Genomic DNA, 57,671 nt, shown 5'->3' with positions numbered 1-57,671 from the left:
TCCGTGAGAACGGCATGCACTCCGTGATGGTCGTCCCCATCCGTGCGCGGCGCGTCCTGCTGGGGGTGGCGTTGTTCATCCGCACCGAGGATCCGGTGCCGTTCCAGGAGGTCGATCTGCTCCTGGCCGAAGACTTCGTCAGTCGCGCCGCGGTGTCGTTGGACAACGCTCGCCAGTACTGCCGCGAGCACACCGCGGCACTCGCGCTCCAGTGCAACCTGCTCCCGCACCGTCTGAGGGGCGGCTCGGCGGTCGAGGCGGCCTCCCGCTACCTACCCGCCGACATCGACCGCGGCGTCGGGGGCGACTGGTTCGATGTGATCCCGCTGTCCGGCGCCCGAGTGGCCCTCGTCGTCGGCGATGTGGTCGGACACGGCATCAACGCCGCCGCGACCATGGGCAGGCTCCGCACCGCCGTCCACACGCTCGCCGACATGGAGCTGCCCCCCAACGAGCTGCTGGCCCGCCTCGATGACACGGTCCAGCGACTGGCGGAACAAGATGCCGACGCCCCGGACCAGACTCCCGCGGTGGTGGGCGCCACCTGTCTGTATGCCGTCTACGACCCGGTCACCCGGAAGTGCACCATGGCACGGGCCGGGCACCCCCCGCCCGCGATCATCGACCCGCAGGGCCAGGTCACCTTCCCCGACCTTCCCACCGGAGCCCCACTCGGCATCGGCCTGGGGGTCCCCTTCGAGGCCATGGAGCTGGAACTGCCCGAGGGAAGTCTCCTCGCCCTGTACACCGACGGCCTGATCGAGACCCGCGACCACGACATCGAGGAGGGAATGCACCGCCTGGGCACCGCCCTCGCGCAACCGGGTCGCTCCCTGGAAGACCTCTGCACCCGCGCGATGGAGCCCTTCCAGGGGCAGGCGGCGTGCGACGACGTCACCCTGCTCCTCGTTCGCACCCGCTCGCTCAGCCAGGCCCAGGTTGCCTCCTGGACGCTGCCCAGTGACCAGACCGCTGTCCGCCGCGCCCGGAACCTGGCAGCCGGTCAGCTGGCCGCATGGGGACTGGAAGGTCTCGAGGATGCCACGAAGCTGATCGTCAGCGAACTGGTCACCAACGCCGTCCGCTCCCACAGCACCGGCCCGATCCGTCTGCGCGTGATCCAGCACAAAGTCCTGACCGTCGAAGTGTCCGACACCGACACCTGCCCCCCGCGCCCGCGCAGTGCACGCACCGTCGACGAAAACGGCCGCGGCCTCTCCCTGGTCGCCCAGGTGTCCCGCCGATGGGGCTCTCGCCCGGTAGCAGGTGGCAAGGTCGTCTGGGCCGAAGCAGACCTTGCCCACGCATCCGGCCCCTGTTCGTCCGTGCTGCCCGTCGACGCGCCAACGTCAAGCACGTGAGGTGACCGATCCCGGCACCACTGGACACTGGGGTGGCCGGACCGCTCGTCGTCCCACCGGGAGAGCCAAGAACCCGATGGGTCGGTAAGCCACGGTCAACAGCGGGTGCCAGGAGGAACCCCAGGGTTCCTCCTGGCACCCGTTGCCGCTGGTCGGGTTGCCAACAGCGCCCAGAAGCGCAGTGATTCCCAAGCTCAGAGTTCAGGCCGGTAAGGCAGCGGGATCTCGTGCGCTTCCAGCGCAGCGGAGTAGCGCGCGAGCAGCACAGACCCTGCTGCTGGAGGGCGAACTGGCCGCCGCCGAACCGAGGAAGCTCCGCTACCGGCTGCTGCACGCCGCAGCCCGCATCACCCGCGGCGGCCGCCTCCGGAGATGGAGACGCGGACGCCTACGAATCAAGATCGGACAACTCGTCGTGCGTAGGTCTCGGGTTCGAATCCCAGAGGCGGCCACGGTGAAGCCCCTGGTCAGTTCTCCGCCGACCTGAGCTCCTGCCCCATGCTCGCTGTCCAGGGTGTCCCAGCTGTCCGACGGTCCGTTCAGCCCTTGAACTGCGGAAACGAACCGGACAGCTCAAACTGCCTCGGTCAGGGCTGTTCGGTCACAGACGGCTCCAGCACCCTGGGTGCTATGGCCCGTCGGCGAAGCCGACCCCTTGTCGGTCGCAGGCGTCGAAGGCGCCTGTCTTGATGGGCCTCGACGGGTTCGCGGTAAGGACGCACTCTCGATCCTCAACAGGCAGGCATTTCGCCATGACCATGAATCGCATCCCAGCCGTAGCCGCGCTGCAGTCAACGCCTGCCTGGAGGACCCTGGATTCATGGCCGCGCCCATCGTCGTGCACCAGCCGTCCCCGTCCGGCGGTCGGCGGGTCACCGCGCGTGGAGAGATCCTCGGCCTCGCGCACGACGACAGAGACGTGATCGAGTTCCTGCGCCGCGCCGGCCTCCCGGACGCTTGGGATCTTCTCGACGATCCGAACTGGGTCGAGTGGAGGGGCGGGCACGCACATCAGTGGGACGCGGCGTGACTTGGGCCCGCCGGTACTGCCCGCATGACGGTCGGCGAGTCGGGGTCTCAAATGTGATCTCGAACGGCGCTCGTTCCGGAGCCGTTCGCCGACATCCGTCACGTCCGAGCCCTGCGCTGACCAGCAACGCAAGGCGTTCGGTGGACCTCGGTGGGCGCCCTGGAACAAGATCGGACAACTCGTATTGCGCGCAGGTATTGGAGGCTGCGGCGCGGCCGGGGTCCCTCCCTGGGTGAGAAGTGCAGAGGCGCAGTCGGTGAATCCGTCTCGGGCCGTCTGTGGGCCGTCGAAGGGTCCCCGGCAACGACCGACAACGCCCGCGAGGGTACGGCGGCCGACTGCGCCCTCGCGGGCGTTTACCCGGCTACACCCAGGTGTCGAGCCAGATCCTGTTGCGCCAGTCGTCCAGCGGGATCGCCTCGCCCGTGTAGATCGGCCAGAAGTAGATGAAGTTCCAGATGATCAGCAGGACCAGCACCCCGGCCCCCACCGCGCCGATCGTCCTGCGTCGCTCGTCGGACCCGGGTGGTCCCACGATCGCGCCGAGCATCATCGCGACCGCGAGACACAGGAACGGCACGAAGACGACCGCGTAGAAGAGGAAGATCGTGCGTTCCTGGTAGAAGAACCACGGCACCCAACCCGCCGCCACCCCGCAGGCGATCGCGCCCGCCCGCCAGTCGCGGCGGAAGAACCAGCGCCAGGCGATGTAAAGGAGCGCGAAGCACGCGGCCCACCACAGCAGCGGGGTGCCGATCGCCAGGACCTCGCGGGCGCATTTGCCCGCCGTGGTCACGGGGCAGCCGTCCCGGCCGGCGGCCGGGTCCTCGTAGAAGTACGAGACCGGGCGGCCGAGGACGATCCAGCTCCAGGGGTTGGACTGATAGGTGTGCCCGGACGTCAGATTGACGTGGAAGTTGTAGACCTCGGTCTCGTAGTGCCAGAGGCTTCGCAGCCAGTCGGGCAGCCAGGACCAGCTTCCGCCCGGCGCCTCCTTCTCCGCCCAGTCCCGGAAGTACCCCTTGTCGGTGACGATCCAGCCCGCCCAGGAGGCGACGTACGTCACGATCGCCACCGGCACCGTCGAGACGAACGCCGGGACGAGGTCACGTCGCAGGACCGCCGTGTACGGATGCACCGCGCCCGCCGTGCGCCGGGCGCCGACGTCCCAGAGGACGGTCATCAGGCCGAAGGCGGCCAGGATGTAGAGGCCGTTCCACTTGGTGGCGAAGGCCAGGCCCAGCATCAGCCCGGCCGCGATCCGCCATGGGCGCAGGCCGAGCCGGAGATTCTCCGCGACGCCCGTGTCGGGCCGCAGCACGCCCTCCTCGTCCACCGGCAGCGCGGCGGCCAGCCGCCGGCGGGACCAGTCGCGGTCGATGAGGAGGCAGCCGAAGGCCGCCAGCACGAAGAACATCAGCACCTGGTCGAGCAGCGCCGTGCGACTCATCACGAAGTGCAGCCCGTCCACGGCGAGCAGCGTGCCCGCCAGACAGCCCAGGAACGTCGAGCGGAAGAGCCGCCGCCCGATCCGGCAGAGCATCAGCACCGACAGGGTGCCGAGCACGGCCACCATGAAGCGCCAGCCGAAGGGTGTGAAGCCGAAGAGCTGCTCGCCGAGGCCGATGACCCATTTGCCGACCGGGGGGTGGACGACGTAGCCGGGGTCCGTCGGCACGGGGACCGCGTCCGGGTTCGCCAGGATCGACTTGTCGATGTCCTTCGGCCAGGAGCCCTCGTACCCCTGGTTGATCAGGGCCCAGGCGTCCTTCGCGTAGTACGTCTCGTCGAATATCACCGCCTTGGGGCTGCCCAGGTGCCAGAACCGCAGCACCCCGGCCACCAGCGCCACGAGCAGGGGCCCGCCCCACGCCACCACCCTCTCGGCCGTGTGTCGGGCCGACGGCGGCACGCCGAGCAGCGACCACAGCCGCGGGGACGGGCGCGTGTACGGAGGCACGAGCCGGTCGCGCAGCCCGATCGTGGGCCGCGGCACATAGCCGAATCTGCGCAGGCGCTGCTGCCAGGAGGGCGGCTTTTCCACGGCGTCCGTCCCCTGCAGGGCCTGTGGGGCAGTACTGGTCACCGCGCCATCGTAGGGAACGCGTCTGTGCGATTGGTGTGTCCCGCCCTGCGAGGATGGCTGGTGTGACTGGATCGGTGACTGGAACGCTCGTACTCGCAGGGACCCCCATCGGTGATGTGGCGGACGCGCCGCCGCGGCTGGCGGCGGAGTTGGAGACCGCCGACGTGGTCGCCGCGGAGGACACCCGGCGGCTGCGCCGGCTCACCCAGGCGCTCGGTGTGCAGACCCGCGGGCGGGTCGTGTCCTACTTCGAGGGCAACGAGTCCGCCCGTACGCCCGAACTGGTCGAGGCGCTGGAGGGCGGGGCCCGGGTGCTGCTCGTGACCGACGCCGGGATGCCGTCCGTCTCCGACCCCGGCTACCGGCTGGTCGCCGCCGCCGTCGAGAAGGACATCAGGGTCACGGCCGTACCGGGCCCGTCCGCCGTGCTCACCGCGCTCGCCCTGTCCGGGCTGCCCGTCGACCGCTTCTGCTTCGAGGGCTTCCTGCCGCGCAAGGCGGGCGAGCGGCTCGGCCGGCTGCGCGAGGTCGCCGACGAGCGCCGCACCCTCGTCTACTTCGAGGCCCCGCACCGCCTCGACGACACCCTGGCCGCCATGGCCGAGGTCTTCGGCGCGGACCGCAGGGCCGCCGTGTGCCGCGAGCTGACCAAGACGTACGAGGAAGTGAAGCGCGGCGGTCTCGGGGAGCTGGCCGCCTGGGCCGCCGAGGGCGTGCGCGGCGAGATCACGATCGTCGTGGAGGGCGCCCCGGCCGCAGGGCCCGCCGAGTTCGACGCGGACGAACTGGTGCGCCGGGTGCGTGTGCGTGAGGAGGCGGGGGAGCGGCGCAAGGAGGCGATCGCCGCCGTCGCCGCGGAGGCGGGCCTACCCAAACGCGAGGTGTTCGATGCCGTGGTGGCGGCAAAGAACGCGGATCGAAAGGCCCCCGCCAACGGTAAAGGGCTAACCTGAAAAGCAAAGCACAGACCGTGTGGTGAGCCTTTCAGGCATGGGAAGACCCAATTCCCTTCCATTAATCGACAGGCGCTGCTGCGCTCCCGCCGGAAAAGGCGTCCACTGGATCAGTGGAGAGGAGCTCACATGAGTGAGATCGCAGGTGTCCGCGTCGTCCAGGAGGCTTATGCCTTTGCCTGTATGCGCTGCGGATACGGCTGGGAGCAGGCGTACGAGATAGAGCACCACACGGACGCCGCAGGACACGACTTCATCATCTACAAGGCGGACGGGGTGCACGTTCCGTCGCCGCTGTCCCGGCCGACGTGCCTGAACTGCGGTGAGCACAAGGTGCGCATCATGCGGGCGGGCCAGGTCTCGTCGGTGCGGCACACCCTCGACGAGCTCTACCACTACCCGGTCGCACCGGGCATCGCGGGACCCGTCCCGGCGATCTACTCACGCAGCAAGAAGGCTCCGGCAGCTCCGGTGGCTCCGGCAGGTACGGGAGCTCCGGCGGCGACGGACGCGGGCGCCCCGGGCGACGTCTCCGGGCCGGCACGCCGCAGGCGCCTGTCCGACCTGTTCCGCTCCTCCCACCCCAAGCGGTAGCCGTACGGAAGCGGCCGGGCCGCGGCTCGTAGGATCGCGTTCATGAGCCCCCAGCCCAACGACGCCCCGCCGCCGCTGCCGGCACCCCTGAGCGTGCCGGTCGCCGACTCGCACACCCACCTGGACATGCAGAGCGGCACCGTCGAGGAGGGCCTGGCGAAGGCCGCCTCGGTCGGTGTGACGTCCGTCGTCCAGGTGGGGTGCGACATCAAGGGCTCCCGCTGGGCGGCCGAGACGGCCGCCGCGTACCAGAACGTGCACGCCGCCGTGGCGCTGCACCCCAACGAGGCCCCGCGCATCGTGCACGGGGACCCTGGGGGCACCTCCCAGCCCCCCGGGGCTGGGGGAGGCCGGTCGCGGCAGGGCGCCAGGGAGGCGGGCGGGGACGCCGCCCTCGACGACGCGCTCGCCGAGATCGACCGGCTCGCCGCGCTGGAGCAGGTCAGGGCCGTCGGCGAGACCGGTCTCGATTTCTTCCGCACCGGGCCCGAGGGCATCGCGGCCCAGGAGGCGTCCTTCCGCGCCCATGTCGAGATCGCCAAACGTCACGGAAAGGCGCTTGTCATTCACGACCGGGACGCGCACGCCGATGTGCTGCGCATTCTGGCGGAGGAAGGTGCTCCCGAACGGACCGTGTTCCACTGCTATTCCGGGGACGCCGACATGGCCCGTGTCTGCGCCGACGCCGGCTACTACATGTCGTTCGCCGGCAATGTCACCTTCAAGAACGCCCAGCCGCTGCGCGACGCGCTCGCCGTCGCGCCGCTGGAACTCGTCCTCGTGGAGACGGACGCGCCGTTCCTGACTCCCGCGCCGTACCGCGGACGGCCCAACGCGCCGTATCTCATTCCGGTCACGGTCCGGGCGATGGCCGCGGTGCGCGGGATCGACGAGGACGCGATGGCCAAGGCGATCGCCGCGAACACTGCACGGGCGTTCGGTTACTGACCGATAACGGCCTACGAGGCCGCGACGCCGTGTAGTCGCGTCGCTTTGGAGAGTGACCATCGCTCGGCTAGGGTCCCGGCCTCGTGAGCACTTCGCAGGGCAGTCACCGTGCCGCGCGCGGCGGACGCCGCGCCGCCCGGCTCATGGAGCCTCCGCCGCCACCCGTGCCGCCGGCGCCGGTGCCGGTGCCGGTTCCCGCGCCGGTCCCGGCCGCGGTCCGGGTCCCGGGTCCGGCCGTGTCGCCGTACGCGCCGACGGTCACGGCGCTGGTGCCCGACGGCGCCCGCGCCGCGGGAACCGACGCCGACGCCGACGCCGACGCCGACGCCGACGCCGACGCCGCGGACGCCGACGCCCGCGTCGCCCCCGCAGGCCGCGCCGAAACGCGCCGCGTCCGCCGCCGCGGAACGGGCCGGAGCGGACCCCCCGAAGCCCTGCGCCGCATCGTCCCGCAGGCCCTCGTCGTCGCCTTCCTCGCCGGCGGCACCACCGCCTTCGTCGCCGCCGACAAGGCCGTCCGGCTCAGCGTCGACGGCGTACCCCGCAGCCTGCACACCTTCGCCGACGACGTGCAGGAGCTGCTCGCCGACGAGGGCGTGACCGTCGGCGAGCACGACATCGTCGCCCCGGCCCCCGGCGCCCCCCTCTCCCACGGCGACGAGGTCGTCGTCCGCTACGGCCGCCCCGTCACCCTCACCCTCGACGGCCGCCGACGCCAGGTGTGGACCACCGCCCGCACCGTCGACGACGCACTGCACCGGATCGGGGTGCGGGCCGAGGGCGCGTTCCTGTCCGCGTCCCGCTCCCGGCCGATCTCCCGCGGAGGCCTCGCGCTCGACGTACGCACCGAGCGGACCGTCACCGTCATGGCCGACGGCCGCGAACGCACCATCCGGACAACCGCGGCGACCGTCGGTGAAGCGGTCGAGCAGGCCGGCGTCATCCTGCGCGGGCAGGACACCACGTCCGTGCCGCCCGGCAGCTTCCCGCGCGACGGCCAGACCGTCACCGTCATGCGGATCACCGGAAGCCGACAGGTCCGCGAGGAGCCCGTCCCCTACGACACCGTCCGGATCCAGGACCCGGACCTGCACTCCGGCACCGAGATCGTCGAGCAGCGCGGACGGCACGGCGCCCGCCGCGTGACCTACTCCCTCCGTACGGTCAACGGCGTCCGGCAGAAGCCGAGGAAGCTCTCCGAAGAGGTCGTACGGGAGCCGGTCACCCAGCGGGTCAAGGTCGGCACCAAGCCGCTGCCGCACTCCGTCAAGGGCGCCGACGGCCTCAACTGGAAGGCGCTCGCCCAGTGCGAGTCGGGCGGGCGCCCCCACGCCGTCGACCCGTCGGGGAACTACGGCGGGCTGTACCAGTTCGACGTCGGCACCTGGCGCGCACTGGGCGGCAAGGGCCGCCCGCAGGACGCGTCGGCGGCGGAGCAGACCTACCGGGCGAAGAAGCTCTACGTGCAAAGGGGGGCGAGTCCCTGGCCTCACTGCGGCCGTAGGCTGTACCGGTGAGCACCAGCACCGACCCCGGCGGTCCCTCCGGCCCCGACGCCCTTCTGGGCCCCGCCGACATCCGTGAACTGGCCGCAGCGCTTGGCGTACGCCCCACCAAGCAGCGCGGCCAGAACTTCGTCATCGACGCCAACACGGTCCGCCGGATCGTCCGCACCGCGGAGGTGCGCCCCGACGACGTCGTGGTGGAGGTCGGACCCGGGCTCGGCTCGCTCACCCTCGCCCTGCTCGAAGCCGCGGACCGCGTGATCGCCGTCGAGATCGACGACGTCCTCGCGGCCGCGCTGCCGAACACGATCGCCGCGCGGATGCCCGAGCGGAAGAACCGCTTCGCGCTCGTCCACTCCGACGCCATGCACGTCCAGGAGCTCCCGGGACCGGCGCCGACCGCGCTCGTCGCGAACCTCCCGTACAACGTGGCCGTGCCGGTGCTGCTGCACATGCTGGACCGCTTCCCGACCATCCAGCGCACCCTCGTCATGGTCCAGTCGGAGGTCGCCGACCGGCTCGCCGCCGGGCCCGGCAACAAGGTCTACGGCGTGCCGTCCGTGAAGGCGAACTGGTACGCGGAGGTCAAGCGGGCCGGGGCGATCGGCCGCAACGTCTTCTGGCCCGCGCCCAATGTCGACTCGGGGCTCGTGTCCCTGGTCCGGCGGACCGAGCCGCTGAGGACGACCGCCTCCAGGGCCGAGGTCTTCGCCGTCGTCGACGCCGCCTTCGCCCAGCGCCGCAAGACCCTGCGTGCCGCGCTCGCCGGCTGGGCGGGCTCCCCGTCGGCGGCCGAGGCCGCGCTGGTCGCGGCCGGCGTCTCGCCCCAGGCTCGGGGCGAATCCCTGACGGTGGAAGAGTTCGCGCGCATCGCGGAGGCCAAGAAGTGAGCGTCACGGTACGAGTGCCCGCCAAGGTCAACGTCCAGCTGGCGGTGGGCGCCGCGCGGGCGGACGGCTACCACGACCTGGCCAACGTCTTCCTGGCCGTCGGCCTGTACGACGAGGTCACCGTCACCCCGGCCCGCGAGCTGACCGTCACCTGCTCGGGCCCCGACGCGAGCCAGGTGCCGCTGGACCGTACGAACCTCGCCGCGCGCGCTGCCGAGCTGCTCGCCGCCCGGTACGGCATCGACCCGGCCGTCCACCTCCACATCGCCAAGGACATCCCGGTCGCGGGCGGCATGGCGGGCGGCAGCGCCGACGGCGCGGGCGCGCTGCTGGCCTGCGACGCGCTGTGGTCCACCGGCGCGTCGAAGGCCGAGCTCCTCGACATCTGCGCCGAGCTCGGCAGCGACGTGCCGTTCAGCCTCGTCGGCGGCGCGGCGCTGGGCACCGGCCGCGGAGAGCGGCTGATGGAACTGCCCGTCGGCGGCGCCTTCCACTGGGTGTTCGCGGTCGCCGAGGGAGGGCTGTCCACTCCTGCCGTGTACCGGGAGTTCGACCGCATGAACGCGGGCGTGGACGTTCCGCCTCCGGTGGCCTCGCCGATGCTCCTCGACGCCCTGCGCACCGGGGACGCGGGTGCGCTGGCGGGCGCGCTCGTGAACGACCTGCAGCCCGCGGCCCTCTCGCTGCGCCCGTCCCTCGCGGACTCCCTGGAGGCGGGCACGGCGGCGGGTGCGCTGGCCGCGCTCGTGTCCGGGTCGGGGCCGACCACGGCGTTCCTCGCGAAGGACGGGGAGGCGGCGGACCAGATCGCGGAGACCCTGCTCGCGTCCGGCACCTGCCGCACGGCGCGGGTGGCGTCCGCCCCGGCGGCCGGCGCGACAGTCCTGTAACCAGAGGCTCGGCCTCGGACTGACGCCACCGTGCGGTGGGCCCGCGTGTCCGTGCTCGATCGCCGGCCGGGCCCCGAGCCCAGAGCGGGCCCGGAGCGCAGCGCGAGCCCCACGTACTCAGACGGCAGTTGAGTACACGAGCGCTGACGCCCGCACCGCCCCCGGCGCGACCGTGGCCGTATGCCAACACGCGTTCGTGAGCTCGCCGAAGCCACCCCGGCCACCCGGGACCGGTACGTCGACCTGCTGCGGGTCGCCTCGCTCGGGACCGTCGTCCTCGGGCACTGGCTGATGGCGGCCGTCACTGCCTACGGCGTCGGCAACCTGCTCGCCGTCGTGCCGGAGCTCCAGGTCCTCACCTGGGCCCTGCAGATCATGCCGGTGTTCTTCTTCGTCGGGGGCTTCTCGCATGCGCTCTCCCACCGCTCGCTGCGCCGCAAGCAGCCGGAAGGTCCGGTGTACGCGGCGTTCCTGCGGGCCCGGCTGCGCCGGCTGCTGCGGCCCACGATGGTCTTCGTCGCCGTCTGGGGCGCGGCCGCGCTGATCATCCAGGTGCTCGGCGGGGGCGGCGGGCTGACCGGAGTCACCCTGCGGCTGGTGACCCAGCCGCTGTGGTTCATCGGGATCTATCTGGCGATGGTGGCCTTCACCCCGCCGCTGCTGAGGCTGCACGAGCGGTACGGCTGGGGCGCGTTCGGGGCGCTCGCGGGCGGGGCGGTCGCGGTGGACGTGCTCCGCTTCGCGTACGGCGTGCCCTTCGTGGAGTTCCTGAACTTCGCCTTCGTCTGGCTGGCCGTCCACCAGCTCGGCTTCCTGCGGGCCGACGGCCGGCTGCGGCTTCCGTCCGTGCTCGCGGCGTGCGGCCTGGCCGGGGCCGCGGCGCTCGTCGCCCTCGGCCCGTACCCGCTGTCCATGGTCGGAATGCCGGGCGAGAAGGTCTCCAACATGGCCCCGCCCACCGTCGCCCTCCTCTGCCACGGTCTGTGGCTCGTCGGTGCCGTGGAGCTGTTGCGCGGGCCCGGCGCCCGGCTGGTCGCCCGGCCGAGGGTCTGGCGCACGGTCGTCGCGGCGAACGGCATCGCGATGACCGCCTTCCTGTGGCACCTCACCGCCATGCTCGGCGTGTACGGCGCCCTCCTCACTCTCGACGTACCGCTGTCCGAGCCGGCCTCGGCGGCCTGGTGGGCCCAGACTCCGCTCCGCATCGCCGCGGCGGCCGTCCTCACTGCGGCGCTGCTCGCCGCCTTCCGCACCTTCGAACGTCCGTCACCGTCACTGTCACTGTCACGTTCACAGGCACTGTCACCGGTCGTCCCCGGCTCGGGCCCGCTCGCCGCGCTCGGGATCACCCTGTGCCTGCTCGGCGTACTCGGTCTGTCCATGGTCGGCTTCGCCGGCCTGCTGGAGGGCCGCTCCGCCATGCTGATCGCGTTCCCCGTCACCGCCCCGGCCGCCGTTGCGATGGCCCTGGTGGGCTGGCTGCTGGTGGAACGGACCTCGCGCGGCGGCGGTGTCACTTCCGGCGACTAGGCTGGGAAGCCGTTCGAACCCCTCATCTGGAGCGTTAATGGCCGTCAACCTGGTCAATGTCGAGGCAGTCAGCAAGGTGTACGGCACCCGTGCCCTGCTCGACGGAGTCTCCCTCGGCGTGTCCGAGGGAGACCGCATCGGTGTCGTGGGGCGCAACGGGGACGGCAAGACGACCCTCATCCGGATGCTCGCCAAGCTGGAGGAGGCCGACACGGGTCGGGTCACGCACAGCGGCGGACTGCGTCTCGGGGTGCTCACACAGCACGACTCCCTCGATCCGGCGGCGACCGTCCGGCACGAGGTCATCGGCGACCTCGCCGACCACGAGTGGGCCGGCAACGCCAAGATGCGTGACGTGCTCACGGGGCTGTTCGGCGGGCTCGACCTGCCCGGCTTCCCGCAGGGCCTGGACACGGTGATCGCGCCGCTCTCCGGTGGCGAGCGGCGCCGGATCGCGCTCGCCAAGCTGCTCATCGAGGAGCAGGACCTGATCGTCCTCGACGAGCCCACCAACCACCTGGACGTGGAGGGCATCGCCTGGCTCGCCCGCCATCTCCAGACGCGTCGCTCGTCGCTCGTCTGCGTCACGCACGACCGCTGGTTCCTCGACCAGGTCTGCACGCGTATGTGGGACGTCCAGCGCGGCACGGTGCACGAGTACGAGGGCGGGTACTCCGACTACGTCTTCGCGCGCGCCGAGCGCGAGCGCATCGCCGCGACCGAGGAGGTCAAGCGGCAGAACCTGGTCCGCAAGGAACTGGCCTGGCTGCGGCGCGGAGCCCCCGCCCGTACGTCCAAGCCGCGCTTCCGCGTCGAGGCCGCCAATGAGCTGATCAAGGACGTGCCGCCGCCGCGCGACACCTCGGAGCTGATGAAGTTCGCCTCGTCGCGGCTCGGCAGGACGGTCTTCGACCTGGAGAACGTGACCGTCCAGGCCGGACCGAAGGTGCTGCTGAAGCACCTGACCTGGCAGCTCGGCCCCGGCGACCGGATCGGCCTGGTCGGCGTCAACGGCGCGGGCAAGACCTCGCTGCTGCGCGCGATGGCCGAGGCGGCCCGCAGCGACGGCGAGAAGCAGCCCAGCGCCGGACGGATCGTCACGGGAAAGACGGTGAAGCTGGCCTACCTCTCGCAGGAGGTCGCCGAACTCGACCCGAACCTGCGGGTGCTGGAGGCCGTCCAGCAGATCCGCGACCGTGTCGACCTCGGCAAGGGCCGGGAGATGACGGCCGGGCAGCTGTGCGAGCAGTTCGGCTTCTCCAAGGAGAAGCAGTGGACGCCGGTCGGCGATCTGTCCGGTGGTGAGCGGCGCCGGCTCCAGCTGCTGCGGCTGCTGATGGACGAGCCGAACGTGCTCTTCCTCGACGAGCCCACCAACGACCTCGACATCGAGACCCTCACCCAGCTGGAGGACGTCCTCGACGGCTGGCCCGGCTCGATGGTCGTCATCTCCCACGACCGGTTCTTCGTCGAGCGGACCACCGACCGGGTGTACGCGCTCCTCGGCGACGCCGCGCTGCGGATGCTGCCGCGCGGTATCGACGAGTACCTGGAGCGGCGCCAGAGGATGATCGAGGCCACGGTCCCGGCACCCGCTGCCGTGGCCGAGAAGTCCGGCGCCCCGGAGAAGTCCGCCGCGGACGTGCGCGCCGCGAAGAAGGAACTCCAGAAGATCGAGCGGCAACTGGACAAGATCTCCGACAAGGAGACCACGCTGCACTCGCAAATCGCCGAAAATGCCACCGACTTCGAGAAGGTGGCGAAGCTCGACGCGGAACTGCGCGGACTGGCAGGGGAGCGCGAGGAGTTGGAGCTGCGCTGGCTCGAACTCGCCGAGGACGCGTAACGGCGGTATCACGGGCCGGTCCTCCCTTGGGTACAGGGGCGGACCGGCCCGTACTTTCCGGCCGGCCGGGTGATAGAAAGAAGCCCCGCTCGACTGATGTGACGCTGCGCCATCCATGTCCGATTCGCTCCTTTCCGTAAGGCAACTGCCGTACGGAATCGCGGGGGAGGCCGGTCGGGTCGTGGACCGCACGAAGGGGGAAGTGCTGCCATGTCCCAGCCGCCCAGCCAGCAACCGCCGCAGGGAGGCTTCGGGTCTCCGCAGGACCCGCCCCCGGGCTCTTCAAGTGGTGGGGACGCTCAGCAGCAGGTTCCTCAGCCGCCCCAACAGCCCGCGCAGCCACCCCAGATGCCACCGGTCCCGCCGCAGGCGCCACCGCAGGCCCCGCCCCAGGCGGCCGGTCAGCCGCAGCCCGGTTACGGCCATCCCCAGACCCCGCAGGCCGGTTACGGCTACCCGCAGCAGGCCCCCGGCCGGCCGGGCCCGTACAACCAGCCGGGTCCGTACGGCCAACCCGGTCCGTACAACCAGCCGGGTCCGTACGGCCAGCAGCCCGGTCCGTACCAGCAGCCGGGCCCCTACGGTCAGCCCCAGGGCGGCTACGGCTACCCCGGCCGGCCGCAGTACCCCGGTGGCCCGACGCCACCGCCCGGCGGCGGCAACCCCTTCAAGGGCAAGCCCGGTGTCATCATCGGCGCGGCCGTGGCGGCCCTGCTCGTCGTCGGTACCGGCACCTGGTTCGCGCTGAGCGGCGATGAAGGCGACAAGAAGGCCAACCCCAAGCAGACCGCGCTCCCGCAGCCGAGCGGCTCGGCATCCGTCGACCAGGGCGACGGCACCGGCGGCGGCCCCGACGACAGCGACGACCTCAACGCCGGGCGCAAGCCGGGCGAGGCGAAGGTCCTGTGGCTGGCCAAGAACGACATCGACCTGCCGCGCAACGGATCGGACGTGTCCGGCCCGTGGGTCGTCGGCGACACGGTCGTCAAGGGCATGTACAAGGAGCTCACGGGCTACTCCGCGACCACCGGCCAGAAGAAGTGGAGCATCCCGTACCCCGCCGAGCTGTGCGCCGCCAGCACGCAGACGACGGCGGACGGCAAGCTCGTCGTCGCGTACAAGGACGGCACGAGCGACAAGGCCGACTGCACGCAGCTGCAGCTGGTCGACGCCACCACCGGCAAGGCCGGCTGGAAGCAGGTCCTCAAGAAGAAGGGCGTCTGGGACCTGCTCTCCGACATCAGCCTCACCATCAGCGGCACCACCGTGACCGCGGCCCGCACCGGCAACTCCGACGCGTTCCGGATCAGCGACGGCAAGGCGCTGTTCGGCAAGCTGCCGGGCAACTGCCAGCCGGAGGCCTTCGCCGGCGGCCCCAAGCTGATCGCCTCCGAGACCTGCCCGAGTGCCAACGGCAAGGCGCAGAACCAGGTGCAGGAGCTCGACCCGACGACCGGCGCGGCCAAGTGGACGTACCGTCTCCCGGCCGGCTGGGAGGTCGACAAGGTCTACTCGGTCAGCCCGCTCGTGCTGTCGCTGACCAACCGGGACGAGAAGAAGTGGAGTGTCGTCGCCCTCAACGCGAACGGCACCGCGCGTTCGCAGATCGACGGCGGCAAGGACAAGTACCAGCCGCGCTGCGGCGGCGGGTTCATCGTCTTCGGCGCCCATCTGGAGGGCTGTGTCGGCGTTGCCGCCGACGCCAACACCTTCTACATGGCGACCGAAACCGCCAGTTCCGGGACGTCCCGCACCAACGCGGTCATCGCCTTCGACCTCAACACCGGCAAGCGGAAGTGGCGTGCCGACGCCCCGGCCGACCGCACGGTGGTGCCCCTGGGCATGGAGGGCGGCAACGTCCTCCTTTACATGGAGCCGACCTTCGACGCCGGCGGCGCGGTGGCGACCCTGGCTCCGACCGGTGGCAAGCCGAACGTGATCCTGCAGCACCCGCAGTCCACCGCGGAGATCGAGCGGAGCTTCTACTCGCCGAAGATGCTCTACCGGGACGGCCGGTTCTACATCGCCAGCAGCCGGGTGAGCGCGTCCAACGACGCGGAGGAGCAGGAGACCAAGACGATGATGGCGTTCGGGAAGTGATGGTCGCAGTACCGCGATGACCCAGCCCACTCACTCGTCCCCGCCGCCGCCGGGACAGTCCGGTCCGGCCACGCCGGAACAGTCCGGTCCTTATCAACCGCCCCAGGCGGGCCCGTACGGGCGGCTGAACCCGTACGGAGGCGGCTACTCCGCTCCACCGACCGGTCCGGCCGCCGGTCGTCGGCCCGCCGCGTCCGGTCGTCGGCCCGCGGCGCTGATCGCCGCGGGCCTGGCCGCGCTGCTGGCGATCGGCGGCGGCACCTGGTTCGCCCTGTACGGGGACGACAAGGGCGGCGGCGGTAACAAGCCCACGGTCGGGGCGAGTTCCGGCGGCCCGTCCTCGTCGACCGGCGGCGGCGGGAAGGCGGAGGCGGGTCTGCCCGGTGCGTCCGCCCCCGACACCGCCAAGGCCGCGCACCTCAACAAGGAGCGCAAGCCCGGTGACGCCAAGGTCCTCTGGCTCCGCAAGAACGACGTCGACCTCCCCGGCCTGGGCGGCGACGTGTTCGGCCCCTGGCTGGTCGGGGACACCGTCGTCACCGCCATGCACCGCTCGGTCACGGCCCATTCCGTGGCCGACGGCACCCTGAAGTGGAGCCTGCCGCTGGGCACCGGCATCTGCCGGGCCCCGCAGCACGCCTCGGCCGACGACAAGATCGTCCTCGCGGTGCAGGAGCGCCCGGGCGCGGAGGGCGACCAGTGCCGGCAGCTCCGGGTGATCGACCTGCGCACGGGCAAGCAGGGCTGGACGCAGAAGATCGTCGAGGACGGCAACTTCGACTTCGACCGGGACTACTCGATCACCCTCACGGGGAACACCGTCACCGCGGGCCGCCACGGTCACTCGACCGCGTACCGGCTCGGCGACGGCAAGCCGCTGTGGGGCAAGTGGGAAGGCGGCGAGGACGTCTGCCAGCCGCACGAGTACGCCAACGAAGGCACCACTCTCGTCGCGTCCGTCTCGTGCCCGGTCGACGACGCCGACAACCCGCAGGAAGAGGTCCACGGGATCGATCCGGCAACCGGTGCCTCCCGGTGGAAGTACCGCCTCCCGCGGGGCTATGTCGTCGAGAACGTGTATTCCGTCGACCCGCTGGTCGTCCACGCCGTCGACCGGGCGAAGGACCAACAGGGCATCCTCGTGCTCAACGCCGACGGCACCAAGCGCTCCTCGATCCAAGGCCAGGACCAGTACGCGAACTGGTGCAGCGAGGACGTCGTTGACAAGGGCAATCTGCAGACCTGTCAGGTCGTCGCGGACGACAGCACGCTCTACATGGCCACGGCCGCGCCGGACGGAGTGGACAAGCCCAACGGCATCGTCGCCTTCGACCTGGACACGGGCGTCGAGGTGCGGCGTGTCGAGGCTCCCGGCGGACACGTGATCATGCCGCTGCGGATGGAGGGGCGCGAGCTGCTCGTCAGGGTCATGCCCACCATCGGTACCGACGAGCCCGGGGCGCTGGCCTCCGTCGCACCCGGGGGGACCGACCTCCGTGTGCTGCTTCAGCTCCCCGCATCGACCGCCAAGACCGAGCGGATGCTCATGGCGACCAGGGGCGTGTACGCCGACGGGCGCTATTTCCTCGTCGCCGACACGGTCGTCGCCTCGAACGACGCCGAGGAGAAGGAGAGGGAGACGATGATGGCCATCGGCGAGTGACCCCGTCCCCAGGGACGACCCGGCCGCCCCGGCCCCCGACCGACTCCCTCCGCTTCACACCCTCCAGAGGTACCCACGCATGACGCAGCCACCACAGCCGCCCAACCAGCCACCACAGCAGCCGCACCAGCCGCACCAGGCGTCGCAGCCGCAGCCACCGCAGGGCGGCTTCGGCGCCCCGCAGGACCCTCCGCCTGGCGGTTTCGGCGCGCCGACCCCGCCGCCGGAGGGCCCGGGTTACGGCTACCCGCAGACGCCCCCCGGCCAGCCCGCCGGGTATGGATATCCGCAGGCCCCGGGCCAGCCGCACACCCAGCCCATGGGCCGGCAGCCGTACGGTTACGGCTACCCGACCCAGCCGGCGCAGCCGCACTTCATGCCGCCGCAGCCGCGGAAGAAGCTGAGCACCCAGACGCAGATCATCATCGCGGCGGTCGTCGCGGTGCTCCTGATCGTCGCCACCGGTGTGTGGTTCGCCTCCACCGACGGAAGCGACGACGCCAAGGGGAAGCAGCCGCAGAACGGCTCGCAGGCGGGCGCGGACGGGAACAAGCCCGGTGGCGGCGGAAGCGAGAAGATCCCGTCCAACCCGAAGTCGAAGACCCTGGTCAACATTCCGCAGCCCAAGGTCGACGATCTCGTCGTCGTCGAGGGCTCGTGGCTCACCGACACGGTCTACGCCAAGTCGGACGTCCTCAAGGTCGTCGGCTACGACCTCTCCGCCGGCAATGTGAAGTGGACGCTCCCGCTCCCGGGCCAGATCTGCGGGGCCTCCCGGCACGTCAGCGACAACAGGACCGCGATCCTCTTCGAGCCGGCCAAGCGTGCGGGCAAGAACGACCACCAGGACTGCTCCGAGGTCGGCGTCATCGACCTCGCCACCGGCAAGATGGTGTGGACCGGCTCCGCCAAGGGCGCCAACAGCGGTGACAAGAAGGTCGAGTTCAGGGAGATCTCACTCAGCGGCGGGACCGTCGCCGCGGGTGGACTCGAGGGCGGCGCCGCCTGGAACCTCGCCGACGGCAAGAGCCTGTGGGTGCCCACCGCCGACACCGAATCCTGCTACGACCTCGGATACGGGGGCGGCGCAGCCCTCGCGGCCGTCCGCAAGTGCGGCGACTACGGCAGCCAGTACCTCCTCATCCAGAACCTGAACCCGAAGACGGGCGCGCCCGTGTCCTCGTACAAGATGCCCCCGGGCGTCGAGTACGCGAGCATCGTCTCCACCAGCCCGCTGGTCGTCGCCGCCGACGTCGGCGACACCGCGGGCGACGGCAGTGGCATCTCGGACTTCTTCTCCATCGACGAGAAGACCGGCAAGCTGAAGGCCAAGATCGCGGCGGACGCCGACCGGTACGCCGCGGAATGCCGTTCCACCGAGGTCGAGTCCTGCAGCATGGCGGTCGTCGGCAACGGCCGGCTGTACCTGCCGACCGAGGAGCACGAGGGAACCGGCGAGTACGGCGACACCAACGAGATCGTCTCGTTCGACCTCACCACCGGCAAGCCGACCACCGACAGGGCCGACGCGGGAGACCGCTACACGCTGTTCCCGCTGCGCATGGACGGCGGCAACATCATCGCCTACAAGTGGCCGCCGTACGACGCGGGCGGACAGATCGTCAGTATCGACGGAGGCTCCATGAAGCAGACCGTGCTCATGGAGAACCCGGCCGGGGAGGACGTGCGGGACGCGGAGACCAGCTTCTCGGTGGACGCTGCGGAGATCCTGTTCGGGAACGGCCGGCTGTTCCTGGCCGAGACGCTCATCAGCAAGCCCTACAGCGACGATCCCGGCCGCAAGGACTACCTCGTCGTCTCCTTCGCCACCGGCTGACGTGCCGTGACGCGGTACCGCCCCGGACCGGGGCGGTACCGCGCTGCCTTCCCCGGAAGTATTCGGTCGTGCGTCAACTCTCAGTGAATTGGTCTCTATTCGGCATTCTGGGCGACTTCTGGCACGTAAGGGGCGCGCAACGTCGAACAAGCGTGTAGCTTGCCGGGTCAACAGGCTGGGGGGCCGGGGGGCCGACTCCAGGGTATGGGGGGTTTGCTCGATGGGTGTGCGGCTCATGGTGGTCGACGACCACCGACTGCTCGCCGAGGCGCTCGCCTCGGCTCTGAAGCTGCGCGGGCACCGGGTGCTCGCGGCGGCCGCGCCGACGGCAGGGGCGGCGGAGCTCGTGGTGAGCAGGGCGCCCGAGGTGTGCCTGCTGGGGACGGCGACCCCGGCGGAGCCGGGGGTCTTCGACCCGATCGTGCGGATCAAGCGGGAGCGCCCGCAGGTGGCGGTGGTCGTGTTGGGACCTGTGCCGTCGCCACGGGGGATCGCGGCGGCGTTCGCCGCCGGCGCGTCCGGTTACGTACGTCATGACGAGCGCATCGAGGGCGTCGAGCGCGCCATGATCAAGGCGCGCTCGGGCGAGGCGGCAGTCGCGCCACAGCTGCTGCAGGGCGCCTTCACGGAGCTCCTGAACCCGACGGCCCAGCCGGACGACGAGGGCCAGCGGCTGCTCCAGATGCTCACTCCGCGCGAAGTGGAGGTGCTCGTACGGGTCGCCGAGGGCGAGGACACCCGTCTGATCGCCGCGGGCATGGGCATAGCACCCAGCACGGCCCGCACCCATGTCCAGCGCGTCCTGATGAAACTGGGCGTGGGCTCCCGCCTGGAGGCCGCGGCCCTGGCGGCCCGCACGGGCCTCCTGGACCGGGCCCCATCCCCCCTCCCGGGCCCCGCCCCGGCTCCGGACGACCACGCCTGAACGCAGCAGCTCCGGGACGACCGGGCGTCAGCGTCGCGACTCCGGGACGCCGGGTCGGAACGCCGCGGCTTGGGCGACCGTGTCTGAGCGTCGCGACTCCGGGACGCTGCGCCTGAGCGTCCCGCCCGGGGAGACCCTGCCTGAGCGTCCAGCCCGGGACGACCGGGCGTCAGCGTCGCGACTCCGGGACGGCGGGTCTGAACGCTGCGGCTTGGGCGACCGTGTCTGAGCGTCGTGGCTTCGGGACGCTGCGCCTGAGCGTCCCGCCCGGGGAGACCCTGCCTGAGCGTCCAGCCCGGGACGACCGGGCGTCAGCGTCGCGACTCCGGGACGCCGGGTCTGAACGCCTCGGCTTGGGTGACCGTGTCTGAGCGTCGCGACTCCGGGACGCTGCGCGCGAACGTCTCGCCCGGGACGCCGGGTCTGAACGCCTCGGCTTGGGCGACCGCGTCTGAACGCCTCGCCCCGGGACGACTGCGTCTGAGCGTCGTTGCTTCGGGACGCTGCGCCCGAACGTCCCGCCCCGGGACGACCGCGCCCGAACGTCCCGTCCCGGAGCGACTGCGTCTGAGCGCTGCGGCTTCGGGACGCTGCGCCCGAACGTCCCGCCCCGGGGAGACCCTGCCTGAGCGTCCCGTCCCGGAGCGACCGCGCCTCAGTGTCGCGGCTCAGGGACGACCAGGCCGAACGTGCCGGTCCCGGGCGGCCTCCGCCCCGCCCCGGACGGCCTCGCCCCCCGACGCCCGGCTCAAGCATCGCGCCGCGGGGCCGTGCGTGGCCCCATCTGGCTCAGGAGGCCTGCGCCGGGCCGTGCGCGGTCTGACCTGGGGCCTTGGGCCCTGCCTCCAGCGGGCCGTCGTCGCCGGGCGCACAGCCAGGCGGTCGGCGGCCGGCTCTGCCGTGACCGCGCCCGCGCCACGGCAGAGCCGTCAGGCACAGGGCACGGGGCAAGGGGGATCGGGGGCGGAGACCCCGCACACCACACCAGGCATTGACGGGGCATGTTTGCTCATGGTTCTTTGTGTGTGGTTCTGTTTGATGACGTTCATGAGGAGCACCGGTGTGAAGAAGACGGTGACCAGGCTCGCCGACGGTCGGGAGCTGCTGTACTACGACCGCCGCGACGACATCGTCCGCGAGGCCGTGGACCGGCGGCCCCTCGACCCCGTCTCCACGGCCTCGGAGATCCGCCACGACCCGCTGCTCGGCGACGCGGTCGCCATCGCCTCCCACCGCCAGGGCCGCATCTACCACCCGCCCGCCGACGAGTGCCCGCTGTGCCCGTCCCGGAACGGCAGGCTCAGCGAGATCCCGGACAGCGACTACGACGTCGTGGTCTTCGAGAACCGCTTTCCCTCCCTCGCCGGTGAATCGGGCCGCTGCGAGGTCGTCTGCTTCACCCCTGACCACGAGACCTCCTTCGCCGGGCTCAGCGAGGAGCAGGCCGCCCTCGTGCTGGAGGTCTGGACCGACCGCACCGCGGACCTCGCCGAACTGCCGCAGATCAAGCAGGTGTTCTGCTTCGAGAACCGGGGCGCCGAGATCGGCGTCACCCTCGGCCATCCGCACGGGCAGATCTACGGGTATCCCTTCGTCACGCCCCGCACCGCCCTCATGCAGCGCTCGGTCGCCGGGCATCGGGCCGCCACCGGCCGGAACCTCTTCGACGACACCCTCGCGCGCGAGCTCGCCGACTCCGTGCGAGTGGTTCTCGAGGGCGAGCACTGGGTGGCCTTCGTGCCGTACGCGGCGCACTGGCCGTACGAGGTGCATCTGTATCCGCGCGTCCGGGTGCCGGATCTGAGAGAGCTGGACGACGCGGCGCGCACAGAGTTCCCACAGGTCTATCTGGAACTGTTGAGGCGCTTCGACCGGATCTTCGGCACGAGTGAACCGCCGACGCCGTACATCGCCGCCTGGCACCAGGCGCCGTTCGGTGACGGCGATGGCTCCCGGCGCGCGGACTTCGCGCTCCACCTCGAGCTCTTCACCGTCCGCCGCACTTCCGGAAAGCTGAAGTTTCTCGCGGGTTCCGAGTCCGGCATGAGTGTGTTCATCAACGATGTGCCGCCGGAGGCCGCGGCCCAGCGACTGCGAGAGGTAGCGAGCACGTGAGCAGCAAGTACCTGGTGACAGGGGGCGCCGGCTATGTCGGCAGTGTGGTGGCCGCGCATCTGCTGGAGGCCGGGCACGAGGTGACCGTGCTGGACGATCTGTCCACAGGCTTCCGGGCAGGCGTGCCGGACGGCGCCACATTCATCGAGGGCCGGGTCCAGGATGCCGCGCGCCTGCTCGACCCCTCGTACGACGGCGTGCTCCACTTCGCCGCGTTCTCGCAGGTCGGCGAGTCGGTCACGGACCCCGAGAAGTACTGGGTGAACAACGTCGGCGGGACGATGGCGCTGCTCGCCGCGATGCGCTCCGCCGGTGTCCGCAAGCTGGTCTTCTCCTCGACCGCGGCGACGTACGGGGAGCCGGTCTCCACCCCGATCACCGAGACCGACCCGACCGCCCCGACCAGCCCGTACGGCGCGTCCAAGCTGGCCGTCGACCACATGATCAGCGGCGAGTGCGCCGCGCACGGGCTGGCCGCCGCCTCGCTGCGCTACTTCAACGTGGCGGGCGCGTACGGCAGCTGCGGCGAGCGCCACGACCCCGAGTCGCACCTCATCCCGCTCGTCCTCCAGGTCGCCCTCGGCAAGCGCGAGGCGATCTCCGTCTTCGGCGACGACTACCCGACCCCCGACGGCACCTGCGTACGGGACTACATCCACGTCGCCGACCTGGCCGAGGCGCATCTGCTCGCCATGGACAAGGTCACCGAGGGCGAGCATCTGATCTGCAATCTCGGCAACGGCAACGGCTTCTCGGTCCGCGAGGTCATCGAGACCGCCCGCAAGGTCACCGGACGCCCTGTTCCCGAGATCGCCGCGGCCCGCCGCCCCGGCGACCCTGCCGTGCTCGTCGCCTCGGCCGCAGCCGCCCACGAGCGCCTCGGCTGGTCCCCGTCCCGGGCGGACCTCGCCGGCATCGTCGCGGACGCGTGGGCCTTCGCGCGGGAGAGGGCGGCCGAGCGATGAGCGTCGTCGCGCGGCGGTTCGCCGAGCTGTACGGATACGCCCCCGAGGGCGTCTGGGCCGCACCGGGCCGGGTCAATCTGATCGGCGAGTACACCGACTTCAACGACGGCTTCGTGATGCCGCTCGCCCTGCCGCACCGGGCGGTCGCCGCGGTGGCGCGGCGTACCGACGGGGTCCTGCGGGTCCACTCGGCGGACATGGACCAGGGCGTGGTCGAGCTGGCGGTCGAGGATCTCGCGCCGGGTTCCGACTCCGGCTGGGCGGCCTACCCGGCGGGTGTGGTCTGGGCGCTGCGGGAGGCCGGGCATCCGGTCACCGGCGCCGACGTGCAGATAGCGTCCGACGTGCCCACGGGTGCGGGCCTCTCCTCCTCCGCGGCCCTGGAGGTCGTCACCGCGCTCGCCCTGAACGAGCTGTACGGACTCGGCATCGAGCCCGACCGGCTGGCCGTGCTCGCCCAACGCGCCGAGAACGCGTTCGTCGGCGTCCCGTGCGGGGTCATGGACCAGATGGCGTCGGCCTGCTGCACCGAGGGCCATGCCCTGTTCCTCGACACCCGTGACCTCACCCGGCGGCAGGTCCCCTTCGACCTCGCCGCCCACGGCCTGCGGCTCCTGGTCGTCGACACCCGCGTGAAGCACGTGCTCGGGGACGGCGCGTACGCACAGCGGCGCGCCGGCTGCGAGGCGGGTGCGCGGGCGCTGGGCGTGCGCGCGCTGCGCGAAGTCCCGTACACGCAACTGTCCGACGCCCTCCGGCGTTTGACCGACGCCGCGCTCTCCCGGGAGGCGTCTCCCGGACCGGCCGACGAGATTCGCCGCTACGTGCGCCACGTCGTCAGCGACAACCACCGTGTCGAACGGACGATCGCCCTGCTCGACGCGGGCGACCTCCGCGGCGTCGGCCCGGTCCTCACCGAGGGCCATGCCTCGCTGCGGGACGATCTCCGGGTCTCCTGCCGGGAGCTGGACCTGGTGGTCTCCGTGGCGAACGCAGCGGGTGCGCTGGGCGCCCGGATGACCGGCGGCGGCTTCGGCGGCTCGGCGGTCGTCCTGGTCGAGGAGGACATCGCGGACCTGGTGACCAAGGAGGTCAAGGAGGCCTTCGCAGCGGCGGGTCACACCGCGCCGAGAGTCTTCCCCGCGGTTCCTTCGGGTGGTGCGTGCCGCATTCAGTAATGATCTCTGTCGACTTCTGTCTCATTCCGAAACAACAAGCACACGCCAAACACCCTGGCCAACCAGTTCTGCAAATATCCTTCCGCTCCTGACGCCCGGCCCTACTCTGATGCACAGCACCGGTGGGGGCCGGTGCTGTTGCAGGGGGCGAGACAGTCGGGTACGTCGCCCGGGGCGGGGTAGCAGTCAAGAGCGCGGCGGCGGCCGTGGACTGCGTACCTCTCCATCCTCGGGCGCCGTACCCGCGCCATCCGGTCCTCCGCCGGAAAAGCACAGCTGGGGGTGTCTGTGGTTCGTATCCGGGTCCTGGTGGTGGATGACCACCGAATCTTCGCCGAGTCCCTCGCCGCGGCGCTCGCGGCCGAGCCGGACGTCGACGTCGCCGCGGCAGGCAGCGGTCCGGCCGCGCTGCGCTGCCTGGAGCGCGCGGCGGCCGACGGCCGCAGATTCGACGTGATGCTCGTCGACGCCGATCTGGGCGTCGCCCCCGCACCGGCCGCCCCGGTCGTCGCGCGGGCCGTCCCCGACAACGGGGAGGGCGGTTTCGTGGACGGCATCTCCCTGGTGGCCGCGGTCCGTTCGGCCAGGCCGGCGGTCCGCTCCGTGGTGCTCGCCGAGAAGGACGACCCGCGCCGGGCAGCGCTCGCGCTGCAGGCCGGCGCCTCCGGCTGGGTCGCCAAGGACTGTTCGCTGCAGCGGCTGCTCACGGTGATCCGCGGGGTGCTCCGCGAGGAGACGCATCTGCCGCCCGCGCTGCTCACCGGCGTACTGCGGGAGCTGACCGCCGCGCGCAAGCACCGCACCGAGAGCGAGCGGCTCGTCGAGTCCCTCACCCCGCGCGAACGCGAGGTGCTGCGCTGCATGGTGGCCGGTCTCGGCCGCAAGGCGGTCGCGGAGCGCCTCTTCCTCTCCCCGCACACGGTCCGCACGCACATGCAGAACGTGCTGGGGAAGCTGGGCGTGCACTCCACGCTCGCGGCGGTGGCTCTGGCCCGGCGGGCCGGTGTGGGACCGGCGGAACTAGCCGGGGATGTTGTCGAACGGGGCGGTCAGCTGGCGTAGCAGCGCGGCCAGTTCGACGCGCTGGGCACGGGACAGCTCGCCAAGGATCGCGCGCTCCTGGGCGAGCAGTCCGGCGAGCGCCTGGTCGGCACGGTCGCGGCCCTCGGGGGTGAGGCGCACCAGCACCCCGCGCCGGTCGCTCGGGTCGGGCAGCCGCTCGACCAGACCCTTCTTGGCGAGCCGGTCGATCCGGTTGGTCATCGTGCCGGAGGTCACCAGGGTCTGCGTCAGCAACTGGCCGGGGGAGAGCTGATACGGAGCGCCCGCGCGCCGCAGCGACGTCAGGACGTCGAACTCCCAGGGCTCCAGGTTGTGCTCGGAGAACGCGAGCCGACGGGCGCGGTCGAGATGCCGGGCCAGCCTGGAGACACGGCTGAGCACCTCGAGCGGTTCCACGTCGAGGTCGGGGCGCTCGCGGCGCCATGCAGCAACCAGTCGGTCGACCTCGTCCTCCATGTCGATCAGTGTAGAGGGTCTGTCGACATGAAGTCTCTTGACGTCAAGATATATTTCGATGGACTATTGGGCATGGTCGGGCCGGAACCTCGTTCCGCTTGCCTGCACCGTTCCAGTAAGGGGGCTCGAACATGCATTCCGCACCAACCTGGGATCCACAGCAGTACCTCCGTCACTCCGGCCACAGGACCCGCCCGTTTCTCGACCTTCTCGCCCGGATACCCGAGCTGCCGCACGGCACTCGTTCCCCGCGCATCGCCGACCTCGGCTGCGGGCCGGGCAATGTGACCGTCCTTCTCGCCGACCGCTGGCCCGACGCCCGTATCACCGGCTTCGACCTCTCCCCGGAGATGCTCGCCCGGGCCGAGAAGGAGTACGCGGGCACCACCTCCGGCGGCGGCTGGCTCGACTTCCGCCCCGCCGACGCGGCGCACTGGACGCCCGACGAGCCGTACGACCTGATCGTCTCCAACGCCGCACTGCAATGGGTGCCCAACCACCCCGAGTCGCTCCCCACCTGGATCGAGGGCCTCGCGCCCGGCGGCACGTTCGCCTTCCAGGTCCCGGGGAACTTCACCTCACCCAGCCACGCCCTGCTCGGCGAACTCTGCGACACGCCCCAGTGGCGCGACCGCCTCGCCGACCAGGGCCGCCGCTTCGTCCATGTCCTGGAACCCGCCGACTACCTCATGCGGCTCGCCGACCTCGGCTGCGCGACGGACGTCTGGGAGACGACGTACTCCCAACTCCTCGCCGGCGAGGACCCCGTGCTGGACTGGGTGAAGGGGACGGCGCTGCGGCCGGTCCTCACCGCCCTGGAGGGGGAAGACGCCGCGATCGAGGAGTTCCTCGGCCAGTACCGCGATCTGCTCCGCAAGGCCTATCCGGCCGGGCCGCACGGAACGGTGTTCCCGTTCCGCCGCATCTTCGCCGTGGCCCGCAAACCGCAGTAGACACGAGAGGGGGAACCGGTGCTGACCGCAGTCGACCACGTTCAGCTCGCCGCGCCGCCGGGCACCGAGGATGCCCTGCGCGCCTATTACGCCGATGCCCTCGGCATGACCGAGATCCCCAAGCCCCCGGCCCTCGCCGCCAACGGCGGTTGCTGGTTCCGGGCCGGGGCCGTACAGCTCCACATCGGCATCCAGAGTGACTTCCACCCCGCGAGGAAGGCCCACCCCGGCCTGCGCGTCAGCGGCATCGAGGCGTATGCCGACCGCCTCGCATCCCGCGGCGCGAAGGTCGTCTGGGACCGCGAGCTCCCGGGCCACCGGCGCTTCTTCTCCGAGGACCCGGTCGGCAACCGGCTGGAGTTCCTGGAGCCGGACGCCGAGCAGGCGCCATGACCGGTTCACCCGGTTCAACCGCCCGGTCGGCGACCGGCCGGTCCCGTAGGAGGGACCGGGCCGACCGCCGACCGGGTCGTGCCGACGATGCTCGTCAGTGCGTCAGTGCGTCAGTGCAGGCCGGCGTAGGTGTTCCAGCCGGGGCCGATCTTCACGCGTGCCTTGAACGAGCCGGTGCCGTTGGCGGAGTACCGCCACAGCGTTCCCGCGGAGTCCGTCGCGAGCAGGTCCGCCCGCCCGTCACCGTCGATGTCACCCGGGGCCTGCAGTTTGTTGTAGGCGTTCCAGCCGGGGCCGATCTTCACCCGTCCCTTGAACGGCGCGGTGGCGCTGCCCGTACCCGCGTACAGATAGAGGTTGCCGCCGGAGTCACGGGCCACGATGTCCGCCCGGCCGTCCCCGGTGATGTCCCCGGCGCCGACGATCCGGTTGTAGATGCCCCAGCCGGAGCCCACGCTGACGCGGCTCGCGAAAGCCGTGCCCTCGCCGTTGCCGCGGTACAGGTAGAGCTGGCCGGAGCTGTTGCGCGCCAGCAGGTCGCCCTTGCCGTCGCCGCTCAGGTCGCCGGGGGCGAGGAGGCTGTTGTACTGGCCCCAGCCGGAGCCGATGGCGTAGGGCCCGCCGTCGCTTCCGGCGAGCTGGTAGTTGTAGAGCGTGCCGTCGAACACCTCGAGCAGATCGGCCTGGCCGTCGATGTCCAGCGACGAGGTGAAGACGAGCTTCCCGGCCCCTGCCCAGCCACCCGTGTCGCTCACCTGCTCGCGAGGGCTGAGCAGTCCGTTGTTCAGCGACCAGTACCAGAACAGCGTGCCCTTGGTGTCGAGCGCGAGCACCTCGCCCTTGCCGACCTCGGGGTTCCCGCCGGAGGAGGCGAACAGGGTCGCCACGTTCCAGCCCGTCCCCCACTCCACGCGCGGGGCCAGCAGTCCGGACCCCGTGGAGATGTACACGTACAGCGTGCCGTTGTGCGTCCGGGCGACGAGATCCGCCAGACCGTCGCCGTCGATGTCGTCGACGGTGAGGAGCTGGTTGTAGATCGCCCAGCCGCCGCCGACCTTGACGCGGGCCGCGAACGGCGCCGCCGTGTTGCCCGTGCCGGCGTAGAAGTACAGATCGCCGCCGGGCGTACGCGCGAACAGATCGCCGATGCCGTCGCCGTTGACATCGTTGGCACCGACGAGCTGGTCGTACACGCCCCAGCCGGTGCCGACCTTCACACGCGGCGCGAAGGGCTCCACGAGCGAGCCGTTCGTCGTGTACAGATACAGCTCTCCGCCGGGCGTGCGTGCCAGCAGGTCCATCCTGCCGTCGCCGCTCACATCGCCGGGAACGGTGAGCTTGTTGTAGCCCTGCCAGCCCTTGCCCTGCCACACGGCGGGGCTCGCGCCGGTCGCGTCGTAGGACTCGTGGGTCGACAGCACGCCGTACGCGGAGAGCGTCAGCAGGTCGGACCTGCCGTTGGCGTCCAGGTCGCCGATCGGCAGGATGTCCTTGAGCTTCTCGTCCGGGGCGCCATAGATGCCGTACTCGTTCTCGGTGTCCGAGTTGGACGGCGAGAGATACACGACGTCGTTGATGGCGCGGTAGAGGAGTTCGGTCTCGCCGTCGCCGTTCACATCGAAACGGGGCGTGAGCGGGCCCGCCGCGGCCGCCCCGGCGGAGCGGCCCTCCCGCTGTGCGGGGCGCGTCCAGGGCGTGAGCTCGGGCGCCGTGAAGTCGGGCGTGGCCCGCTCGACCGTCCTGTGCGGCGGCACCGGGGTGTCCGCCGACGCCTGGCCGGTCAGCACCATGCCGACCGAGAATGCGAGTGCAGTGCAGGCAGCGATCCGCCGGGCGCGTCTCATGCGCGCGCCGCCGGAGCGGCCGGATTCCACTGAAGTCAAGGCCCCCCCTGGGGATGAGTGGTGGATCCGGTCGAACGTGTCCGCAGAAGCTTCATCTTTGAACTAGATGAAGGCCGGACCGTTCCCGGGATGCCATGGACCCTACAAGGGGGGAATCTGCGAAAACAGGGGGTCGGAAGGCGAACAGGAGCTTACGAGAGGGGTGCGAGAACCAGGAGGAACCTGAGAAGACCGAGGAACCTCAGGGCCCAGTGCGACCGTGCGACCGACCGGACGGCCTCAGCTCTTGCGGTGCCCTATCAGCCGCGGCTTCTGCTCCAGACCGTCCAGACCGTGCCACGCCAGATTCACCAGATGCGCCGCGACCTCCGCCTTCTTCGGCTTGCGGACGTCCAGCCACCACTGGCCGGTCAGGGCGACCATCCCCACCAGCGCCTGTGCATACAGCGGCGCCAGCTTCGGATCGAAGCCGCGGGCCTTGAACTCCAGGCCCAGGATGTCCTCCACCTGCGTGGCGATGTCGCTGATCAGCGAGGCGAAGGTACCCGTCGACTGGGCCACCGGCGAGTCGCGGACCAGGATGCGGAACCCGTCCGTGTACTTCTCGATGTAGTCGAGCAGGGCGAACGCCGCCTGCTCCAGCAACTCACGCGGATGGCCGGCGGTGAGCGCGCCCGTCACTATGTCGAGGAGCTGACGCATCTCGCGGTCCACCACGACCGCGTACAGACCTTCCTTGCCGCCGAAGTGCTCGTACACCACCGGCTTGGAGACCCCGGCCTTCGCCGCGATCTCCTCGACCGACGTGCCCTCGAACCCCTTCTCGGCGAAGAGTGTGCGACCGATGTCGAGCAGTTGCTGGCGGCGCTCCGCCCCCGTCATGCGGACTCTGCGCCCGCGCCGGGGCTTGTCGCTGCTGCTGGTACCGCTGTCGATCGCCACGTCCTCAATCATGCCGCTTCTGCGGCCTCCGTCTTGCGCCGGGCTTCGATCCGGTCCGCGCTCGGCCAGCGCACGTCGTACGCCCAACCCAGCAGCTCGAACCAGCGGATGATCCGGGCGCTGGAGTCGATCTGCCCGCGCATCACACCGTGCCGCGCGCTGGTCGGGTCGGCGTGGTGCAGGTTGTGCCACGACTCGCCGCACGACAGCACCGCAAGCCACCACACATTGCCCGAGCGGTCACGCGACTTGAAGGGACGCTTGCCCACCGCGTGGCAGATCGAGTTGATCGACCATGTGACGTGGTGCAGCAGGGCGACGCGGACCAGGGAGCCCCAGAAGAACGCGGTGAAGGCGCCCCACCACGACATCGTCACCAGACCGCCGACCAGCGGCGGGATGGCGAGCGAGACGATCGTCCAGTAGACGAACTGGCGGGACACCGCCCGGATCGCCGGGTCCTTGATCAGATCCGGCGCGTACTTGTGCTGGGGCGTCTGCTCCTCGTCGAACAGCCAGCCGATGTGCGCCCACCACAGGCCCTTCATCAGCGCCGGGACCGTCTCACCGAAACGCCACGGCGAATGCGGGTCGCCCTCGGCGTCCGAGAACTTGTGGTGCTTGCGGTGGTCCGCCACCCAGCGCACCAGCGGGCCCTCCACGGCCAGCGACCCCATCACCGCGAGCACGATCCGCAGCGGACGCTTCGCCTTGAAGGAACCGTGCGTGAAATAGCGGTGGAATCCGATCGTGATGCCGTGGCAGCCGATGTAGTACATCGCCACCATCAGCCCGAGATCGAGCCAGCTCACGCCCCAGCCCCAGGCCAGCGGCACTGCGGCGAGGAGGGCGAGGAAGGGCACCGTGATGAACAGCAGCAGGGCGATCTGCTCGATCGAACGCTTCTTTTCGCCGCCGAGCGTGGCAGCAGGCAGGTCGGATTCGGACGGCTTCCGGGCGTCGTCGATCACATCGGGACTTGTGGTCATGGGGTGGCCCCTGTGGGGTGAGGAGTGCTGAGTGATCCGGGCTACGGATCCGTAACCTACGGCGTCGTAAGTATGGCAGCGCGACGCCTCGCGGCAAGAGGGCTGCGGACAACGGCGCGTGAACGGACACCTATCCTTGGTGGCGTCGGACAGCGCGGTCCGCAAGCCTCCGGAAAACCTCCAGACGTGCTCAAACGCTGCAAGGAGCCGCACCTGTGAGCAGTGCCGACCAGACCTCATTCGCCAGCGCGGAGCTGCGCTCCGACATCCGCCGACTGGGCGATCTACTGGGCGAAACCCTCGTACGGCAGGAAGGCCCCGAGCTCCTGGAGCTCGTCGAACGTGTACGAGCCCTCACCCGCACGGACGGCGAGGCCGCCGCCGAGCTGCTCGGGGACACCGACCTGGAAACCGCCACGAAGCTCGTCCGGGCGTTCTCCACGTATTTCCATCTTGCCAATGTCACCGAGCAGGTGCACCGCGGACGCGAGATGCGCGAGCGGCGCGCGGCCGAGGGCGGACTGCTCTCGCGCACCGCCGACATGCTCAAGGAGGCCGACCCCGAGCACCTGCGCGAGACCGTGCGGAACCTGAACGTACGGCCCGTGTTCACCGCGCACCCGACCGAGGCCGCGCGCCGGTCCGTCCTCAACAAGCTCCGCCGCATCGCCGAACTCCTCGAGACCCCGGTCATCGCCGCCGACCGGCGCCGGCACGACCTTCGGCTCGCCGAGAACATCGACCTCGTCTGGCAGACCGACGAGCTCCGCGTCGTGCGCCCCGAGCCCGCCGACGAGGCCCGCAACGCCATCTACTACCTCGACGAGCTGCACCAGGGCGCCGTCGGCGACGTCCTCGAGGATCTCGCCGCCGAGCTGGAGCGCGTCGGCGTCGAGCTGCCGCCCGGCACCCGCCCGCTCACCTTCGGCACCTGGATCGGCGGCGACCGCGACGGCAACCCGAACGTCACCCCGGACGTCACCCGCGAGGTGCTGATCCTCCAGCACGAGCACGGCATCACCGACGCGCTGGAGACCATCGACTCCCTGCGCGGACTGCTGTCCAACTCGATCCGGTACGCCGGAGCCACCGAGGAGCTCCTCGCCTCCCTCCAGAACGACCTGGAACGCCTCCCGGAGATCAGCCCCCGCTACAAGCGGCTCAACGCCGAGGAGCCGTACCGCCTCAAGGCCACCTGCATCCGCCAGAAGCTCGTCAACACGCGCAAGCGCCTCGCCAAGGGCACCGCCCACGAGGAGGGCCGCGACTACCTCGGCACCGCCGAGCTGCTGCACGACCTGACCCTCGTCCAGACGTCGCTGCGCGAGCACCGCGGCGCGCTGGTCGCCGACGGCCGCCTCGACCGCACGATCCGCACGCTCGCCGCCTTCGGCCTGCAGCTCGCCACCATGGACGTACGCGAGCACGCGGACGCCCACCACCACGCGCTCGGCCAGCTCTTCGACCGGCTCGGCGAGGAGTCCTGGCGGTACGCGGACATGCCGCGCGACTACCGGCAGAAGCTGCTCGCCAAGGAGCTTCGCTCGCGGCGGCCGCTGGCGCCGAGCCCGGCGCCGCTGGACGCCGCCGGAGCCAAGACCCTCGGCGTCTTCGCGACCGTCAAGGAAGCCTTCGAACGCTTCGGGCCCGAGGTCATCGAGTCGTACATCATCTCGATGTGCCAGGGCGCCGACGACGTCTTCGCCGCCGCCGTGCTCGCACGCGAGGCCGGGCTCATCGATCTGCACGCCGGCTGGGCCAAGATCGGCATCGTGCCGCTGCTGGAGACGACCGACGAGCTGAAGGCCGCGGACGTCATCCTCGACGGGATGCTCGCCGACCCCTCCTACCGGCGGCTCGTGTCGCTGCGCGGGGACGTCCAGGAGGTCATGCTCGGCTACTCCGACTCGTCGAAGTTCGGCGGCATCACCACCTCGCAGTGGGAGATCCACCGGGCACAGCGCCGGCTTCGCGACGTCGCACACCGGTACGGGGTCAGGCTGCGGCTCTTCCACGGCCGCGGCGGCACCGTCGGCCGCGGCGGCGGCCCCACGCACGAGGCGATCCTCGCCCAGCCCTGGGGCACGCTGGAGGGCGAGATCAAGGTGACCGAGCAGGGCGAGGTCATCTCCGACAAGTACCTGATCCCGTCGCTGGCCAGGGAGAACCTGGAGCTCACGGTCGCGGCCACGCTGCAGGCGTCCGCCCTGCACACGGCGCCCCGGCAGAGCGACGAGGCCCTCGCGCGCTGGGACGCGGCGATGGACACGGTCTCCGACGCGGCGCACGCGGCGTACCGGCGGCTCGTGGAGGACCCGGACCTGCCCGCGTACTTCTTCGCCTCGACGCCCGTCGATCAGCTCGCCGAGCTGCACCTGGGCTCGCGGCCCTCGCGCCGCCCGGACAGCGGGGCGGGCCTGGACGGGCTGCGGGCCATCCCGTGGGTCTTCGGGTGGACGCAGTCGCGGCAGATCGTGCCCGGCTGGTTCGGCGTCGGGTCCGGGCTTCAGGCCCTGCGGGACGCGGGCCTCGACCCGGTCCTGGAGGAGATGTACGGACAGTGGCACTTCTTCCGCAACTTCATCTCGAACGTGGAGATGACCCTCGCCAAGACGGATCTGCGGATCGCCCGGCACTACGTCGACACGCTGGTGCCTGAGCACCTCAAGCACGTGTTCGCCACGATCGAGGCGGAGCACGAGCTGACGGTGCAGCAGGTCCTGCGGGTCACGGGCGGGGAGAAGATGCTCGACTCCAACCCGGTGCTCCAGCAGACCTTCTCGATCCGTGACGCCTACCTGGACCCGATCTCCTACCTCCAGGTCTCGCTCCTCGCCCGGCAGCGCGAGGCGGCGGAGCGGGGCGAGCCGGCGGACCCGCTGCTGGCGCGCGCCCTGCTCCTGACGGTGAACGGCGTCGCGGCGGGCCTCCGCAACACGGGCTGACGCCCGGCCCCTGCCAGGAACACCGCCGCCCGGCGCCGGAAAGGCGCCGGGCGGTGTGTTCTCGCGTCCGGTGCTCCTCGGTGACAACCGGGTGAGTGCACTGCTCCGGTCACGGCCCCGCGCGGGCGGACCGGATCAGAGCGCGAAGAACGCGCCCACCAGCAGCGCACCGCCCGCCGCCGCCGTGCCCCAGGCGACCCGCGTCCACCGCAGCCCGCCGCCGATGACGCACGCGGCCAGGAGGAGCGCCCCGCCGAAGGGGACCCAGGCGTGGAGCGCACCAGGCCAGCCCGTGCGGACCACCTCGTCCGTGCCGGGCTTCACGACGACGGAGAGCTTCGCGCCCTTCGTGACGGCGACCGAGCGGTCGATCGTCATGCCGGCGCGGGACGCCTCGGGGCCCTCGGGGTCGTACGGACCCGTGCACGTCTTCTCGCCGCAGTCGGCGACGGTGAGCGTGCCGTGCTCGCGGCCCTTGGCGAGCAGGACGTGCTGGGCCGTGGACCAGGAGGACCAGGCTCCGGCGACGACGAGGAGCAGGACGACCAGCACCATGGCCGCACGCCGACCGTGGTCGACCATCCGGCCGGAGGAGTTCCGCTTCATGGGGCGCGATCCTTCGGCAATCGACCGCGCCGGGTCAACCTCAGGCCAGCGCTATGGGGGCCTTGTCAGGAGTTGTACGCACTCTGCGCCCGCTCCAGACCCTCCGTCACCAGACACTCCACCGCGTCCGCCGCCCGGTCCACGAAGTAGTCGAGCTCCTTGCGCTCCGCCGCCGAGAAGTCCTTCAGCACGAAGTCCGCGACCTGCATCCGCCCCGGCGGACGGCCGATCCCGAACCGCAACCGGTGATAGTCCGAGCCCATCGCCTTCGTCATGGACTTCAGCCCGTTGTGCCCGTTGTCACCGCCTCCCAGCTTCAGCCGCAGCGTGCCGTAGTCGATGTCGAGCTCGTCATGGATCGCAACGATGTTCGCCGTCGGCACCTTGTAGAAATCCCGTAGCTGCGTCACCGGGCCGCCGGAGAGATTCATGTACGACATGGGCTTCGCCAGGATCACCCGGCGGTTCGCAGGACCGGGAGCGCCGATCCGCCCCTCGACGACCTGCGCCTGTGCCTTCGTCGCCCGCTTGAACTTCCCGCCGATCCGCTCGGCGAGCAGCTCGGCCACCATGAACCCGACATTGTGGCGGTTCGCCGCATAGTCCGGCCCCGGATTGCCCAGGCCCACGACGAGCCAGGGGGCGGATGCGTCCGTCGTCATCTGCTGCATGTCTCCTTCATAGCGCCACCGCTTCATAGCGCCACCGCCCCCGCACCGGACGGTGCGGGGGCGGTGGCGAGTCGATCGGCTACCGGGAGGCTCAGGCCTCGGCGGCGACCTCTTCGCCCTCGGCCTCGGCCTCACCCTCGGCGGCCGGCTCCTCGGCCTGCGCGGCCAGGACCTGAAGGACGACGGTGTCATCCTCGACGGCCAGCGTCACGCCCTGGGGCAGCTGGACGTCCTTCGCCAGGACGGAGGCGCCGGACTCCAGGCCCTCGACGGAGACGGTGAACGACTCGGGGATGTGGGTGGCCTCGGCCTCGACCGGCAGCGCGTTCAGGACGTGCTCCAGCAGGTTGCCGCCCGGGGCCAGCTCGCCCTCGGCGTGGACCGGAACCTCGACGCTGACCTTCTCGCCGCGCTTCACCAGCAGCAGGTCGACGTGCTCCAGGAAGCCCTTCAGCGGGTCACGCTGCACGGCCTTCGGGATCGCCAGCTCCTTCTTGCCCTCGATCTCCAGCGCCAGCAGGACGTTCGGGGTACGCAGGGCCAGCAGCAGCTCGTGACCCGGCAGGGTCACGTGGATCGGGTCGACGCCGTGGCCGTACAGAACGCCCGGAACCTTGCTCTCGCGACGGATGCGGCGCGCGGCACCCTTACCGAACTCGGTGCGGGCCTCGACGGCGAGCTTCACCTCGGACATGTGCACTCCTCGTATGCAGAAACGAACGGTGGCCGTTACCCGGCCACGACTGGCCTGCTACGAAGAGCGCGTCGATAACGGACCGCCGTACCGAAACAGGTACGGCCTCCCTCGCCGAGCAACCCGATGAGTCTACCCGGAGGGAGGCCGCAGCCTAAATCGATCTCTACTGCTCCTCGAACAGGCTCGTCACCGAACCGTCCTCGAACACCTCACGCACCGCGCGCGCGATCGTCGGAGCGATCGACAGGACCGTGATCTTGTCCAGCTCCAGATTGTTCGGATCCGGCAGCGTGTTCGTGAACACGAACTCGCTCACCTGCGAGTTCTTCAGCCGGTCCGCCGCCGGACCGGACAGCACACCGTGCGTCGCCGTCACGATGACGTCCTCCGCACCGTGCGCGAACAGCGCGTCCGCAGCGGCACAGATCGTGCCACCCGTGTCGATCATGTCGTCGACCAGGACGCACACCCGGCCCGCGACATTGCCCACGACCTCGTGAACGGTGACCTGGTTCGCCACGTCCTTGTCACGGCGCTTGTGCACGATCGCCAGCGGCGCGTCCAGCCGGTCGCACCAGCGGTCGGCGACCCGCACCCGACCGGCGTCCGGCGACACCACGGTCAGCTTCGAACGGTCGACCTTCGCACCCACGTAGTCCGCGAGCAGCGGCAGCGCGAACAGATGGTCCACCGGGCCGTCGAAGAAGCCCTGGATCTGGTCCGTGTGCAGATCGACCGTGAGAAGGCGGTCCGCGCCCGCGGTCTTCATCAGATCCGCGACCAGACGGGCCGAGATCGGCTCACGGCCACGGTGCTTCTTGTCCTGGCGGGCGTAGCCGTAGAACGGGAGGATCACGGTGATGCTCCGGGCCGAGGCCCGCTTCAGCGCATCGATCATGATCAGCTGTTCCATGATCCACTTGTTGATGGGAGCCGTGTGGCTCTGCATCAGATAGCAGTCCGCACCACGCGCCGACTCCTGGAAACGAACGTAGATCTCGCCGTTGGCGAAATCGAACGCCTTGGTCGGCACCAGGCCGACACCCAGCTGGTGTGCGACCTCTTCGGCCAGCTCGGGGTGGGCGCGGCCGGAGAAGAGCATCAGCTTCTTCTCGCCGGTCGTCTTGATCCCGGTCACAGCACTGTCTCCTCAGACGTGTAGCTCTGCTGCTGATCCGCCCGTCCCTTGTGCGGCGAGCCAGCCGAATCATGTGCACGTATCACGGTACGCCGAGATTGACGCACCTGTTTCCGGTCAGCTCTCGCCGTTGAGCAGCTTCCCTGCCTCCGCGGCAGCCTGCGCAGCCGCGCTTCCCGGACGCTTGCGAGCCACCCAACCCTCGATATTCCGCTGCTGGCCACGGGCCACGGCGAGCGAACCGGGCGGCACGTCCTTGGTGATGACGGAGCCCGCCGCAGTGTACGCGCCGTCCCCGACTGTGACAGGAGCAACAAACATGTTGTCCGAGCCCGTCTTGCAGTGGGACCCGATCGTGGTGTGGTGCTTCGTCTCACCGTCGTAGTTCACAAAGACGCTCGCTGCGCCGATGTTCGTGTACTCGCCGATCGTCGCGTCACCGACATACGACAGGTGCGGCACCTTCGTGCCCTCACCGATCGTGGCGTTCTTCATCTCCACGTACGTACCGGCCTTCGACTTCAGGCCGAGCTTCGTACCGGGGCGCAGGTAGGCGTACGGGCCGACGGACGCCGACTCGCCGACGACCGCACTCTCGGCCACCGTGTTGTCGACCCGGGCACCCTTGCCCACCGTCGTGTCCTTCAGCCGCGTGTTCGGGCCGACCTCGGCGTCCTCCGCGATGTGCGTCGCACCCAGCAACTGCGTACCCGGATGGATCACCGCATCCCGCTCGAACGTCACCGTGACGTCCACCAGCACCGACGCCGGATCGACGACCGTCACGCCGGCCATCATCGCCCGCTCCAGCAGCCGCTCGTTCAGCAGCCTGCGCGCCTCGGAGAGCTGCACACGGTTGTTGATACCGAGAATCTCCCGGTGGTCACCCGCCACGGACGCGCCCACACGGTGACCGGCCTCGCGGAGAATCCCCAGCACATCCGTGAGGTACTCCTCGCCCTGGCTGTTGTCCGTACGGACCTTGCCCAGCGCGTCCGCGAGCAGCTGCCCGTCGAACGCGAACACACCCGAGTTGATCTCCTTGATCGCCCGCTCGGCCTCGGACGCGTCCTTGTGCTCGACGATCGCCGTCACCGCACCGCTCGCCGCATCGCGCACGATCCGCCCGTACCCCGTCGAGTCCGGCACCTCCGCCGTCAGCACGGTCACGGCATTCCCGTCGGCGGCGTGCGTCGCGGCCAGCGCCGTCAACGTCTCACCGGAGAGAAGGGGAGTGTCCCCGCACACGACGACCACCGTGCCCTCGGGCGTCCGCCCCAGCTCCTCCAGGGCCATCCGCACGGCATGCCCCGTGCCGTTCTGCTCGGCCTGGTACGCGGTACGCGTCCCCGCGTAGTGCGTGGCGAGGTGCTCCTTGACCTGCTCGCTCGCGTGGCCGACGACCACGACGAGCTGCTCGGGCTCCAGCTCACGGGCGGCGGACACGACATGCCCGACGAGCGAGCGCCCGGCGATCTCGTGCAGAACCTTGGGGGTCTTCGACTTCATGCGGGTGCCCTCACCCGCTGCGAGGACGACGACGGCGGCCGGGCGGTTGGCGCTCACGGAAATGCCCTTCGGCTTCGGTGCTTCGGGTGGGGGACACCCGAAGGATACCGGTGCGTTTCAGGGGTGAAATGAGGGCGGGTCCTGACCGTGGAGGTCAGGACCCGAACGTGCGATGCTCCCCCGTCAGGACTCGAACCCGAACAGATGGCACCAAAAGCCACAGTGCTGCCAATTACACCACGGGGGATGGTGACCGACTAAACCGGACATTCGGTCAGGTTGCCGGATCGGCACCCAACACTATGCCGTACCAAGCACCTTCTACGCGACGGTGGAGATCGGCACTCTTGGTGGCGTGGATGGCGAGGCGGCCACGGTACGTCTCCTCATGCGGAGGCCGATCACCCCGGGGCCGCTGTTGATGAACCGAATCGACTCCTGCCGCCGGTACGCCTTGTCCTTGGTGCCCTGCGCCCGGTGGAGCGCGACTTCGGTGAAGAGCAGCTCCCGATCCGAGAGGGACCGCCGCAGTTCCCGCGCCTTCGCCCGGAGGTCGTCCTTCGCGTTCGGTCGCTTCGTCCACTCCGGTGGCGGCTCGCCCTTCGCGGACCGGTCGAGGATGTCCTTGTTGTCGATGCGGAGTCGGTCACGGATCTGGCGGAGGCCGAGGCCTTCCCTGTGCAGTGCGAACGCCTGTTTGTGGAGGTCTTCGAAGTCGGCGTCTCGCCGGTGGTGGACGTCATGGGCAAAGGCTTGTCCGGAATGCGAACGTCCGGGTCGAAAGCCTGGTCGATTCACCAGTTCGGGCAGTGGGTGTGCGTTGCGTTCATGTGTGATGACGTTTCGTGCTGCTGCACTCGCCGAAAATCGGTCGCGGGCTTCCGTAGGCTGGAAGACATGACCACAACGGGGACACACCAGGACTCCGCGGGCGACAGCGCCCGCTCCTGGCTGTGGTGGGGGCGGCGGCGCAGTGCGGTGCTGGACGTGGGGCTCGGGCTCGTGTCCGCGGTGGAGTGTGCGCTGGAGGGCGTCCGGTTCGCGGGCACGGCTGCGTTGCCCGTGCCGGTCGGGGTCGTCTTCGGGCTGATCGCCGGGTCCGTGCTGGTGCTGCGGCGGCGGTGGCCGGCGAGTGTGGTGCTGGTCTCGATCGCGGTCACACCGGCCGAGATGGGCTTTCTGATGGGGATCGTGGGGCTGTACACGCTCGCGGCCTCGGAGGTGCCTCGGCGGATCACTGCGGCGCTGGCGGGGATGTCCCTGGTGGGGACGTTGATCGTGACGTTCGTACGGACCCGGCAGAACGTGGCGTCGGCGGACTTCGATCCGGGGCTGTGGTACGTGCCGCTGGTGTCGGTGGTCATGTCGATCGGGCTGACCGCGCCGCCGGTGCTGTTGGGGCTGTATGTGGGGGCGCGGCGGCGGCTGATGGAGAGCCTGCGGGAGCGGGCGGACAGCCTGGAGCAGGAGTTGTCGCTGCTGGCGGACCGGGCCGAGCAGCAGGCGCATCTGGCGCGTACGGAGGAGCGGACGCGGATCGCGCGCGAGATGCATGACGTCGTGGCGCATCGGGTGAGTCTGATGGTGGTGCATGCGGCGGCGCTGCAGGCGGTGGCGTTGAAGGATCCGCAGAAGGCGGTGAAGAACGCGGCGCTGGTCGGTGACATGGGCCGGCAGGCGTTGACCGAGCTGCGGGAGATGCTCGGCGTGCTGCGGGCGGGTGAGGACGTGGTGGCGCGGGCGGCGGAGCCGGTGCCGCTGGCCGCGGTCGGGGTGGCCGCCGCGGCCGCGGCTGCGGCGGCCGCGGAGGACGGGCCGTCGCTGGTGGACCTGGAGCTGCTGGTGGAGCAGTCCCGGCAGGCGGGGATGGTCGTCGAGCTGACGGTGCAGGGTGAGGCGCGGATGTACCGGCCGGAGGTCGAGCAGGCGGCGTACCGGGTGGTCCAGGAGGCGCTGACGAACGTCCACAAGCATGCCGCGGGTGCCAAGGCGTGGGTGCGTGTCGCGCATCGTGGCGCCGAGATCGCGATGCAGGTGGAGAACGGTCCTTCGGAGCGGGGCGCGTCGGACGCGGGTCTTCCGAGCGGGGGCAACGGTCTGGTGGGCATGCGGGAGCGGGTCTCCGCGCTCGGTGGTGTCTTTGTGTCGGGGCCGACGGATGCGGGTGGTTTCCGGGTGTCGGCGGTTCTGCCGGCTGCTGCGTAGGTCTGGTCGCCGGTTGCCCGGCGGTGCCCCTCAGTCTGTTGCCAGGCGGGTCGGCCGGCTGCCCGTGATGAGGGTGGTGAGGGCCTGGTCGACGTCCGGTCCGAGGTACCAGTCGCCGGTGTGGTCGAGGCTGTAGACGCGGCCTTCTGTGTCGATGGCCAGGACCGCCTGTGTGTCGCCCTCCTCGCCGAGAGGGGTGAGCTCGGTGTCGAGGGCGCGGCCGAGGTCTCCGAGGGTGCGGGCCAGGTGGAGGCCGGCGAGGGGGTCGAGATGGAGGCTCGCGGGGGCGATCTCCCGGCCGGGTCCCTGGGAGGTGATCCGGAGGGCGCCGAACTCGGCCCAGGCCTCGACCGCGGCGGGGAAGACGGCGTGGCGGTGGCCGCCGGGGGATTCGTGGGCGCGCAGGGTGTCGGCCCAGTGTTCGGCCTGTTTGATGTCCCAGCGGCCGGGCTGCCAGCCGGCCTCGCGCAGTGCGGCGTCGACGGCGACGGCGAAGCGTGTGGTGTGGTGCTCGTTCACGGTCCGGTCAGCCGTTCTGGGTCGGGTCGACGGTGCGTACGCCGAAGTGGGCGAGCATCGCTGCACAGGAGCGGCAGGGGGCGGCGTAGCTGCCGTGCAGGGGGTCGCCGTCCTCTCGGATGCGGCGGGCGGTGAGTTTGGCGTGCTTGAGGGAGCGGCGGGCTTCGCCGTGGGTGAGGGGTTTGCGCTGGGCTCGTTTGGAGCGGGCGGTGTCCGTCGACGTGAGGTGGCGGGAGAGCAGGATCGCCTCGGCGCAGCGGCCGGTGAACCGTTCCCTCTGGCCGCTGGTGAGGGTGTCGAGGTAGTCCTGGACGAGGGGGTGGAGCACGGGTGGCTGGTCGGCCTTGCCTGCGGTGCAGGTGAGGGTCTCGCCGCGTACGGAGAGTGCTGCCGCGACGGTTGGCAGGATCCCGTCGCGCCGGAAGCGTGGCGTGGGCGCGTGGCTGTCGTTGTCCGTGCTGCTCCAGCTGAGCCGGGGATCACCGGTCGTGCCTGATGGTGCCGTGTGCATCGTGCTGTGTCCCTCCCGTGCCCGCGGCGCCGACCGCCGCTGTGCACGCCCCCCGAGTTGAAGGGACAGACTGCCAAATAGGGCGCCTGGTGCGGAAGCGGGGTGACTGAAACGTGTGCCTGTGTCGGTTGTGTTTCGGCCGAGGGTCACGCGGAGGTGACGGTTCGTTACGGAAGCGGAAGGGGCGCGCCCGGGGCGGTACGGGGGCGGTGGCGCCTGTTGCGCCACCGCATAGGCTGTGGTGAATCAGCCAGACGCAGCAGGGGGCTACCGCCATGACGACAGGTCGGCAAGGGCTGGGGGCACCTCCCGGCCCCCGGGCCGGGGGACAAGCCGCGCCACCGAACGCGGCCTACGCCGGGCAGGTCGTGCACTTCCCGGACCCGGTCCGGGCCTCTCGGCACCCCATGGGGGTGCGGGTGGACGAACACGGCTATCCCGACTTCTCGCCGTATGCCCGTGCCGCCGCGGAGATCGCCGAGCCCCCGGAGGGTTTCGGTGTCGACGAACTGCGGCTCACCGACTACGTGTCGGCGAACGCCGCGCTGGCCGCCACCGGGCATGAGCTGTGGGACACGATCCCGGCGGTGGCGACGCCGCACGGCTGGACGTGGCACCACGTCGCGGGCGGCCGTCGGCTGGAGCTGGTGCCGGTCGAGGTGAAGGCGCTGTTGCGGCATCACGCCGGGGTGACGACGGCCGCGGTCGACCATGCCAAGCGCGGTACGCGTCCGCTGCAGGAGACCCGGCCCGCGCACTTCGGCCTGCCCAAGGGGGCGGTGTCGGTGAGCGAGCAGCAACTGCTGGGCGTGGAGGAGGACCTGGGGTACCGCCTGCCGGGCGCGTACCGCTCCTTCCTGAAGGCGGCCGGAGGGTGCGCGCCGGTAGGGGCGGCGCTGGACGCGGAGTTGGGGCTGCTGATCGACCAGCCGTTCTTCACGGTGCGTGAGGAGGCGGCGGTCAACGACCTGGTGTACGTCAACAAGTGCCTGCGGGACCATCTGACCAAGGACTTCCTCGGTGTCGGTTTCGTCCAGGGCGGGTTGCTCGCGGTGAAGGTACGCGGCAGCGGCGTCGGTTCGGTCTGGTTCTGTGCGTACGACGACGCGCGTGACCGCGACGGCTGGTCGGTGAACGAGCGGGTGGAGCTGCTGCTGCTGCCCTGTGGTGAGGACTTCGACGCGTTTCTGCCGCGTCTCGCGGGCAATCCGCCGGAGCTGGAGACGGTGGCGAACCTGATGGTGGACGGCGGCTTCGCGCGCGCCGTTCCGGTGGGGGAGTGAGCTTCTCGATGGTGACGTTCGCGCAGGCGCAGGAGCGCGCGGAAGAGTGGGTCAACGGTGACGTGCCCGCGTATCAGCACCGTGAGGTGCGGGTGCGGGAGTTCGAGCTGGGCTTCGTCGTGTGGGCGGAGGACCGCCCTGACGGGCCGACGTCGGACGGCGGCCGGCAGCGGCTGGTGATCGCCCGGGACAGCGGGGAGGCCACGCTGTGGCCGGGGCTGCCGGTGGGTGAGGTGATCCGCCGGTACGAGGAGGAGTACGGCACTCCGGACGCGGCGGCGCCGGCCGCGACGCCGCCGCAGCGGATCGACCTGAATCAGACGTCGTTCCTGCTGAGCCCTCCGGAGTGGCTGCAGGACGCGGCGGACAGGTTGGGGATTCCGGACCAGCGCACGGGTTCCGGTGCGGGTTCCGGTGCGGGTGCGGGTGCGGGCGCTGGTGCGTCGGGTGGCGGTGCGTCGGGTGGCGCCTCGGCCGTGGGTGCCGGTGCATCCGCTTCGGCAGGTGCTGCGCACGGATCCGGCGCAGGGCAGCCCGATTCGGGCGCCGGCTGGTCGCAGGGCGCGCCCGGCGGCTCGACCGGTGGGCGTGGTTCGCATGTCGGTGGTGATGCGTGGCCGGCCACCGGTGGTGGGGACCACGAGCCCACCGCGTCGGACGGTGTGCCAGCGACGCCCGCCGCGCCGGGTGTGCCCGGTGTGCCCGGTGTGCCCGGTGGGGCCACTCCCTGGGCCGGTACCGACACGAACGCCGAGTCGGGGGAGGGCTCCGTGCCGCTTCCGGCAACGGTGTTCGCGCCGCCGCTGTCCGGGGCGGACGACGATGGCACACCGCCGCCGTCGGTGGGCGCGGATGCGCCGACCGCGTTGATGTCGGGCGGCAGCCGGCTGCCGCCGACCGCCGTGGCGCCGGCGATCGACCCGCAGCCGGGCCGACCGCAGGCCGGCGGGCCGCAACCGTCCGCCCCCGCTGCCCCCGCCGCGCCCGGTCGGCCGGGCGCCGGCGACATCGCCGACGCCGCGACCAGCAAGGCCGTGGCGCCTCCGCGTGCTTCGCGCGGGAGCGGCCCGACGACCCCGCCGCCGCCCGCCCCGCCCGGTGTCCCCGGTGCGAGGCCGGGTGTTCCGGGTGCCCCGGGTACGCCCGGCACTCCGGCGGGCGGTTACGTACCGACGCAGATGGTCTCGCAGCTCGGCCCGGACGGGCCGCAGCAGCCCGCTCCGCCGGGCCCGCCGCATCACGCGGCGACCGTGCTCGCGAACCCGGGCCAGGGCGGTCCGGGAGCGCAGCCGCCGCAGCCTCCGGCCCCGCCCGCTGCGCCGGGTGTCCCGGGCACCCCTGCGGGCGGTGTCCACCACGCCGCGACGATGCTGGCGAACCCGGGCCCGAACCAGGGAGGCCCCGGCGCACCGCAGCCTCCGGGCCCGCCCGGTGCGCCGGGAGCCCCGGGCGCCCCGGGTACTCCCCCTGGCTCCGCCGGGGGGACCCCCACGGGCGGTGTCCACCACGCCGCCGCGATGCTGGCCGGTCCCGGGCAGGTGCCACCGCCGCAGGTCCCGCAGGCTCCGGGTGCCCCCGGTCCCGTACCGGGGCCGCAGCAGCCTCCCGCGTACGGCTATCCGCAGCAGCCGCCCGCCGGCATGCCGATGGTCGGTCCCGGCTACCAGGCCGTGCTGCGCTACCGCGCTCCCGACGGCTCGGAGCAGCAGCTCATCCGCCGCTCGGCGCCGGGCACCCCGCACCCGGAGTGGCAGATCTTCCATGAGCTGCGCGGGATGAACGTGCCCAACGACCAGGTGCTGGAGCTGCACACGGAGCTGGAGTCCTGCGAACTGCCCGGAGGCTACTGCGCCCGCATGATCCGGGAGACGTGGCCGCAGGCACGGATCACGAACATCGCCCCGTACGGCAAGGACCACGCGAGCCGGCAGGGCGGGATGCAGCAACTGCTCACCCACCAGGGCGAGTTGCACCAGGTCGCGGACGGCCCGGCGCGCCCCGCGCCGGTGCGTGCGCCGCTGCCGCCGGTTCAGCCCGCCCCGCCCCTTCCCCCGGAGGGGATCGCGCAGGAGCTGGTGGGCTCCTTCGGGCCGCAGGGCATCTGCCGTTTCGACCAGCGGGCGGTGTCCCGCCAGGGTGTGCCGGAGATCGTCGCGCGCACGCTGGTGTGGGCGGGTCTGCCGGCCGATTTCGGCCCGTTCTTCTGGGCGCAGCCGGCCCAGCCGGTGGTGCCGACGCTGGGGGAGCTGGCCGCGCAGCGGCAGGTGCAGCCGGCCTCGGACGCGGGCTCGTACCTGGTCGTGGGCAGCGACTTCGGCAAGGCGATCTGCGTGCAGTACGGCACGGCCCACATAGTGGCGGTCCCGGTCGAGGGCGGTCCGGGCGGTCAGCCGGTGGCGCCGCAGTTCGTGAACAGCGGCCTCCCGGAGTTCACGCGCTGCCTCGCCCTGCTCGGGCGGATGTGGCGCCTGCGCTTCGGCCTCAACCCGGAACAGGCCGGCCGCTGGACGGTCGACTTCCAGGCGCAGCTCGCCGCCCTCGACCCGGCGGCGCTGTCGTCGCCGGAGAGCTGGTGGTCGGTGCTGCTCGAGCAGATGTGGGACGGGCTGCTGTAGCCCGGTCCTTCGTACGGAAAGAGGCGCCCGGCCTGCGCGTTGCAGGCCGGGCGACCCTGTCTCACGGGGTCGGTTCCCGGCGCGGCGTCCACGTCCACGGCCGCCCCGGCCACAGGGCGGAACAGCGCCTGCGGCGGGCCATTGCCCCTCCCCGCCCTTCCCGGCTGTGCGGATGCGCGGCTCCGCCGCGCGAGGCGCAGGCACCCGGCCTTCGTACGGCCCGCGATCGAGGAGCGGGGTCCGGGGCGGACCCCCGAAACGGGGTCTGGGGCGGAGCCCCGGTTCGCAACGGGCGGGGAGGCGCGAGAACCAGGCCGTGCCCTGCACCGTCCGTAGGTCCTGGTGTCCGTTCCCTGCCGTCCCCGATCGCCGGGCGGGCCCGGAAGGAGCCCCCCGGCGATCGAGGTGCGGGCGTCGGGGCGGGGCCCCGGTCACGCCCCCCGCGGCGGCGCAGGCGCACCCGCGAGGATCGTCGGCTCGACCGACTCGTAGCCCTCGCGCTGGGACGCGGCGTCACGGGCGGACAGGATCGACCCCAGCCAGCCGGCCAGGAAGCCCAGCGGGACGGAGACGAGGCCCGTGGTCGTGAACGGGAACCAGTTGAAGTCGTGTTCGGGGAAGACCGACTGCGGGGACCCGGAGACCAGCTTGCTGCCCGTCATCAGGACGAGCGCGCTGACCGCGCCCGTGATGAGCGTGCTGAGCAGACCCGTGCGGGTGTAGCGGCGCCAGAAGAGGCTGTAGACGAGGGCCGGGGCAACGGCCGAGGCGCCGATGCAGAAGGAGAGGGTGATCATCAACTGGCCGTTCCAGTCACGGACCATGACCGCGGAGAGGATCGCGATGAGGCCGACTCCCAGCGCGGCGCCCCGGGCGACGGCCATCTCCGTCGAGTGCTCCAGGCGGGTCCTGCGCAGTCCGTGTGCGATCAGGTCGTGCGCGAGGGTGTTGGCGCAGGCGAGCGTGATCCCGGCGACCGACGCGAGCAGGGTGAGGAAGACCGCGGTCGCCACGACGGTGAACAGCAGCGACTCGAGCATGGTGGCGTCCGCGCCGAGCAGTGCCTGGGTGACCCCGAGGAACGCCGTCTCGCCCTGCGGGTCGCCCGCGACGATCCGCTCGTGCCCGATGATCGCCGACGCGCCGAAGCCGATCACGGCGAACAGCAGGCACATGACGACGACGGTCGAGACCGCCCATGACATCGAGCGACGTACCGCGGTCGCGCTCCGCGCGCTGAACATGCGCATGGTGATGTGCGGCAGCACCGCCGCCCCGAGCACCACCGTCAGCTCGGCGCTGATCATGTCGAGGTCGTCGCCTCCGAACTGCAGGCCGGAAGCGAGGTAGGCGTCCCCCGCCCCGCTGCCCTGGGCGGCCGCGTCCAGCAGCGTGGGCAGGCTGAAGTCGAACCGCTCGAGGACGAGTACGGCGATGAGGGTGGCCGCGGCGAGCAGGACGACGGTCTTGACGATCTGGATGAAGGCGGTGCCCTTCATGCCGCCGATCGCGGCGTAGGCGATCATCAGGATGCCGAGGAAGACGATGGAGCCGGTCTTGAAGCCGTCCGCGTCGAAGCCGAGGACGAAGGCGAGGAGATCGCCCGCGCCGGAGAGCTGGAAGATCACCAGCGGCAGCAGTGCGGTCAGGGTGACCGCACACGCGGTGATCCGGACGGCCGGTCCGGGGGTGCGGCGGGTGAGGACGTCGCCCATGGTGAACCGGCCCGCGTTCCGCAGTGGTTCGGCGAGCAGGAACATCATGAGGACCAGCGAGAGCACGGTGCTCAGGGAGAGCACGAGCCCGTCGTAGCCGACGAGCGAGACGATGCCGATGGTGCCGAGCACGGTGGCTGCGGAGATGTAGTCGCCGGAGATGGCCAGACCGCTCTGCACGGGGGAGAGGGAGCGGTAGCCGGTGTAGAACTCGCCGAGGTCGTCCCGGTCGGGTCCGGTCATCACGCACAGCAGCAGCGTGACCGTGATGACGGCGATGAACGCGACGAAGGACATGGTCTGGGCGTCGGAGTTGAAGCCGGTCATGCGCGCATGCCTCCCGTCGGCCGCTGCCACGCGGAGGTGCCGGGGCGGCCGTGACGGTTCTGACGGACCTGGCGGGCGGCGGCCACCGCCACCGCCGCCTCGGCGGCCTCTTCGGCGCGGAGCCGGATGGCCGTGGCGAGCGGGTCGACCCGCCGGCGTGCGATCCGCTCGTAGAGCGCGATCGCGGCGAGTGTCACGGGCAACTGGCAGAGCCCCAGGAACAGTCCCGTGGTGAGGCCGCCGCTCAGTTCGCCGGTCATCAGCCCGGGGGCGTAGCCGGAGAGGACGAGGAAGAGGGTGAAATAGCCGAGCGCGGTGAGGGTCGCGACGCGGCGGAGTCTGCGATAGCCGGAGCGGAGCCTGGGCAGGTCGCCGTCTTCGGCGCGTTCGTGGGCCCCGTCGCCTGCGAGGTGGTGGGCGGCGCCGTAGGCGAGGCCGTGTGCGGCCGATGGCGGCACCGGCGGTGGGGGCGTGTGCCAGGGGTGCTGGGCGGAGTGGGACGGTTCCGGGAACACGTGGTCGTACGACATGGTGCGGCTCCTTGCGGCCCTCGCAGGCTGGGGGAAGCGCGAACGTTACTTGTCGGTAGAGGATCGGCGTAAGGGGGTTACCGACCGGAAGGTATGTCATTTCCGCAACGGTCGGGTCACGCCCCCGCACCGGCCTGGCGTGCGGTCGCGCAGCCCGGTCCTCAGGAGGAAGGCCCAGGCTCAGGCCTCGGGCTTCTCCATGATCACGGGGAACTTCCGCGGCGCCAGGAACACCAGCACCAGCAGCGCCAGCGCGCCCGCACCCGCGGCCCCCACGTACACGTAGTCCACCGCCGTCGCCACGGCCTGCCGTAGATGTTCAGCGGGTCCGGAGCCGTCACCGGCGAGGGAGCGCGCCACCGAGTCGAGGTCGCCGGAGCCGCCGAGCCGTGCGGCGAGCACCGCGTTGGCGAGCGCACCGAACAGGGCCGCGCCGACGCTCTGGCCCACCTGGCGGCAGAACAGCACCGACGCGGTCGTCGTGCCGCGCTCGGCCCAGGGCACGGTCGACTGGACGCCGACGATCAGCGGCAGCTGGAAGAACCCGAGGGCTGCGCCGAGCAGCAGCATGATGAGCGCGGGCTGCCACGGCTCGCCCGGGTACGGGAGCAGCAGCGGGAACGCCAGCATGATCAGCGTCGCCGCGCCGATGCCGATGATCGCGGTGTTGCGGAACCCGATGCGGCTGTAGACGCGGTTCGCGTACGCCGCGCTCACCGGCCAGCTGAGCGTCATCACGGACAGCACGAACCCGGCGGCGATCGGGCCGAGTCCGAGGACCGACTGGGCGTACGTGGGCAGGAAGACGGTCGGCGCGACCATCAGCAGGCCGAGCGCGCCCAGCGCCAGGTTGACCGCGGCGATGGTGCGCCGCCGCCACACCCAGCCGGGGATGACGGGCTCGGCCGCCCGTCGTTCGACGACGACGGTCACGGCCGCGCCCGCCGCGGCGCCCGCGAAGAGGCCGAGGGAGGGCGCGGAGAGCCAGGGCCAGGCCACCCCGCCCTGGACGAGGGCGGTCAGCAGGAGCGCCCCGGTGACGAAGACGGCGAGTGCGCCCGGCCAGTCGACGCGGGGGCGCGGACCCTGTTCCCGCGCCTTCCGCGCCGGCTCGGTCAGATGGCGGGCGGCCAGCCACAGCGCGACCGCGCCCACCGGCAGATTGATCAGGAAGATCCAGCGCCAGTCGGCGTACGCGGCGAGCAGACCGCCCACCGCCGGACCCGCGACCGCCGACACCGCCCACACCGTGGACAGTTTCGCCACGATCTTGGGACGCTCGTCGAGCGGGTACAGGTCGGCGGCGATCGTCTGGATCGTGCCCTGGAGCGCACCGCCACCGAGACCCTGGACGACGCGGAAGGCGATGAGCGAGGCCATGTTCCAGGCGCCCGCGCACAGGAGGGATCCGACCAGGAAGAGGGCGATGCCCGCGATCAGGACGGGCTTGCGGCCGAAGGTGTCGGAGAGCTTCCCGTAGACGGGGAGGGTGACGGTCACGGCGAGCAGATAGCCGGAGAACAGCCAGGAGAAGACCGAGAAGCCTCCCAGGTCGCCGACGATCTGCGGGACCGCGGTCGAGACGATCGTGCCGTCGAGGGCCGCCAGTGCCATGCCGAGCATCAGGGCGGCGACGACCCGGCCGCGGCGGGCGGTGGCGGTGCGTGGGGATGCCTCGGTGCCGGTGGCAGGGGTGCGGGTCGCGGGGTCGGCCGGCCTCGTCGGCGTCGCCTTGTCCCTCATCCCCGCGCCTGAGCCACCGTCACCCGCACCAGTACTCCCACCTGTGCCTGTGCCTGTGCCCGTGCCGCTGCGGTGTGCGCCCGGATCGCCGTCGCCGGCGTGGGCACTGCCTCCGCCGGCGTCGGCGCCGCCCCCGTCCATCCAAGATCCCTTCCCTATGCACGTATCTCCGCGGAACACCTTCTCACTTGCAGCTCACGCGACGGGAGGGGGCGGCCTCTCCGGGTACGGATCGGCCGGAGGGGTGGAGACCCCTAGGGGTTCCTCCTTACTACCGGCCAGGGGCTGGTCGTCCCGCCGGAGGACGAGAGGGACGGTGAGCTCTCCTTACCTTGGTCTTACGGCGGCCCGGGCGGCGCAGGGGGTGACACGGGGTGGGGAAAACCCCCGCTCAAGAGGGTGCTCAGCCCCATCGTGCCGCGGACCCGCCTCCCGCGAGACTCGTACGGCACGCGGCGCTTCGGCTTTTCCCTTCACCGACTTAGGAGACATACCGTGACAACGGCTGTGACCATCCCCGCGCACGGGGGCACCGGAGGGCGTACGGCCGTCGCCGCGCGAGCCCGACAGGTCGTCAAGGCGTACGGCTCCGGCGAAACACGGGTCGTCGCGCTCGACCACGTCGACGTGGACATCATGCGCGGTCGGTTCACCGCGATCATGGGCCCGTCGGGCTCCGGAAAATCCACCCTGATGCACTGCCTGGCCGGGCTCGACACGGTGACCTCCGGCGAGATCCACATCGACGACACCGAGATCACCGGACTCAAGGACAAGAAGCTCACGCAGCTGCGCCGGGACCGGATCGGCTTCATCTTCCAGGCGTTCAACCTGCTGCCCACGCTGAACGCCCTCGAGAACATCACGCTGCCGATGGACATCGCGGGCCGCAAGCCGGACGCGGCCTGGCTGAACCGGGTGGTGGAGACCGTCGGTCTCGCGGACCGTCTCAAGCACCGGCCCACCCAGCTCTCCGGCGGTCAGCAGCAGCGGGTCGCCGTGGCCCGTGCCCTGGCCGCCCGCCCCGAGATCATCTTCGGCGACGAGCCGACCGGAAACCTGGACTCCCGCGCCGGGGCCGAGGTGCTGGGCTTCCTGCGCCGCTCCGTCGACGAGCTCGGCCAGACCATTGTCATGGTCACCCACGACCCGGTGGCGGCCTCCTACGCGGACCGCGTGCTCTACCTCGCCGACGGCCGGATCGTCGACGAGATGTTCAACCCCACGGCCGACCAGGTCCTGGACCGTATGAAGGACTTCGATGCCCGGGGACGGACGTCGTGACCGTGCTCAAGACCTCCCTGCGCAACTTCTTCGCCCACAAGGGACGCATGGCGCTCTCCGCCGTCGCCGTCCTGCTGTCGGTGGCGTTCGTGTCCGGCACGCTCGTCTTCGCCGACACCATGAACACCACCTTCGACAAGCTCTTCGCCGCCACCGCGGCCGATGTCACCGTCAGCCCGAAGACCGCCGCCGTCGACGACGAGGCGCCGCAGACGGGCCGGCCCGCATCGCTGCCCGCATCGCTCGTCGCGACGGTGGAGAAGGCGGACGGCGTGCGGTCCGCCGAGGGCGCGGTCGTCTCCACGAGCGTCACCGTCGTCAACGCGGACAACAAGAACATGGGCTCCAGCAACGGGGCCCCGACGTTCGCCGGCAACTGGACGCAGAACGACCTGCGTTCGATGGAGATCACCTCCGGCCACGCCCCGCGCGGCCCCACCGAGGTGGTGGTCGACGCCGACACCGCCGAGAAGCACGGGCTCGAGATCGGCGACGAGCTGCGCACGATCGCCGTCACCGGTGACTTCACCGCGAAGATCTCCGGTATCGCCTCCTTCAAGGTCACCAACCCGGGCGCGGCCGTCGTCTACTTCGACACCGCCACCGCCCAGCGTCAACTTCTCGGAAGGACCGGCGAGTTCACCCATGTCGCCGTCACTGCCGAGCCCGGCGTCAGCCACGCGCAGCTGAAGAGGAACGTGGCCGCGGTCGCCGACGGGCCGTACAAGTTCCAGACCCAGCAGGAGGCGGCGGACGCCGGCCGCGAGGACGTCAGCGGCTTCCTCGACGTGATGAAGTACGCGATGCTCGGCTTCGCCGGAATCGCCTTCCTCGTCGGCATCTTCCTCATCGTCAACACCTTCTCGATGCTCGTCGCCCAGCGGACCCGCGAGATCGGCCTGATGCGGGCCATCGGATCGAGTCGCAGGCAGGTCAACCGCTCGGTCCTGGTCGAGGCGCTGCTGCTCGGCATCATCGGGTCCGTCGCCGGTGTCGGCGCCGGAGTCGGACTCGCGATCGGGCTGATGGAGCTCATGTCCTCGATGGGCATGAACCTCTCCACCGAGGACCTGACCGTGAAGTGGACGACCCCGGCCGTCGGTCTCACCCTCGGCATCGTCGTCACCGTCCTGGCCGCGTACATCCCGGCCCGGCGGGCCGGCAAGGTCTCCCCGATGGCCGCACTGCGCGACGCGGGCACCCCGGCGGACGGCAGGGCCGGTGTGGTGCGCGGCATACTCGGCGTGGTCCTCACCGGCGCCGGAGGCTCGGCACTGTGGGCCGCGACGCGGGCCGACGAGGCGAGCGTGGGCTCGCTGTGGCTCGGGCTCGGGGTCGTCCTCAGCCTCATCGGCTTCATCGCGGTCGGCCCGCTCCTGGCGGGCGGCGTGGTCCGCGTCCTCGGCGCGGTCGTGCTGCGGATCTTCGGCCCGGTCGGACGGATGGCCGAGCGCAACGCGCTGCGCAACCCGCGCCGCACGGGCGCCACCGCCGCGGCCCTGATGATCGGTCTCGCGCTCGTCGCCTGCCTGTCGGTCGTCGGCTCGTCCATGGTCGCCTCGGCGACGGAGGAGCTCGACAAGTCCGTCGGAGCCGACTTCATCGTCAATGCGTCCAACGGTCAGCCGATCATGCCCCAGGCGCAGCAGGCCATGGAGAAGGCGCCGGGCATCGCCCACGTCACCGAGTACAAGGCCGTCAGGACGAAGCTCACCGCCCCTGACGGCACCACCGAGGACGAGGAGATCGTCGCCGCAGACCCGACGTATGCGCAGGACCTGCGGCGCGAGACCGTCGCGGGCGAGCTGTCGGCGGCGTACGGGAAGAACGCCATGTCGGTCGGCGACACCTACGCCGAGGAGCACGGCGTGAAGGTGGGCGACACCATCACGGTCGCCTTCACGGACGGTGAGACGGCGAAGCTGAAGGTCGCGGCCATCACCTCGGACGACGGCACCATCGACAAGGGCGCGAAGTACACGAACATCGCGACCGCCGCGCAGTACGTGCCCGCCGAGAAGATGCCGAAGAACCTGATCATGTTCGCCAAGGCGGAGGAGGGCAAGGCGACGGAGGCGTACGAGGCGCTCAAGAAGTCGCTCGCCCCCTACCCGCAGTACGAGGTCAAGAACCAGACCGACTTCAAGAAGGACCTGAAGGACCAGGTCGGACAGCTTCTGAACATCGTCTACGGTCTGCTCGCCCTCGCGATCATCGTCGCGGTGCTGGGCGTGGTGAACACCCTGGCCCTGTCGGTGGTCGAGCGGACCCGGGAGATCGGTCTCATGCGCGCCATCGGCCTCTCCCGCCGCCAGCTGCGCCGCATGATCCGACTGGAGTCGGTGGTCATCGCCCTCTTCGGCGCGCTGCTCGGCCTCGGCCTGGGCATGGGCTGGGGCACGGCGGCCCAGAAGCTGCTGGCCCTGGAGGGGCTCGGGGTCCTGGAGATCCCGTGGCCGACGATCCTGACGGTCTTCGTGGCCTCGGCGTTCGTGGGTCTGTTCGCGGCGCTCGTCCCGGCCTTCCGGGCGGGCAGGATGAACGTCCTGAACGCGATCGCCACGGAGTAGTCACGGAAGCCTGCGGAGCGGTTCCGTAGGATGACGGCTCCGGCCCGGTGTGCGTCCTCCACGCTCACCGGGCCGGAGCCGTCTCGCGGGGTTTACGCTGGGAACCCCCGGCCCGTTCGACGTGTCGGGCGGTTCGCGTTGCCCACCCCCTCTCGGATCCCGGACGGAACCTCTTCATGAGCCTGCACGGTCTGCTCGACGCCGTTGTACGTGACCCGGCGCTCGCCGAAGCGGTGAAGGCCGCCGGTGACGGTCACCGGCACCATGTCGACCTGGTGGGGCCGCCGGCCGCGCGGCCCTTCGCGGTGGCCGCCCTGGCCCGCGACGCGGGGCGGCCGGTGCTGGCCGTGACCGCCACCGGGCGGGAGGCCGAGGACCTGGCCGCGGCGCTGCGCTCCCTGCTCGACCCGGACACCGTCGTCGAGTACCCGTCCTGGGAGACTCTCCCGCACGAGCGGCTCTCGCCCCGCTCCGACACCGTCGGCCGGCGCCTCGCGGTGCTGCGCCGCCTCGCGCACCCGTCGCCGGACGACCCGGCCGCAGGTCCCGTCAGCGTCGTCGTCGCGCCCGTACGCTCCGTGCTGCAGCCGCAGGTCAAGGGCCTCGGCGACCTGGAGCCTGTGGCGCTGCGCAGCGGCGGAACCGCCGACCTCGAAGAGATCGTGGAGGGGCTCGCGGCGGCCGCGTACTCCCGGGTGGAGCTGGTCGAGAAGCGTGGTGAGTTCGCCGTGCGCGGCGGCATCCTCGATGTCTTCCCGCCCACCGAGGAGCATCCGCTCCGGATCGAGTTCTGGGGCGACGACGTCGAGGAGATCCGTTACTTCAAGGTCGCCGACCAGCGCTCGCTGGAGATCGCCGAGCACGGGCTGTGGGCACCGCCCTGCCGCGAGCTGCTGCTGACGGACGACGTGAGGCAGCGGGCCGCGGCCCTCGCCGAGGCCCACCCGGAGCTCGGCGAACTGCTCGGCAAGATCGCCGAGGGCATCGCCGTCGAGGGCATGGAGTCCCTCGCCCCGGTCCTCGTCGACGACATGGAGCTGCTGCTCGACGTCCTTCCGGCGGGCTCGATGGCCGTCGTGTGCGACCCGGAGCGGGTCCGGACGCGGGCCGCGGACCTGGTGGCGACCTCGCAGGAGTTCCTGCAGGCGTCCTGGGCGGCCACGGCGGGTGGCGGCGAGGCTCCCATCGACGTCGGCGCCGCCTCGCTGTGGGGCATCGCGGACGTCCGGGACCGGGCGCGCGAGCTCGGGATGATGTGGTGGTCGGTGTCGCCGTTCGCCGCCGACGAGGAGCTTGATGCGGACACGCTCAAGCTCGGTATGCACGCCCCCGAGACGTACCGCGGCGACACGGCCCGCGCCCTCGCCGACACCAAGGGCTGGCTCGCCGACGGCTGGCGCACGGTCTTCGTGACCGAGGCCCACGGCCCCGCGGCTCGCACCGTCGAGGTCCTCGGCGGCGAAGGCGTCGCCGCCCGGCTCGAGGCGGACCTCGGCGAGATCTCCCCGTCCGTCGTCCATGTCGCCACGGGCTCCGTCGAGTACGGCTTCATCGATCCCGGCCTCAAGATCGCCGTCCTCACCGAGACCGACCTGTCCGGCCAGAAGGCCGCCGGCAAGGACGGCACGCGGATGCCGACCCGCCGCCGCAAGCAGATCGACCCGCTGACGCTGGAGGTCGGCGACTACATCGTCCACGAGCAGCACGGCGTCGGCCGCTACATCGAAATGGTGCAGCGCACCGTCCAGGGCGCGACCCGTGAGTATCTGCTCGTCGAGTACGCCCCCGCCAAGCGCGGCCAGCCCGGCGACCGGCTCTACATCCCGACCGACCAGCTGGAGCAGGTCACCAAGTACGTCGGCGGAGAGGCCCCGACCCTGCACCGGCTCGGCGGCGCGGACTGGACGAAGACCAAGGCCCGCGCGAAGAAGGCGGTCAGGGAGATCGCCGCGGACCTGATCAAGCTGTACAGCGCGCGGATGGCGGCCCCCGGCCACGCCTTCGGCGCGGACACCCCGTGGCAGCGGGAGCTGGAGGACGCGTTCGCGTACGTCGAGACACCCGACCAGCTGTCCACCATCGCCGAGGTGAAGGAGGACATGGAGAAGTCGGTCCCCATGGACCGCCTCATCTGCGGCGACGTCGGATACGGGAAGACCGAGATTGCCGTGAGAGCCGCTTTCAAGGCCGTCCAGGACGGCAAGCAGGTCGCGGTGCTCGTGCCGACGACGCTGCTGGTGCAGCAGCACTTCGGGACCTTCTCCGAGCGGTACTCCCAGTTCCCGGTGGTGACACGGGCGTTGTCCCGCTTCCAGTCGGACGGGGAGGCGAAGGCGACCCTGGAGGGGCTGCGGGACGGCTCGGTCGACGTCGTCATCGGCACACACCGGCTCTTCTCGTCCGAGACCAAGTTCAAGGACCTGGGCCTGGTCATCGTGGACGAGGAGCAGCGGTTCGGCGTCGAGCACAAGGAGCAGCTGAAGAAGCTCCGCGCCAACGTCGACGTGCTGACGATGTCCGCGACCCCGATCCCGCGGACGCTGGAGATGGCGGTCACCGGCATCCGCGAGATGTCGACGATCACGACCCCGCCGGAGGAGCGGCACCCGGTGCTGACCTTCGTCGGCCCGTACGAGGAGAGGCAGATCGGCGCGGCCATCCGCCGTGAACTGCTGCGCGAGGGCCAGGTCTTCTACATCCACAACCGCGTCGAGTCGATCGACCGGGCGGCGGCGCGGCTCCGCGACATCGTGCCGGAGGCCCGTATCGCCACCGCCCACGGGCAGATGAGCGAGGGCACGCTGGAGCAGGTCGTCGTCGACTTCTGGGAGAAGAAGTACGACGTGCTCGTCTCGACGACGATCGTCGAGTCCGGCATCGACATCTCCAACGCGAACACCCTGATCGTCGAGCGCGGCGACAACTTCGGTCTCTCGCAGCTGCACCAGCTGCGCGGCCGGGTGGGCCGTAGCCGGGAGCGGGGTTACGCGTACTTCCTCTACCCGCCGGAGAAGCCGCTGACCGAGACCGCGCACGAGCGGCTCGCGACGATCGCCCAGCACACCGAGATGGGCGCGGGCATGTACGTGGCGATGAAGGACCTGGAGATCCGCGGCGCGGGCAATCTGCTCGGCGGTGAGCAGTCCGGTCATATCGCGGGCGTCGGCTTCGACCTGTACGTGCGCATGGTGGGCGAGGCGGTCGCCGACTACCGCGCCTCGCTGGAGGGCGGCGTCGAGGAGGAGCCCCTGCTCGAGGTCAAGATCGAGCTCCCGGTCGACGCGCACGTCCCGCACGACTACGCGCCGGGCGAGCGGCTGCGGCTCCAGGCGTACCGGGCGATCGCCTCCGCCAACTCGGAGGAGGACATCAAGGCCGTCCGCGAGGAGCTCACCGACCGCTACGGCAAGCTCCCGGAGCCCGTGGAGAACCTGCTCCTCGTGGCAGGCCTGCGCATGCTGGCCCGGGCCTGCGGCGTCGGCGAGATCGTGCTCCAGGGGCCGAACATCCGCTTCGCGCCGGTGGAGCTGCGCGAGTCGCAGGAACTGCGCCTGAAGCGGCTCTACCCCCGCACGGTGATCAAGCCGGCGGTCCACCAGATCCTGGTGCCGCGCCCGACGACCGGCAAGATCGGCGGCAAGCCGGTCGTGGGCCGGGAACTGCTGGCGTGGACGGGTGAGTTCCTGACGACGATCCTGGGGTCCTGATCCCGGGGGTCCCGGGGCCGCATCCGGATGACGGGCTCCAG

Annotated in this window: 42 protein-coding genes, 2 tRNA genes and 1 pseudogene (1 of these 45 running past the window's edge); 28 read left to right on the top strand and 17 right to left on the bottom strand. The window is 71.1% G+C overall.

The genetic code is table 11. From position 1 onward, the window contains the following. The 3 genes from ACWCP0_RS13250 to ACWCP0_RS13240 form a co-directional block, all read left to right on the top strand. On the top strand, positions 1-1,361 hold the 3' portion of the coding sequence (locus ACWCP0_RS13250; protein WP_451078922.1) for a SpoIIE family protein phosphatase. The gene continues 1,147 nt to the left of window position 1, outside the view; 1,361 of the gene's 2,508 nt are visible here — the last part of the coding sequence; the start codon falls outside the window, past its left edge; it ends in the stop codon at positions 1,359-1,361. Between the two features lie 358 nt (positions 1,362-1,719). Then, positions 1,720-1,813: transfer RNA gene (locus ACWCP0_RS13245), tRNA-Arg, on the top strand. A gap of 368 nt (positions 1,814-2,181) precedes the next feature. Next, positions 2,182-2,391 (top strand): hypothetical protein, encoded by a 210-nt coding sequence (locus tag ACWCP0_RS13240; RefSeq protein WP_451078921.1) that lies wholly within the window; start codon positions 2,182-2,184, stop codon positions 2,389-2,391. Positions 2,392-2,755: 364 nt separating this feature from the next. Here ACWCP0_RS13240 and ACWCP0_RS13235 read toward each other — a convergent pair whose 3' ends face one another. Next, positions 2,756-4,477, bottom strand: a complete 1,722-nt coding sequence (locus ACWCP0_RS13235) for a dolichyl-phosphate-mannose--protein mannosyltransferase (RefSeq protein ID WP_451078920.1) — start codon at positions 4,475-4,477, stop codon at positions 2,756-2,758. 53 nt (positions 4,478-4,530) lie between these two features. Between ACWCP0_RS13235 and rsmI the strand changes: the two genes are divergently transcribed. The 16 genes from rsmI (at position 4,531) to ACWCP0_RS13155 (ending at position 25,478) form a co-directional block, all read left to right on the top strand. Continuing rightward, positions 4,531-5,430 (top strand): 16S rRNA (cytidine(1402)-2'-O)-methyltransferase, encoded by a 900-nt coding sequence (gene rsmI / locus ACWCP0_RS13230; protein ID WP_451078919.1) that lies wholly within the window; start codon positions 4,531-4,533, stop codon positions 5,428-5,430. Positions 5,431-5,559: 129 nt separating this feature from the next. Beyond that, on the top strand, positions 5,560-6,024 hold the full coding sequence (locus tag ACWCP0_RS13225) for a hypothetical protein (protein ID WP_451078918.1): 465 nt from the start codon (positions 5,560-5,562) through the stop codon (positions 6,022-6,024). Between the two features lie 42 nt (positions 6,025-6,066). Beyond that, positions 6,067-6,972, top strand: a complete 906-nt coding sequence (locus tag ACWCP0_RS13220) for a TatD family hydrolase (protein WP_451078917.1) — start codon at positions 6,067-6,069, stop codon at positions 6,970-6,972. Positions 6,973-7,055: 83 nt separating this feature from the next. After that, positions 7,056-8,489, top strand: a complete 1,434-nt coding sequence (locus tag ACWCP0_RS13215; RefSeq protein WP_451078916.1) for a ubiquitin-like domain-containing protein — start codon at positions 7,056-7,058, stop codon at positions 8,487-8,489. Further along, positions 8,486-9,367 (top strand): 16S rRNA (adenine(1518)-N(6)/adenine(1519)-N(6))-dimethyltransferase RsmA, encoded by an 882-nt coding sequence (rsmA, locus tag ACWCP0_RS13210; RefSeq protein ID WP_451078915.1) that lies wholly within the window; start codon positions 8,486-8,488, stop codon positions 9,365-9,367. Before ACWCP0_RS13215 ends, rsmA begins: the two co-directional genes overlap by 4 nt. Continuing rightward, a complete protein-coding gene (locus ACWCP0_RS13205) occupies positions 9,364-10,257 on the top strand; it encodes a 4-(cytidine 5'-diphospho)-2-C-methyl-D-erythritol kinase (RefSeq protein ID WP_451078914.1) in 894 nt (297 codons plus the stop codon). Before rsmA ends, ACWCP0_RS13205 begins: the two co-directional genes overlap by 4 nt. Before the next feature lie 180 nt (positions 10,258-10,437). Further along, positions 10,438-11,787, top strand: a complete 1,350-nt coding sequence (locus ACWCP0_RS13200) for an acyltransferase family protein (protein WP_451078913.1) — start codon at positions 10,438-10,440, stop codon at positions 11,785-11,787. A 37-nt stretch (positions 11,788-11,824) separates the two neighbouring features. Further along, positions 11,825-13,633, top strand: coding sequence for an ABC-F family ATP-binding cassette domain-containing protein (locus ACWCP0_RS13195; protein WP_451078912.1), 1,809 nt, complete (start codon positions 11,825-11,827; stop codon positions 13,631-13,633). 210 nt (positions 13,634-13,843) lie between these two features. Further along, positions 13,844-15,733 (top strand): outer membrane protein assembly factor BamB family protein, encoded by a 1,890-nt coding sequence (locus tag ACWCP0_RS13190; RefSeq protein ID WP_451078911.1) that lies wholly within the window; start codon positions 13,844-13,846, stop codon positions 15,731-15,733. 16 nt (positions 15,734-15,749) lie between these two features. Beyond that, the gene (locus tag ACWCP0_RS13185) at positions 15,750-17,396 is read left to right on the top strand and encodes an outer membrane protein assembly factor BamB family protein (protein ID WP_451078910.1); all 1,647 of its coding nucleotides are present in this window, start codon (positions 15,750-15,752) and stop codon (positions 17,394-17,396) included. A gap of 79 nt (positions 17,397-17,475) precedes the next feature. Then, positions 17,476-19,233 carry an outer membrane protein assembly factor BamB family protein gene (locus tag ACWCP0_RS13180; RefSeq protein ID WP_451078909.1) on the top strand — a complete coding sequence of 586 codons (1,758 nt, stop codon included), beginning with the start codon at positions 17,476-17,478 and terminating at the stop codon, positions 19,231-19,233. Positions 19,234-19,453: 220 nt separating this feature from the next. Next, on the top strand, positions 19,454-20,158 hold the full coding sequence (locus tag ACWCP0_RS13175; protein ID WP_451078908.1) for a helix-turn-helix transcriptional regulator: 705 nt from the start codon (positions 19,454-19,456) through the stop codon (positions 20,156-20,158). Between the two features lie 1,062 nt (positions 20,159-21,220). Then, positions 21,221-22,273, top strand: a complete 1,053-nt coding sequence (gene galT / locus ACWCP0_RS13170; protein WP_451078907.1) for a galactose-1-phosphate uridylyltransferase — start codon at positions 21,221-21,223, stop codon at positions 22,271-22,273. Beyond that, positions 22,270-23,238: a UDP-glucose 4-epimerase GalE gene (galE, locus tag ACWCP0_RS13165; RefSeq protein WP_451078906.1), complete on the top strand. Its 969-nt coding sequence runs from the start codon at positions 22,270-22,272 to the stop codon at positions 23,236-23,238. Before galT ends, galE begins: the two co-directional genes overlap by 4 nt. Next, positions 23,235-24,416 (top strand): galactokinase, encoded by a 1,182-nt coding sequence (gene galK / locus ACWCP0_RS13160; RefSeq protein ID WP_451078905.1) that lies wholly within the window; start codon positions 23,235-23,237, stop codon positions 24,414-24,416. Before galE ends, galK begins: the two co-directional genes overlap by 4 nt. A 288-nt stretch (positions 24,417-24,704) precedes the next feature. Beyond that, positions 24,705-25,478, top strand: a complete 774-nt coding sequence (locus tag ACWCP0_RS13155) for a response regulator transcription factor (RefSeq protein WP_351233563.1) — start codon at positions 24,705-24,707, stop codon at positions 25,476-25,478. Here the strand turns inward: ACWCP0_RS13155 and tamR are convergent. Continuing rightward, positions 25,437-25,934, bottom strand: coding sequence for a MarR family transcriptional regulator TamR (tamR, locus tag ACWCP0_RS13150; protein WP_451078904.1), 498 nt, complete (start codon positions 25,932-25,934; stop codon positions 25,437-25,439). The genes ACWCP0_RS13155 and tamR overlap by 42 nt on opposite strands. Positions 25,935-26,065: 131 nt before the next feature. On the opposite strand from tamR, the gene ACWCP0_RS13145 reads away from it, so the two are divergent. Then, positions 26,066-26,887, top strand: coding sequence for a trans-aconitate 2-methyltransferase (locus tag ACWCP0_RS13145; RefSeq protein ID WP_451078903.1), 822 nt, complete (start codon positions 26,066-26,068; stop codon positions 26,885-26,887). An 18-nt stretch (positions 26,888-26,905) separates the two neighbouring features. After that, on the top strand, positions 26,906-27,280 hold the full coding sequence (locus tag ACWCP0_RS13140) for a VOC family protein (protein ID WP_451078902.1): 375 nt from the start codon (positions 26,906-26,908) through the stop codon (positions 27,278-27,280). Positions 27,281-27,390: 110 nt separating this feature from the next. Here the strand turns inward: ACWCP0_RS13140 and ACWCP0_RS13135 are convergent, their stop codons facing one another. The 3 genes from ACWCP0_RS13135 to ACWCP0_RS13125 all read right to left on the bottom strand — a co-directional run bounded on the left by ACWCP0_RS13135 (position 27,391) and on the right by ACWCP0_RS13125 (position 31,055). Further along, complete coding sequence (locus tag ACWCP0_RS13135) at positions 27,391-29,070, bottom strand: FG-GAP-like repeat-containing protein (protein ID WP_451078901.1); 1,680 nt, start codon at positions 29,068-29,070, stop codon at positions 27,391-27,393. Positions 29,071-29,403: 333 nt separating this feature from the next. Beyond that, positions 29,404-30,078: a TetR family transcriptional regulator gene (locus ACWCP0_RS13130; protein WP_451078900.1), complete on the bottom strand. Its 675-nt coding sequence runs from the start codon at positions 30,076-30,078 to the stop codon at positions 29,404-29,406. Further along, positions 30,075-31,055 (bottom strand): acyl-CoA desaturase, encoded by a 981-nt coding sequence (locus tag ACWCP0_RS13125; protein ID WP_451078899.1) that lies wholly within the window; start codon positions 31,053-31,055, stop codon positions 30,075-30,077. The genes ACWCP0_RS13130 and ACWCP0_RS13125 overlap by 4 nt, the downstream gene beginning before the upstream one ends. A gap of 215 nt (positions 31,056-31,270) precedes the next feature. Between ACWCP0_RS13125 and ppc the strand changes: the two genes are divergently transcribed. Continuing rightward, positions 31,271-34,000, top strand: a complete 2,730-nt coding sequence (gene ppc / locus ACWCP0_RS13120; RefSeq protein WP_451078898.1) for a phosphoenolpyruvate carboxylase — start codon at positions 31,271-31,273, stop codon at positions 33,998-34,000. 135 nt (positions 34,001-34,135) lie between these two features. Here the strand turns inward: ppc and ACWCP0_RS13115 are convergent, their stop codons facing one another. The 7 genes and pseudogenes from ACWCP0_RS13115 to ACWCP0_RS13085 form a co-directional block, all read right to left on the bottom strand. Next, positions 34,136-34,606: a hypothetical protein gene (locus ACWCP0_RS13115; protein WP_451078897.1), complete on the bottom strand. Its 471-nt coding sequence runs from the start codon at positions 34,604-34,606 to the stop codon at positions 34,136-34,138. A 65-nt stretch (positions 34,607-34,671) separates the two neighbouring features. Further along, positions 34,672-35,268, bottom strand: coding sequence for an aminoacyl-tRNA hydrolase (gene pth, locus ACWCP0_RS13110; protein ID WP_451078896.1), 597 nt, complete (start codon positions 35,266-35,268; stop codon positions 34,672-34,674). A gap of 100 nt (positions 35,269-35,368) precedes the next feature. Next, positions 35,369-35,971 carry a 50S ribosomal protein L25/general stress protein Ctc gene (locus ACWCP0_RS13105; RefSeq protein ID WP_451078895.1) on the bottom strand — a complete coding sequence of 201 codons (603 nt, stop codon included), beginning with the start codon at positions 35,969-35,971 and terminating at the stop codon, positions 35,369-35,371. A gap of 166 nt (positions 35,972-36,137) precedes the next feature. Beyond that, positions 36,138-37,112: a ribose-phosphate diphosphokinase gene (locus tag ACWCP0_RS13100; protein ID WP_451078894.1), complete on the bottom strand. Its 975-nt coding sequence runs from the start codon at positions 37,110-37,112 to the stop codon at positions 36,138-36,140. 117 nt (positions 37,113-37,229) lie between these two features. After that, complete coding sequence (gene glmU / locus ACWCP0_RS13095; protein WP_451078893.1) at positions 37,230-38,678, bottom strand: bifunctional UDP-N-acetylglucosamine diphosphorylase/glucosamine-1-phosphate N-acetyltransferase GlmU; 1,449 nt, start codon at positions 38,676-38,678, stop codon at positions 37,230-37,232. A 118-nt stretch (positions 38,679-38,796) separates the two neighbouring features. Beyond that, positions 38,797-38,868: transfer RNA gene (locus ACWCP0_RS13090), tRNA-Gln, on the bottom strand. Between the two features lie 27 nt (positions 38,869-38,895). Next, positions 38,896-39,364 (bottom strand): annotated as a pseudogene (locus tag ACWCP0_RS13085) (hypothetical protein). A 154-nt stretch (positions 39,365-39,518) separates the two neighbouring features. Between ACWCP0_RS13085 and ACWCP0_RS13080 the strand changes: the two are divergent. Then, positions 39,519-40,826, top strand: coding sequence for a sensor histidine kinase (locus ACWCP0_RS13080; protein ID WP_451078892.1), 1,308 nt, complete (start codon positions 39,519-39,521; stop codon positions 40,824-40,826). Between the two features lie 30 nt (positions 40,827-40,856). On the opposite strand, the gene ACWCP0_RS13075 is transcribed toward ACWCP0_RS13080, so the two are convergent. Next, on the bottom strand, positions 40,857-41,345 hold the full coding sequence (locus ACWCP0_RS13075; RefSeq protein WP_451078891.1) for an SUKH-3 domain-containing protein: 489 nt from the start codon (positions 41,343-41,345) through the stop codon (positions 40,857-40,859). A gap of 7 nt (positions 41,346-41,352) precedes the next feature. Beyond that, positions 41,353-41,856 carry a YwqJ-related putative deaminase gene (locus ACWCP0_RS13070; RefSeq protein WP_451078890.1) on the bottom strand — a complete coding sequence of 168 codons (504 nt, stop codon included), beginning with the start codon at positions 41,854-41,856 and terminating at the stop codon, positions 41,353-41,355. A 275-nt stretch (positions 41,857-42,131) separates the two neighbouring features. On the opposite strand from ACWCP0_RS13070, the gene ACWCP0_RS13065 reads away from it, so the two are divergent. After that, on the top strand, positions 42,132-43,139 hold the full coding sequence (locus tag ACWCP0_RS13065; protein ID WP_451078889.1) for an SMI1/KNR4 family protein: 1,008 nt from the start codon (positions 42,132-42,134) through the stop codon (positions 43,137-43,139). Positions 43,140-43,147: 8 nt separating this feature from the next. Continuing rightward, positions 43,148-45,754, top strand: a complete 2,607-nt coding sequence (locus tag ACWCP0_RS13060) for an SUKH-4 family immunity protein (RefSeq protein ID WP_451078988.1) — start codon at positions 43,148-43,150, stop codon at positions 45,752-45,754. 431 nt (positions 45,755-46,185) lie between these two features. Here the strand turns inward: ACWCP0_RS13060 and ACWCP0_RS13055 are convergent, their stop codons facing one another. From ACWCP0_RS13055 to ACWCP0_RS13045, 3 genes are all read right to left on the bottom strand, one after another. Further along, a complete protein-coding gene (locus ACWCP0_RS13055; protein ID WP_451078888.1) occupies positions 46,186-47,796 on the bottom strand; it encodes a sodium/solute symporter in 1,611 nt (536 codons plus the stop codon). After that, on the bottom strand, positions 47,793-48,326 hold the full coding sequence (locus ACWCP0_RS13050) for a DUF485 domain-containing protein (protein ID WP_451078887.1): 534 nt from the start codon (positions 48,324-48,326) through the stop codon (positions 47,793-47,795). The genes ACWCP0_RS13055 and ACWCP0_RS13050 overlap by 4 nt, the downstream gene beginning before the upstream one ends. A gap of 180 nt (positions 48,327-48,506) precedes the next feature. Then, complete coding sequence (locus ACWCP0_RS13045) at positions 48,507-50,069, bottom strand: MFS transporter (RefSeq protein ID WP_451078886.1); 1,563 nt, start codon at positions 50,067-50,069, stop codon at positions 48,507-48,509. A gap of 495 nt (positions 50,070-50,564) precedes the next feature. On the opposite strand from ACWCP0_RS13045, the gene ACWCP0_RS13040 reads away from it, so the two are divergent. From ACWCP0_RS13040 to mfd, 3 genes are all read left to right on the top strand, one after another. Continuing rightward, positions 50,565-51,353 (top strand): ABC transporter ATP-binding protein, encoded by a 789-nt coding sequence (locus tag ACWCP0_RS13040; protein WP_451078885.1) that lies wholly within the window; start codon positions 50,565-50,567, stop codon positions 51,351-51,353. Beyond that, positions 51,350-53,923, top strand: coding sequence for an ABC transporter permease (locus ACWCP0_RS13035; RefSeq protein ID WP_451078884.1), 2,574 nt, complete (start codon positions 51,350-51,352; stop codon positions 53,921-53,923). Before ACWCP0_RS13040 ends, ACWCP0_RS13035 begins: the two co-directional genes overlap by 4 nt. Positions 53,924-54,099: 176 nt before the next feature. After that, positions 54,100-57,630, top strand: coding sequence for a transcription-repair coupling factor (gene mfd / locus ACWCP0_RS13030; RefSeq protein WP_451078883.1), 3,531 nt, complete (start codon positions 54,100-54,102; stop codon positions 57,628-57,630). The last annotated feature ends 41 nt before the right edge of the window (positions 57,631-57,671 follow it).

The organism is Streptomyces sp. NPDC001970, from assembly GCF_053594115.1.
The sequence above is the reverse complement of the archived record's forward strand: the minus strand, read 5'-3'. Positions and strand labels throughout refer to the sequence as shown.

Bases quoted from the DNA above. Each gene is read 5' to 3' on its own strand.
- ACWCP0_RS13185 (WP_451078910.1), top strand. From the start codon at position 15,750: ATGACCCAGCCCACTCACTCGTCCCCGCCGCCGCCGGGACAGTCCGGT.
- ACWCP0_RS13135 (WP_451078901.1), bottom strand. From the start codon at position 29,070: ATGGTGCTGACCGGCCAGGCGTCGGCGGACACCCCGGTGCCGCCGCAC.
- ACWCP0_RS13220 (WP_451078917.1), top strand. From the start codon at position 6,067: ATGAGCCCCCAGCCCAACGACGCCCCGCCGCCGCTGCCGGCACCCCTG.
- ACWCP0_RS13115 (WP_451078897.1), bottom strand. From the start codon at position 34,606: ATGAAGCGGAACTCCTCCGGCCGGATGGTCGACCACGGTCGGCGTGCG.
- ACWCP0_RS13070 (WP_451078890.1), bottom strand. From the start codon at position 41,856: ATGCACACGGCACCATCAGGCACGACCGGTGATCCCCGGCTCAGCTGG.
- tamR (WP_451078904.1), bottom strand. From the start codon at position 25,934: ATGGAGGACGAGGTCGACCGACTGGTTGCTGCATGGCGCCGCGAGCGC.
- ACWCP0_RS13065 (WP_451078889.1), top strand. From the start codon at position 42,132: ATGACGACAGGTCGGCAAGGGCTGGGGGCACCTCCCGGCCCCCGGGCC.
- ACWCP0_RS13145 (WP_451078903.1), top strand. From the start codon at position 26,066: ATGCATTCCGCACCAACCTGGGATCCACAGCAGTACCTCCGTCACTCC.
- ACWCP0_RS13080 (WP_451078892.1), top strand. From the start codon at position 39,519: ATGACCACAACGGGGACACACCAGGACTCCGCGGGCGACAGCGCCCGC.
- ACWCP0_RS13130 (WP_451078900.1), bottom strand. From the start codon at position 30,078: ATGATTGAGGACGTGGCGATCGACAGCGGTACCAGCAGCAGCGACAAG.
- pth (WP_451078896.1), bottom strand. From the start codon at position 35,268: ATGACGACGGACGCATCCGCCCCCTGGCTCGTCGTGGGCCTGGGCAAT.
- ACWCP0_RS13060 (WP_451078988.1), top strand. From the start codon at position 43,148: ATGGTGACGTTCGCGCAGGCGCAGGAGCGCGCGGAAGAGTGGGTCAAC.
- ACWCP0_RS13175 (WP_451078908.1), top strand. From the start codon at position 19,454: ATGGGTGTGCGGCTCATGGTGGTCGACGACCACCGACTGCTCGCCGAG.
- galK (WP_451078905.1), top strand. From the start codon at position 23,235: ATGAGCGTCGTCGCGCGGCGGTTCGCCGAGCTGTACGGATACGCCCCC.
- mfd (WP_451078883.1), top strand. From the start codon at position 54,100: ATGAGCCTGCACGGTCTGCTCGACGCCGTTGTACGTGACCCGGCGCTC.
- ACWCP0_RS13055 (WP_451078888.1), bottom strand. From the start codon at position 47,796: ATGACCGGCTTCAACTCCGACGCCCAGACCATGTCCTTCGTCGCGTTC.
- ACWCP0_RS13225 (WP_451078918.1), top strand. From the start codon at position 5,560: ATGAGTGAGATCGCAGGTGTCCGCGTCGTCCAGGAGGCTTATGCCTTT.
- ACWCP0_RS13180 (WP_451078909.1), top strand. From the start codon at position 17,476: ATGACGCAGCCACCACAGCCGCCCAACCAGCCACCACAGCAGCCGCAC.
- ACWCP0_RS13200 (WP_451078913.1), top strand. From the start codon at position 10,438: ATGCCAACACGCGTTCGTGAGCTCGCCGAAGCCACCCCGGCCACCCGG.
- ACWCP0_RS13125 (WP_451078899.1), bottom strand. From the start codon at position 31,055: ATGACCACAAGTCCCGATGTGATCGACGACGCCCGGAAGCCGTCCGAA.
- ACWCP0_RS13050 (WP_451078887.1), bottom strand. From the start codon at position 48,326: ATGTCGTACGACCACGTGTTCCCGGAACCGTCCCACTCCGCCCAGCAC.
- ACWCP0_RS13105 (WP_451078895.1), bottom strand. From the start codon at position 35,971: ATGTCCGAGGTGAAGCTCGCCGTCGAGGCCCGCACCGAGTTCGGTAAG.
- ACWCP0_RS13240 (WP_451078921.1), top strand. From the start codon at position 2,182: ATGGCCGCGCCCATCGTCGTGCACCAGCCGTCCCCGTCCGGCGGTCGG.
- ACWCP0_RS13195 (WP_451078912.1), top strand. From the start codon at position 11,825: ATGGCCGTCAACCTGGTCAATGTCGAGGCAGTCAGCAAGGTGTACGGC.
- ACWCP0_RS13045 (WP_451078886.1), bottom strand. From the start codon at position 50,069: ATGAGGGACAAGGCGACGCCGACGAGGCCGGCCGACCCCGCGACCCGC.
- ACWCP0_RS13190 (WP_451078911.1), top strand. From the start codon at position 13,844: ATGTCCCAGCCGCCCAGCCAGCAACCGCCGCAGGGAGGCTTCGGGTCT.
- rsmI (WP_451078919.1), top strand. From the start codon at position 4,531: ATGGCTGGTGTGACTGGATCGGTGACTGGAACGCTCGTACTCGCAGGG.